The 57671-nt window shown below is 55.8% G+C and carries 47 protein-coding genes and 2 tRNA genes (2 of these 49 cut by a window edge); 16 read left to right on the top strand and 33 right to left on the bottom strand.

Annotated features, from left to right (window positions below; translation table 11 throughout):
- Positions 1-400 carry the 5' end (the start) of an LPS export ABC transporter permease LptG gene (gene lptG, locus A6A26_RS07715; protein WP_063878195.1) on the bottom strand. It extends 677 nt beyond the left edge of the window, so only the first 400 of its 1077 coding nucleotides appear in the window; it begins with the start codon at positions 398-400; the stop codon falls past the left edge of the window.
- Entirely contained in the window at positions 400-1500 is a 1101-nt protein-coding gene (lptF, locus tag A6A26_RS07710; RefSeq protein WP_063878194.1) for an LPS export ABC transporter permease LptF, read from the bottom strand. Before lptF ends, lptG begins: the two co-directional genes overlap by 1 nt.
- A 268-nt stretch (positions 1501-1768) precedes the next feature.
- On the opposite strand from lptF, the gene pepA reads away from it, so the two are divergent.
- From pepA to A6A26_RS07690, 4 genes are all read left to right on the top strand, one after another.
- Complete coding sequence (gene pepA, locus A6A26_RS07705) at positions 1769-3280, top strand: leucyl aminopeptidase (protein ID WP_013024392.1); 1512 nt, start codon at positions 1769-1771, stop codon at positions 3278-3280.
- Between the two features lie 69 nt (positions 3281-3349).
- A complete protein-coding gene (locus A6A26_RS07700) occupies positions 3350-3808 on the top strand; it encodes a DNA polymerase III subunit chi (protein ID WP_063878193.1) in 459 nt (152 codons plus the stop codon).
- 5 nt (positions 3809-3813) lie between these two features.
- Entirely contained in the window at positions 3814-6669 is a 2856-nt protein-coding gene (locus tag A6A26_RS07695; RefSeq protein ID WP_063878192.1) for a valine--tRNA ligase, read from the top strand.
- Positions 6670-6747: 78 nt separating this feature from the next.
- Positions 6748-7257, top strand: coding sequence for a GNAT family N-acetyltransferase (locus A6A26_RS07690; protein WP_063878191.1), 510 nt, complete (start codon positions 6748-6750; stop codon positions 7255-7257).
- Here A6A26_RS07690 and A6A26_RS07685 read toward each other — a convergent pair.
- The 4 genes from A6A26_RS07685 to rraB all read right to left on the bottom strand — a co-directional run bounded on the left by A6A26_RS07685 (position 7252) and on the right by rraB (position 10984).
- Positions 7252-8037 (bottom strand): histidine phosphatase family protein, encoded by a 786-nt coding sequence (locus A6A26_RS07685; protein ID WP_063878190.1) that lies wholly within the window; start codon positions 8035-8037, stop codon positions 7252-7254. The two genes, A6A26_RS07690 and A6A26_RS07685, sit on opposite strands and share 6 nt — an antisense overlap.
- A 10-nt stretch (positions 8038-8047) precedes the next feature.
- Positions 8048-9376, bottom strand: coding sequence for an OprD family porin (locus A6A26_RS07680; protein ID WP_063878189.1), 1329 nt, complete (start codon positions 9374-9376; stop codon positions 8048-8050).
- 366 nt (positions 9377-9742) lie between these two features.
- A complete protein-coding gene (locus A6A26_RS07675; RefSeq protein WP_063878188.1) occupies positions 9743-10504 on the bottom strand; it encodes a tRNA isopentenyl-2-thiomethyl-A-37 hydroxylase MiaE in 762 nt (253 codons plus the stop codon).
- A gap of 57 nt (positions 10505-10561) precedes the next feature.
- Positions 10562-10984 (bottom strand): ribonuclease E inhibitor RraB, encoded by a 423-nt coding sequence (gene rraB / locus A6A26_RS07670; protein WP_063878187.1) that lies wholly within the window; start codon positions 10982-10984, stop codon positions 10562-10564.
- 163 nt (positions 10985-11147) lie between these two features.
- Here rraB and argF point away from each other — a divergent pair, with 163 nt between their 5' ends.
- From argF to ridA, 4 genes are all read left to right on the top strand, one after another.
- The gene (gene argF, locus A6A26_RS07665; RefSeq protein WP_063878186.1) at positions 11148-12155 is read left to right on the top strand and encodes an ornithine carbamoyltransferase; all 1008 of its coding nucleotides are present in this window, start codon (positions 11148-11150) and stop codon (positions 12153-12155) included.
- A gap of 242 nt (positions 12156-12397) precedes the next feature.
- Positions 12398-13333 carry an aspartate carbamoyltransferase gene (gene pyrB / locus A6A26_RS07660; protein ID WP_063878185.1) on the top strand — a complete coding sequence of 312 codons (936 nt, stop codon included), beginning with the start codon at positions 12398-12400 and terminating at the stop codon, positions 13331-13333.
- A gap of 11 nt (positions 13334-13344) precedes the next feature.
- The gene (gene pyrI, locus A6A26_RS07655; RefSeq protein ID WP_063878184.1) at positions 13345-13809 is read left to right on the top strand and encodes an aspartate carbamoyltransferase regulatory subunit; all 465 of its coding nucleotides are present in this window, start codon (positions 13345-13347) and stop codon (positions 13807-13809) included.
- Positions 13810-13891: 82 nt separating this feature from the next.
- Complete coding sequence (gene ridA, locus A6A26_RS07650; protein WP_014606727.1) at positions 13892-14278, top strand: 2-iminobutanoate/2-iminopropanoate deaminase; 387 nt, start codon at positions 13892-13894, stop codon at positions 14276-14278.
- Between the two features lie 109 nt (positions 14279-14387).
- Here ridA and A6A26_RS07645 read toward each other — a convergent pair whose 3' ends face one another.
- The 9 genes from A6A26_RS07645 to A6A26_RS07605 form a co-directional block, all read right to left on the bottom strand.
- Positions 14388-16037, bottom strand: a complete 1650-nt coding sequence (locus tag A6A26_RS07645) for a methyl-accepting chemotaxis protein (protein WP_063878183.1) — start codon at positions 16035-16037, stop codon at positions 14388-14390.
- A gap of 317 nt (positions 16038-16354) precedes the next feature.
- Positions 16355-17548: a lysophospholipid transporter LplT gene (gene lplT / locus A6A26_RS07640; protein ID WP_063878182.1), complete on the bottom strand. Its 1194-nt coding sequence runs from the start codon at positions 17546-17548 to the stop codon at positions 16355-16357.
- Complete coding sequence (aas, locus tag A6A26_RS07635) at positions 17545-19695, bottom strand: bifunctional acyl-ACP--phospholipid O-acyltransferase/long-chain-fatty-acid--ACP ligase (protein ID WP_063878181.1); 2151 nt, start codon at positions 19693-19695, stop codon at positions 17545-17547. The genes lplT and aas overlap by 4 nt, the downstream gene beginning before the upstream one ends.
- 98 nt (positions 19696-19793) lie before the next feature.
- Positions 19794-21185: an efflux transporter outer membrane subunit gene (locus A6A26_RS07630; RefSeq protein ID WP_063878180.1), complete on the bottom strand. Its 1392-nt coding sequence runs from the start codon at positions 21183-21185 to the stop codon at positions 19794-19796.
- Between the two features lie 3 nt (positions 21186-21188).
- Positions 21189-24290, bottom strand: a complete 3102-nt coding sequence (locus tag A6A26_RS07625; RefSeq protein ID WP_063878179.1) for an efflux RND transporter permease subunit — start codon at positions 24288-24290, stop codon at positions 21189-21191.
- Positions 24287-27499 carry an efflux RND transporter permease subunit gene (locus tag A6A26_RS07620; RefSeq protein WP_063878178.1) on the bottom strand — a complete coding sequence of 1071 codons (3213 nt, stop codon included), beginning with the start codon at positions 27497-27499 and terminating at the stop codon, positions 24287-24289. Before A6A26_RS07620 ends, A6A26_RS07625 begins: the two co-directional genes overlap by 4 nt.
- Entirely contained in the window at positions 27496-28716 is a 1221-nt protein-coding gene (locus A6A26_RS07615; RefSeq protein WP_063878177.1) for an MdtA/MuxA family multidrug efflux RND transporter periplasmic adaptor subunit, read from the bottom strand. The genes A6A26_RS07620 and A6A26_RS07615 overlap by 4 nt, the downstream gene beginning before the upstream one ends.
- A 436-nt stretch (positions 28717-29152) precedes the next feature.
- Complete coding sequence (locus tag A6A26_RS07610) at positions 29153-30892, bottom strand: penicillin-binding transpeptidase domain-containing protein (RefSeq protein ID WP_063878176.1); 1740 nt, start codon at positions 30890-30892, stop codon at positions 29153-29155.
- 276 nt (positions 30893-31168) lie between these two features.
- Complete coding sequence (locus A6A26_RS07605; RefSeq protein ID WP_063881088.1) at positions 31169-33442, bottom strand: molybdopterin guanine dinucleotide-containing S/N-oxide reductase; 2274 nt, start codon at positions 33440-33442, stop codon at positions 31169-31171.
- 187 nt (positions 33443-33629) lie between these two features.
- On the opposite strand from A6A26_RS07605, the gene galR reads away from it, so the two are divergent.
- The 3 genes from galR (at position 33630) to nrdG (ending at position 37681) form a co-directional block, all read left to right on the top strand.
- Complete coding sequence (galR, locus tag A6A26_RS07600; RefSeq protein WP_063878175.1) at positions 33630-34640, top strand: HTH-type transcriptional regulator GalR; 1011 nt, start codon at positions 33630-33632, stop codon at positions 34638-34640.
- A gap of 438 nt (positions 34641-35078) precedes the next feature.
- Complete coding sequence (nrdD, locus tag A6A26_RS07595) at positions 35079-37217, top strand: anaerobic ribonucleoside-triphosphate reductase (protein ID WP_063878174.1); 2139 nt, start codon at positions 35079-35081, stop codon at positions 37215-37217.
- The gene (nrdG, locus tag A6A26_RS07590; RefSeq protein WP_063878173.1) at positions 37214-37681 is read left to right on the top strand and encodes an anaerobic ribonucleoside-triphosphate reductase-activating protein; all 468 of its coding nucleotides are present in this window, start codon (positions 37214-37216) and stop codon (positions 37679-37681) included. Before nrdD ends, nrdG begins: the two co-directional genes overlap by 4 nt.
- On the opposite strand, the gene A6A26_RS07585 is transcribed toward nrdG, so the two are convergent.
- Positions 37673-38308, bottom strand: coding sequence for an NAD-dependent epimerase/dehydratase family protein (locus A6A26_RS07585; RefSeq protein WP_063878172.1), 636 nt, complete (start codon positions 38306-38308; stop codon positions 37673-37675). The two genes, nrdG and A6A26_RS07585, sit on opposite strands and share 9 nt — an antisense overlap.
- Before the next feature lie 146 nt (positions 38309-38454).
- Between A6A26_RS07585 and A6A26_RS07580 the strand changes: the two genes are divergently transcribed.
- Entirely contained in the window at positions 38455-38976 is a 522-nt protein-coding gene (locus A6A26_RS07580) for a type 1 glutamine amidotransferase domain-containing protein (RefSeq protein ID WP_063878171.1), read from the top strand.
- A gap of 40 nt (positions 38977-39016) precedes the next feature.
- Here A6A26_RS07580 and A6A26_RS07575 read toward each other — a convergent pair whose 3' ends face one another.
- Entirely contained in the window at positions 39017-39445 is a 429-nt protein-coding gene (locus tag A6A26_RS07575) for a YhbP family protein (RefSeq protein ID WP_063881087.1), read from the bottom strand.
- An 81-nt stretch (positions 39446-39526) separates the two neighbouring features.
- Here A6A26_RS07575 and A6A26_RS07570 point away from each other — a divergent pair, with 81 nt between their 5' ends.
- Entirely contained in the window at positions 39527-39814 is a 288-nt protein-coding gene (locus tag A6A26_RS07570; RefSeq protein ID WP_063878170.1) for a GIY-YIG nuclease family protein, read from the top strand.
- Here A6A26_RS07570 and A6A26_RS07565 read toward each other — a convergent pair.
- Positions 39798-40304: a GNAT family N-acetyltransferase gene (locus A6A26_RS07565; RefSeq protein ID WP_063878169.1), complete on the bottom strand. Its 507-nt coding sequence runs from the start codon at positions 40302-40304 to the stop codon at positions 39798-39800. The genes A6A26_RS07570 and A6A26_RS07565 overlap by 17 nt on opposite strands.
- Positions 40298-40822 carry a ubiquinone anaerobic biosynthesis accessory factor UbiT gene (locus tag A6A26_RS07560; RefSeq protein ID WP_063878168.1) on the bottom strand — a complete coding sequence of 175 codons (525 nt, stop codon included), beginning with the start codon at positions 40820-40822 and terminating at the stop codon, positions 40298-40300. Before A6A26_RS07560 ends, A6A26_RS07565 begins: the two co-directional genes overlap by 7 nt.
- 205 nt (positions 40823-41027) lie before the next feature.
- On the opposite strand from A6A26_RS07560, the gene A6A26_RS07555 reads away from it, so the two are divergent.
- The 3 genes from A6A26_RS07555 (at position 41028) to A6A26_RS07545 (ending at position 44040) form a co-directional block, all read left to right on the top strand.
- Positions 41028-42023: a ubiquinone anaerobic biosynthesis protein UbiU gene (locus A6A26_RS07555; RefSeq protein ID WP_063878167.1), complete on the top strand. Its 996-nt coding sequence runs from the start codon at positions 41028-41030 to the stop codon at positions 42021-42023.
- Positions 42024-42032: 9 nt separating this feature from the next.
- Positions 42033-42917, top strand: a complete 885-nt coding sequence (locus A6A26_RS07550; protein ID WP_063878166.1) for a U32 family peptidase — start codon at positions 42033-42035, stop codon at positions 42915-42917.
- Between the two features lie 112 nt (positions 42918-43029).
- Complete coding sequence (locus A6A26_RS07545; protein ID WP_063878165.1) at positions 43030-44040, top strand: luciferase-like monooxygenase; 1011 nt, start codon at positions 43030-43032, stop codon at positions 44038-44040.
- A 91-nt stretch (positions 44041-44131) separates the two neighbouring features.
- Here the strand turns inward: A6A26_RS07545 and A6A26_RS07540 are convergent, their stop codons facing one another.
- The 14 genes from A6A26_RS07540 to glmM all read right to left on the bottom strand — a co-directional run.
- Positions 44132-46036, bottom strand: coding sequence for a DEAD/DEAH family ATP-dependent RNA helicase (locus A6A26_RS07540; RefSeq protein ID WP_063878164.1), 1905 nt, complete (start codon positions 46034-46036; stop codon positions 44132-44134).
- On the bottom strand, positions 46029-46103 hold the full coding sequence (gene yrbN, locus A6A26_RS26245) for a protein YrbN (RefSeq protein WP_226374622.1): 75 nt from the start codon (positions 46101-46103) through the stop codon (positions 46029-46031). Before yrbN ends, A6A26_RS07540 begins: the two co-directional genes overlap by 8 nt.
- A 110-nt stretch (positions 46104-46213) precedes the next feature.
- Complete coding sequence (gene nlpI, locus A6A26_RS07535) at positions 46214-47098, bottom strand: lipoprotein NlpI (protein ID WP_063878163.1); 885 nt, start codon at positions 47096-47098, stop codon at positions 46214-46216.
- A 129-nt stretch (positions 47099-47227) separates the two neighbouring features.
- Positions 47228-49357 carry a polyribonucleotide nucleotidyltransferase gene (pnp, locus tag A6A26_RS07530; protein WP_063878162.1) on the bottom strand — a complete coding sequence of 710 codons (2130 nt, stop codon included), beginning with the start codon at positions 49355-49357 and terminating at the stop codon, positions 47228-47230.
- Between the two features lie 306 nt (positions 49358-49663).
- Positions 49664-49933: a 30S ribosomal protein S15 gene (rpsO, locus tag A6A26_RS07525; RefSeq protein ID WP_006121766.1), complete on the bottom strand. Its 270-nt coding sequence runs from the start codon at positions 49931-49933 to the stop codon at positions 49664-49666.
- Between the two features lie 123 nt (positions 49934-50056).
- Complete coding sequence (gene truB / locus A6A26_RS07520) at positions 50057-51001, bottom strand: tRNA pseudouridine(55) synthase TruB (RefSeq protein ID WP_063878161.1); 945 nt, start codon at positions 50999-51001, stop codon at positions 50057-50059.
- A complete protein-coding gene (rbfA, locus tag A6A26_RS07515) occupies positions 51001-51408 on the bottom strand; it encodes a 30S ribosome-binding factor RbfA (RefSeq protein WP_063878160.1) in 408 nt (135 codons plus the stop codon). Before rbfA ends, truB begins: the two co-directional genes overlap by 1 nt.
- 66 nt (positions 51409-51474) lie before the next feature.
- The gene (gene infB, locus A6A26_RS07510) at positions 51475-54159 is read right to left on the bottom strand and encodes a translation initiation factor IF-2 (RefSeq protein WP_063878159.1); all 2685 of its coding nucleotides are present in this window, start codon (positions 54157-54159) and stop codon (positions 51475-51477) included.
- Between the two features lie 17 nt (positions 54160-54176).
- Entirely contained in the window at positions 54177-55664 is a 1488-nt protein-coding gene (nusA, locus tag A6A26_RS07505) for a transcription termination factor NusA (protein ID WP_063878158.1), read from the bottom strand.
- 24 nt (positions 55665-55688) lie between these two features.
- Positions 55689-56141 (bottom strand): ribosome maturation factor RimP, encoded by a 453-nt coding sequence (gene rimP, locus A6A26_RS07500; protein WP_006121761.1) that lies wholly within the window; start codon positions 56139-56141, stop codon positions 55689-55691.
- Between the two features lie 211 nt (positions 56142-56352).
- Positions 56353-56429: transfer RNA gene (locus A6A26_RS07495), tRNA-Met, on the bottom strand.
- 59 nt (positions 56430-56488) lie between these two features.
- Positions 56489-56575, bottom strand: a tRNA-Leu gene (locus A6A26_RS07490).
- Positions 56576-56632: 57 nt separating this feature from the next.
- A complete protein-coding gene (gene secG, locus A6A26_RS07485) occupies positions 56633-56968 on the bottom strand; it encodes a preprotein translocase subunit SecG (protein ID WP_063878157.1) in 336 nt (111 codons plus the stop codon).
- Between the two features lie 218 nt (positions 56969-57186).
- Positions 57187-57671: the 3' portion of a phosphoglucosamine mutase gene (gene glmM, locus A6A26_RS07480; RefSeq protein WP_063878156.1), read on the bottom strand. 850 nt of this gene lie beyond the right edge of the window; only the last 485 of its 1335 coding nucleotides appear in the window; its start codon lies off the right edge, out of view — the gene reads right to left on this strand; its stop codon occupies positions 57187-57189.

Raw genomic sequence — 57671 nt, 5'->3', positions numbered from 1 at the left:
GGAAGTTACGCGCCATCTGCTCGCCCTGTGGGGCAACAAACTCACCGATAGCCATGGTCAGCAGCACCAGCGGAATTGCCGTCTTCATGACCGACAGGGCGACCTGCATACGGGTAAAGCCCGCTGCCTGCATGACGACCAGTTCACTCCGCTGCGCCAGCGTACCCAGACCTAACAGCGCCCCCAGTAAGGCCGCCATCGGAAAGAAGATTTCAATATCTTTCGGCACGCTCAGCAAGGTGTAATAGCCCGCATCCAGAGCGCTGTAGGCACCCTGTCCGGTTTTACGCAGCTGATCGACAAATTTGATAATGCCGGACAGCGAAACCAGCATAAACAGCGTCATCAGGATGGTATTAAATATCGTTTTACCGATATAGCGATCGAGAACGCGAAACATCAGACCGATCCTCCGCGTGTAAAGCGCGCACGAATTCGACGCATTGGCACGGTATCCCACAGGTTAAGCAAGATCGCCAGCGTCAGATAACTGAGATTCACTACCCACATCCAGATGGCCGGATCAAGGCGGCCTTTGGCACCGCTTGAGCGCAGCGAACTCTGCAGCAGGAAGAAAATCAGATACAACAGCATCGCAGGCAACATTGAGAGCACGCGGCCCTGACGCGGGTTGACCACGCTGAGCGGCACCACCATCAACGCCATCACCAGCACGGAAAAGACCAACGTGAGGCGCCAGTTGAGCTCGGCTTTAAACTCTGGCGTTTTGTTGGCTAACAGCGTGCCGAACGTGGCCTGATCCACATCGTTAGGATCGAGTATTGCCTGCTTATAGCCCACGTAGGCCTGGTAGTTGGTGAAATCGGTGATACGGAAATCGCGCAGCAGCGCCGTTCCCTCAAAGCGCGTCCCTTTGTCCAGGGTCACAACCTGTGAACCGTCTTTCTTTTGTTCCATGTGCCCGCTGTCCGCCAGCACCACAGAAGGTCGGGCATTGCCTTTCGGCCGTAGCTGCGCCAGGAAGACGTGACCAAACTGATTGCCCTTGACGTTCTCAAGGAACAGCACGGCGCTGCCATCGCTGGACGTCTGGAACTGTCCCGCAGCCAGTGCCGCAGTACCAGGGTTGGCCTTGGCATTTTGTGTGACCTGCTCCTGATAGCGCGACGACCAGGGGCCCAGCCAGATGACGTTCACCGCTGCCACCACCGAGGTGAACAGCATCAGCACCATCGCCGCCTTGACCAGCACCGCCTTGCTCAGGCCGCAGGCGTGCATTACGGTAATTTCACTTTCCGTATACAGCCGCCCGAGCGTCATCAAAATCGCCAGAAACAGGCTTAGGGGTAAAATAAGTTGCGCCATTTCAGGCACGCCAAGTCCTAACAGCGTCAGAACAAGGTTTGTCGGCACTTCGCCATCCACCGCGGCCCCTAAAATCCTTACCAACTTCTGACAGAAGAAGATCAACAACAGGATAAACAGGATAGCCAGCTGGCTTTTGAGCGTTTCCCGAACCAGATATCTAATAATGATCACGCTTAATACGCCTGTGAAAACTTGTCTTTTTGCAGGAAAATCGCTAATTTCAACGCTTATTAGCCATTTTTCTTCATAAATGGCCGTCGTCGACGCTAGAAATGTATGGTAATCGCGTTTGGGTGATGAAAAAACAACATCTTGTCACCCTGATTCATTATGACCTCCAGCAGCACGCTGTCATGTTGCTTAGCTTAATAAATGGGTCACGAACGCGCTACATTCTAGCGGCAGCCGCGGCCGTTGTCTTTAAGATTCAGGAGAGTGCATGGAGTTCAGTGTAAAAAGCGGTAGTCCGGAAAAACAGCGCAGTGCATGCATTGTAGTTGGTGTTTTCGAACCGCGTCGTCTGTCACCGATTGCCGAGCAACTGGATAAAATCAGCGACGGCTATATCAGCGCCCTGCTGCGCCGCGGTGAACTGGAAGGCAAAGTGGGTCAGACGCTGCTGCTGCATCATGTGCCGAATATCCTGTCAGAGCGTATTTTGCTGATTGGCTGCGGTAAAGAGCGTGAGCTTGATGAGCGCCAGTACAAGCAGGTGATTCAGAAAACCATCAATACGCTGAATGACACCGGCTCGATGGAAGCCGTGTGCTTCCTGACCGAACTGCACGTCAAAGGGCGCAATACCTACTGGAAAGTGCGCCAGGCCGTCGAGACCTCGAAAGAGGCGCTGTATAACTTCGACCAGTTGAAGAGCAACAAAGCGGAGCCGCGTCGTCCACTGCGTAAGCTGGTGTTTAACGTGCCCACGCGCCGTGAGTTAACCAGCGGTGAGCGTGCGATTCAACACGGACTGGCGGTCGCCGCCGGGGTGAAAGCAGCCAAAGATCTTGGCAATATGCCGCCCAATATTTGCAATCCGGCTTACCTGGCTTCTCAGGCACGTCAGCTGGCTGATGCCTACAGCAAAAACATCACGACGCGCGTGATTGGCGAGCAGCAGATGAAAGAGCTGGGCATGAACGCCTATCTCGCCGTGGGTGCCGGATCGCACAATGAATCCCTGATGTCGGTGATTGAGTACAAAGGCAACCCGGATACCGACGCGCGTCCGATTGTGCTGGTCGGCAAAGGGCTGACGTTTGACTCCGGCGGTATATCCATCAAGCCTGCGGACAGCATGGATGAGATGAAGTACGACATGTGCGGCGCGGCCTCGGTCTATGGCGTGATGCGCATGGTCGCCGAGCTGAATCTGCCGCTGAACGTGGTGGGCGTGCTGGTGGGCTGTGAAAACATGCCGGACGGTAAGTCCATGCGGCCGGGCGACGTGCTGACCACCATGTCAGGCCAAACGGTTGAAGTGTTAAACACCGATGCTGAAGGCCGCCTGGTGCTGTGCGATGCGCTGACCTACGTGGAACGCTTCGATCCGGAAGTCGTCATCGATGTAGCGACCCTGACCGGGGCCTGCGTTATTGCGCTGGGTCATCACGTCAGCGGACTGCTGTCGAACCACAACCCGCTGGCGCATGAGCTGATTGGGGCCTCCGAGCAGTCCGGCGATCGCGCCTGGCGTTTACCGATGGCCGATGAGTATCAGGAACAGCTGGAATCCAATTTTGCCGATATGGCGAACATTGGCGGCCGTCCGGGTGGTGCCATTACCGCCGCTTGCTTCCTGGCCCGTTTTGCGCGCAAATATAACTGGGCACATCTGGACATCGCCGGTACTGCCTGGCGGTCAGGTAAGGCCAAAGGTGCCACCGGTCGTCCTGTACCGATGCTGTCTCAGTTCCTGTTAAATCGTGCCGGTCTGAACGGCGACGATTAATCGTACGGATAACCGACCCCATCGGGGCGGAGTTTACTCCGCCCTTCTTTTCGTTAAACAGGCAATTCGATGAAAAACGCAACCTTCTACGTGTTGGAAACCGATGCATCCAGCGAGGGCTTAACCGCCGTTGAAGCGCTGGTGTGCGATCTGGCGGAAACACGCTGGCGGGCCGGTAAGCGGGTGCTCATCGCCTGTGAAGATGAGCAGCAAGCCATTCGCCTTGATGAGGCGCTGTGGCAGCGCCCCGCCAACGCCTTTGTGCCCCACAATCTCGCCGGGGAAGGTCCGCGCTACGGCGCACCGGTAGAGCTGGCATGGCCGCAGCGTCGGGGGAATTCGCCACGCGACCTGCTGATTAGCCTGCTGCCGCAGTTCGCAGATTTTGCTACTGCTTTCCATGAAGTGATAGACTTCGTTCCTTACGAAGACGCTCTCAAACAGCTGGCGCGCGATCGCTATAAAGCCTATCGCAGCGTTGGCTTCCAATTGAATACGGCAACGCCGCCACAGCCGCAAACGACATAGCAGAAATGGATAAGACATATAACCCGCAAGATATTGAGCAGCCGCTTTACGAGCATTGGGAAAAGCAGGGCTACTTCAAACCGAATGGCGACACCAGCCAGGAAAGCTTTTGCATCATGATCCCGCCGCCGAACGTCACCGGTAGCTTGCACATGGGTCACGCCTTCCAGCAAACGATCATGGACACCATGATTCGCTACCAGCGCATGCAGGGCAAAAATACCCTGTGGCAGGCCGGTACTGACCACGCAGGCATCGCCACCCAAATGGTGGTAGAGCGCAAGATCGCGGCAGAAGAAGGCAAAACCCGTCAGGATTACGGTCGTGATGCGTTCATCGACAAAATCTGGCAGTGGAAAGCCGAATCCGGCGGAACGATTACCCGTCAGATGCGCCGTCTGGGCAACTCGGTTGACTGGGAGCGCGAGCGTTTCACCATGGACGACGGTCTGTCCAATGCGGTGAAAGAAGTCTTTGTGCGCCTGTATAAAGAGAACCTGATTTACCGTGGCAAGCGCCTGGTGAACTGGGACCCGAAACTGCGTACCGCCATCTCTGACCTGGAAGTGGAAAACCGCGAGAGCAAAGGCTCTATGTGGCATATCCGCTATCCGCTGGCAGAGGGCGCGAAAACCGCCGACGGTAAAGATTATCTGGTTGTTGCGACCACCCGTCCGGAAACCCTGCTGGGCGATACCGGCGTGGCCGTTAACCCGGAAGATCCACGTTATAAAGATCTGATCGGCAAGTTTGTGATGCTGCCGCTGGTTGATCGTCTGATCCCGATCGTCGGTGACGAGCACGCGGACATGGAAAAAGGCACCGGCTGTGTGAAAATCACCCCGGCGCACGACTTCAATGACTACGAAGTGGGCCGTCGTCATAAGCTGCCGATGATCAACATCCTGACCTTCGACGGCGATATCCGCGACAGCGCGCAGGTTTACGATACCAACGGCGAAGCCAGCACCGCTTACAGCGACGCGATTCCTGCCGCGTTCCAGAACATGGAGCGCTTTGCCGCGCGTAAAGCCATCGTCGCGGCGGTAGACGCGCTTGGCCTGCTGGAAGAGATCAAACCTCACGATTTAACCGTGCCTTACGGTGACCGTGGTGGCGTTGTTATCGAGCCGATGCTGACCGACCAGTGGTACGTGCGCACGGCACCGCTGGCCAAAGTGGCGGTGGAAGCCGTGGAGAACGGCGACATTCAGTTCGTGCCGAAGCAGTACGAGAACATGTACTTCTCCTGGATGCGTGATATTCAGGACTGGTGTATTTCCCGTCAGCTGTGGTGGGGCCACCGTATTCCGGCCTGGTACGACAATAACGGCAACGTCTATGTGGGCCGCACAGAAGACGAGGTGCGCAGCGAAAACAACCTGGCAGCCGATGTCGCACTGCGTCAGGACGATGACGTGCTGGACACCTGGTTCTCATCGGGCCTGTGGACTTTCTCAACGCTGGGCTGGCCGGAAAACACCGAAGCCCTGCGCACCTTCCACCCGACCAGCGTGCTGGTGAGTGGCTTCGACATCATCTTCTTCTGGATTGCCCGCATGATCATGCTGACCATGCACTTCATCAAAGATGAAAACGGCAAGCCGCAGGTGCCGTTTAAAACCGTCTATATGACCGGTTTGATCCGCGACGAAGAAGGCCAGAAAATGTCGAAATCCAAGGGCAACGTGATTGACCCGCTGGATATGGTTGACGGTATTTCACTGGAAGCGCTGCTGGAAAAACGCACCGGTAACATGATGCAGCCTCAGCTGGCGGAAAAAATCCGCAAGCGCACCGAGAAGCAGTTCCCGAACGGCATCGAGCCATCGGGTACGGATGCCCTGCGCTTTACGCTGGCGGCGCTGGCCTCGACCGGGCGTGATATCAACTGGGACATGAAGCGCCTGGAAGGTTATCGCAACTTCTGTAACAAGCTCTGGAATGCCAGCCGTTTTGTGCTGATGAATACCGAAGACCAGGACTGCGGTCAGAACGGCGGCGACATGACGCTGTCGCTGGCGGATCGTTGGATTCTGACGGAATTCAACCACACGGTAAAAGCCTACCGTGAGGCGCTGGACAGCTATCGCTTCGATATTGCGGCGAACATCCTGTATGACTTCACCTGGAACCAGTTCTGTGACTGGTATCTGGAGCTGACCAAGCCGGTGATGAACAGCGGCAGCGAAGCAGAACTGCGTGGCACCCGCCATACGCTGGTCCATGTGCTGGAAGCGCTGCTGCGCCTGGCGCACCCGATTATTCCGTTTATCACGGAAACCATCTGGCAGCGCGTGAAGGGCCTGAAAAACATCAGCGATGACACCATCATGCTGCAGCCGTTCCCGCAGTACGACGCGGCGAAAGAAGATGCTGAAGCTAAGGCCGATATCGAGTGGATGAAGCAGGCAATCATCGCCGTCCGTAACATTCGTGCAGAGATGAACATCGCGCCCAGCAAGCTGCTGGATGTGCTGCTGCGTGACTGCTCCCCTGCTGCCCAGCGCCGCGTTGAGGCGAACCGTAACTTCCTGTCACGCCTGGCGCGGCTGGAAAGCCTGACCATTCTGCCTGCGGGCGAGAAAGGTCCGGTTTCGGTGACCAAAATCGTCGAAGGCGCAGAGCTGCTGATCCCGATGGCGGATCTGGTGGATAAAACCGCCGAGCTGGAGCGCCTGGCCAAAGAGCTGCTGAAGCTGGATGTGGAAATCGAAAAAATCCAGACCAAGCTGGCGAATGAAGGCTTTGTCTCGCGCGCACCAGAAGCGGTCGTCGCCAAAGAGCGCGAGCGCGTTGCTGAGATGGAACAGTCAAAAGCAAAACTGATTGAACAGCAGGCGGTCATTGCGGCATTGTAAGCATCGTAGCTGACAGCTTATTCATAAAGCCGGGCTTGCCCGGCTTTTTTTTGACCTCGTACAAATCCGGAAGAGATGATGACGACCAGTGCCAACCCGCGTTTTGACCTCCTGGTGCGGCCGATTACGGCGGCCGACAATCCGCACATCGCCCAGGTGATTCGCAACGTATCGGCCGAGTTCGGCCTTACGGCAGACAAGGGCTATACCGTATCCGATCCCCAGCTTGACCACCTGTTTGAGTTGTACAGTGCCGAACAGAGCGCCTACTGGATTATTGAATATCAGGGCAAGGTGGCTGGCGGCGGCGGTGTTGCGCCTCTCGCCTGTAGCGCACCTGACATTTGTGAACTGCAGAAGATGTATTTTCTGCCGACGGTGCGCGGTCAGGGTCTGGCGCGCGAGCTGGCGCTGCGGGCGATGGATCATGCACGCCGCCACGGCTTTCGCCGCTGCTATCTCGAAACCACCGCCAGCCTGACACGGGCGATTAAACTCTATGAGTCACTGGGCTTTGAGCATATCGACAGCGCGATGGGCTGCACCGGCCATGTCGACTGCGAAGTGCGGATGCTAAAGGCACTATAAGCCGCGCTCGACGTAGCGCATGTCGTTAACGGACTCAATGACGAACTCTCCGCTATCTGTGTAGCGCAGCCGTGTAACGCTCGCATTTTCGAGCGACTGCTTTAACGACGTATCGCCAAGGGCTTGCAATAGCGCGGTAATCGCCATGCCATGGCTGACGACCAGCACATTACCACCGCCCTGCTGCTGAGCCTGCTGTGCAATTTCTGTCATGCTTTCGAGCATGCGTTTTGCCACCTGCTGATAGCTTTCAGCCTGTCCGGTGGAGTTGATGCCCGGCAGTGAGGCTGTACCCGACGCTTCGGCCCGATGAATAGCATCAATAATCCCGTCAATGTGAATCTTACCTGCGCTGAATGCGTTCATCATCGCCGCATCAGAGGTATAGCCAGCCTGAAGCGCCGCAGCAGTAATCATATTCTTATCCAGATCACCTTCATAAAGTCCAAAACAGACTTCGCGCAATCCTTTATGTTCATTAAGCGTGGGAATCCGCTTCCATGACTTCATAGCACGTTGCGCGGTTTCTCTGGCCCTGCCAGCATCACTGGACCAGGCTGCGATGAAAGTAAGAGGCTGAAGTCCTCGCCCTAACTGCTCCGCTACCGCCGCCCCAGAAGCGGTTAGCGGCGTATCGGACCAGCCCTGTGCGCGCTGCACCGTGTTAAACATTGTTTTGCCATGCCGCGTAACAAACAGGGTCACATCGGCGGCGATGGCTTCGCCTGCGAGAGTCCCCACCATCATAAAAACCAGCAATGCTTTAACTATTCTTTTCATCGTATTTTCCTTATTTAAACAGGTTTAATTTATACTCAACCGCAATCTCCGCAGACAGGTTGGGAGAACGCATATACCTTCCTTGCGCATTAAAAACGGGTGTTTCTTTATTATTTTTGTAGGACCAGCCATAGCCGAACAATGTAAAAATCGATAAATTCTTCAGGGCGGGATGAGGTTCAGTGAAACGATTGATGAGCGCAAATTCCCCCGAACGTATACGCTGATGACGATAAGTAAACTGTCCATAATTAATCTGAATGCCACTAAACACGCCTTTTGAGATTTCAAACATCGTCTGCGACACCAGCGCAAGTTCTTTATCGCGGGTGTAATCTTTTCCGGCAGAAGTCAGCGAGTTAAAACGACCACGGGTATTTTTGGTCAGCGGGCGCGCATAATATCCCACCGCATTATGTTTGGGCGCGGCGCTCCAGGCGGCAGCGAATTTATGTGTCCATCCAGTGTTAATCCATTCAGCTTCACCAACATAATGCCACGCGTTATCATCGAACGATCTTGTGCTGGCGGACATCCTTTTATAATTTTCCAGCCCCTGACTGCCATAAACTTGAGAGGACAAACGCCAGTGCGGAGAAAGGGAGTAACTCGCTTCGATAACATGGCGACGCTGGTAGGCGTCCGCTTCGCCAAATGCATAAGTGAACCGTCCGCGTTCACCGTTATAGCTCAGGCCGCCCGTATAGATCGCAGCAATTTTCCGTTTGTCCTGCGTTTGTAGGGCAAGACTGTCTGGCGAGTCGTGTCGGATCGTTTTCGTCACGTAAGCCAAATCCAGCCGCACCTTCTGTCCGCTGAGCATGCCGCTATAGCCTAAGTAACTATTGCGTGATAAGCGGTCAGTGGTGGTCAGCACGCCGGTATTTTTTAATGCCTGCCAGCCCGCTTTCCCTTCCAATCCTGCGTGCCCGTCGCCCAGCTTCACTTTCAGATAGCGCTGACCAAACTTGCTAAAGCCATGCGCATCAGCTTTTCGCTGATTACCGCCGCTGTCGTAAAGCAGGCCGCGCGTAGCAAAGTTGTCGCTGGCTGCCAGCCTGATCGCTCGGGTATAGGTTGCATCAAATCCCAGCCAGTCCCACAGATAGCCGGAACGAAAATTCAGACTGGCCGCCTGTCCCCAGGCATTATGAACAGTGACAGGCTGTGCTTCATTTTCCTTGAGATACTTCCAGTGATTACGCAGCCTGAGATTGAACTGAGAATCGCGCAGGAAAGCGGAGTCAGAGAGCGCTAACGCTTGCGAAGACTCAGCCCATGCAACAGGTGGCTGCAAAAAGGGCAAGATAAATAGCGAAATACAGGTCTTTCTCCTCATTTTATGAATCCTTCCATTAAACGCTTTTCAGGAAAAGTGGCTTCAAAGAAAGTCGCTAATTCTGTTTCCGGGTTATACCCGACGAAAAAAAACCCGATTCATAATCCTCTCTGGCAGAGAAGAATTATGAATCAGGTTTTGCTTGAAAAATAACAACCCTAATTCGGCAAGAGCAATATACTTATTCCGCAAATAAAAATCAGAGCAGAAAAAACATTCTGTGATGAGTGACGCAAATTATATTTATCTGAGGTAACGCATTCGCATTAAACTAACACTTAATATTTATCTTTTTATTATAAATAAATTCTATCTGATTACATTTACAAACAGTAAACGGTCATAGATAGAGACCGTTTACTCTCATCAGAACGCCGGCACACCGCTGTGAAAGCGCAGCGCCGTGTCCGGCTCAGCAATGAGCTTCGCCTCTGCCTCACCAATCGCCCGCACGCGCGCCGTAATATCTTTTGGCGAAATCTGCGCCGCCAGCGTCAGATAGTCCTGATAATGACGGGCTTCTGAGCGCAGCAACGAGATATAGAACTTCTCTAATTCGCTGTCCAGGTAAGGTGCCAGGCTGGCGAAACGCTCGCAGGAGCGCGCCTCAATATAGGCACCGCAAATCAGCTTATCCACCAGCGTATCGGGTTCGTGGGTGGTCACTTCACGCAGCAGACCTTTCGCATAACGGCTTGAGGTGATTTTCTGATAAACCAGCCCACGCGACTGCATAATTTCCCACACCTGATAAAAGTGGTGCAGCTCTTCTTTGATCAGCAGCACCATCTTCTCAACCAGATCGTCAGCCCACGGCAGTTCGTTACGTACGATAATGGCTTTGGTCAGCGTTTTATGCGCATTGATAAAATCGCTGTCGCCGTCCTCACGAAAGATAAAATTCTCGTAAGGCTTCAGCCAGGCCAGAATCTGGTCACCGCTGGGCTTGTCGGCAACGTATTTGCGGATCAGCCACACCGCGGTTTGGGCCGCTTTGAGTTCGCACACCAGATGATCGGTGAGCAGCAGAGTCAGGTTTTCCGGTTTGCGCGCCTCATCAATCCAGGCCTGAGGTGTGCGGCAGCGTAAAAACTGATGTATGGGTTCAAGTAAGGGTGCGTAATTCATGACGGTCAGACAACACAGGGGAACAGAAAAGGCGGAGCAGGCTCCGCCCGGCGTTAATTAATGACGAATACCGTTGTCGTCTTCGTCGATAGCCTCGCCGTCGTCTTCATCGTCATCCGGGGCATTGGGATCTTCGAAATAGGTGCCCCAGCCGTCGTAGTCAACGTTGTATTTCGCCACCAGGTTTACCAGTTGCTCTACCTGGGCATCGATGATTTCCGCTTTCAGCGCGCCTTCGCTGAGAATGTCCACGCACATCACGGTCGTGCCGTCTTCCAGCTCCAGCTCTTCTGGCTCGGTGACTTCATAGCCCAGTTTAAAGGCATCCACCGCCGCTTTTTCGAGTGAGTCGAAGTTGTTACAGGAGAGATGGTGCTCAATGGTATAGAGCGCATCGGGATCGCTGCCATCCTCTAACAGTTCTTCGATGATCAGCCGCGTCTCTTCACGCTGCTCTTCCAACAATGCTTCAAATGCCATGGCGATATCCTCTCTGAGTTCGGCAATAAGTGATTATTTTCCCATACTGCCTGTCGCGCCACTACACAAAACATAAAAGATTATTCTCGTCAGGGTTGAAAATGCATATTCATACGGTTAGATTGAATTTTAATTCATTATGAAACCCGTACCGGAGTGCTGTATGAGTCAGTTGTATCAACGTCATTTCCTCAGGCTGCTGGATTTTACCCCGGCGGAAATTGACTATTTGCTGAGCCTGTCCGCCGAATTAAAACGCGCAAAAAAAACCGCCAGTGAAACCCAATACCTGAAAGGCAAAAACATCGCGCTCATCTTCGAAAAAGACTCGACCCGTACCCGATGCTCTTTCGAAGTTGCCGCATACGATCAGGGTGCAAACGTGACTTACCTCGGCCCAAGCGGTAGCCAGATCGGCCATAAAGAGTCGATGAAAGATACCGCGCGCGTGCTGGGCCGCATGTATGACGGCATTCAGTACCGTGGTTACGGCCAGGCGCTGGTCGAAACCCTGGCTGAACATGCCGGTGTACCGGTCTGGAACGGCCTGACCACCGAGTTCCACCCAACGCAGCTGCTGGCCGATCTGCTGACCATGCAGGAACACCTGCCAGGCAAGCCGCTCAGCGAGATGACGCTAGTGTACGTGGGTGATGCGCGTAACAACATGGGCAACAGCATGCTGGAAGCCGCCGCGCAGGTTGGCTTAGATCTGCGTATGGTCGCGCCACAAAGCTGCTGGCCGGAAGCCGGACTGGTGGCACAATGCCGTCAGGTCGCAGAGAAGACCGGCGGCAAAATCACGCTGACAGACGATATCGCCGAAGGCGTTAAAGGTGCCGATTTCATCTATACAGATGTCTGGGTTTCCATGGGTGAAGCGAAAGCAGTGTGGGAAGAACGCATTGCCCTGCTGCGCAACTACCAGGTGAACAGTGCAATGCTGGCGCTGACCGGCAACCCGCAGGTGAAATTTCTGCACTGCTTACCGGCATTTCATGACGATCAGACCACGCTGGGCCGTCAGATGGCGGAACAGTATGGCCTGCAGGATGGAATGGAAGTCAGCAATGACGTCTTCGAATCGGCACACAGCATCGTCTTTGACCAGGCGGAAAACCGTATGCACACCATTAAAGCGGTGATGGTAGCCACCCTGGGACAGCGCTGATCGGGCAACCGCAAACGTTTACCTGCTGCGCGATTTTTCCTTGATGCCCATTCCTGATGGCGTATAATGCGCCACAATTTGCCGGAGGAAACATGCAACAGCATCGTGGACAATGTGACGCGCTACCTCGCCTCAATGCAGGCGGCACCGCTGTTTCTTTCCGTCATCGAACCGATCTTAAAAAAGCCCCTGTATAAGGGGCTTTTTTTTGTCCGTTATCCGGCCGCGCAGAGGAGAGAGCTATGGCTAACCCGCTATATCGCAAGCATATCATTTCAATTAACGATCTCAGCCGCGACGAGCTGGAGCTGGTGCTGCACACCGCTGCGCAGCTAAAAAACCACCCTCAGCCGGAACTGCTGAAGCATAACGTGATAGCCAGTTGCTTCTTCGAAGCCTCGACCCGCACCCGACTGTCATTTGAAACCGCGATACATCGCCTGGGCGCGTCCGCAGTGGGCTTTGCCGACGGCAGCAATACCTCGTTGGGCAAAAAAGGGGAAACCCTGGCCGATACCATTTCCGTGATCAGCACCTACGTGGATGCCATTGTAATGCGTCACCCGCAGGAGGGCGCTGCGCGACTGGCTACGGAGTTTTCCAATGGCATTCCGATTCTGAATGCCGGAGACGGGGCAAACCAGCATCCCACGCAAACCCTGCTGGACCTGTTTACCATCCATGAAACCCAGGGCCGACTCAGCAACCTGAACGTGGCGATGGTTGGTGATCTGAAATATGGTCGCACCGTGCACTCGCTGACCCAGGCGCTGGCCAAGTTTGACGGCAACCGCTTCTTCTTTATCGCCCCGGATGCGCTGGCGATGCCGGCCTATATTACGGATATGCTGGATGAGCAGAATATTGCCTGGTCACGCCACGACAGTTTCGAAGAGGTGATGCCGGAGCTGGATATTCTCTACATGACGCGGGTGCAGAAAGAGCGGCTCGATCCGTCCGAATATGCCAACGTCAAAGCGCAGTTTATTTTACGCGCGGCAGACCTGAACGGTGCCCGCGATAACATGAAGGTGCTGCATCCGCTGCCGCGCATTGATGAAATCACCACCGACGTGGACAGCACGCCGTACGCCTGGTACTTCCAGCAGGCCGGTAACGGCATCTACGCACGCCAGGCTTTGCTGGCACTGGTCTTAAACCGCGACACCGCCCTGTAAGGAGTGACAGTATGAGCCAGGATAACAAACTGCAGGTTGAAGCCATCAAAAATGGCACGGTTATCGACCATATCCCTGCGCAGGTGGGCTTTAAGCTCCTGTCGCTGTTTCGTCTGACCGAAACCGACCAGCGCATCACCATCGGCCTGAACCTGCCCTCCGGTGAGATGGGCCGCAAAGATCTGATTAAGATCGAAAACACTTACCTTACGGAAGATCAGATCAATCAGCTGGCGTTTTATGCGCCGCACGCCACCGTCAACCGCATTGATGATTATGAAGTGGTCGCCAAGATCGCGCCCACGTTGCCGGACCGGATAGACCGGGTACTGACCTGTCCGAACAGCAACTGCATCAGCCGCAGCGAACCGGTGTGCTCCAGCTTTGCCGTGAAGCATCGCGCCGATGAGGTGCACCTGAAATGTAAATACTGTGAGAAAGAGTTCGCCCGTCATGTGGTATTGGGTCACTTTTAATCGGCCCTGCCGCGCTTATAATGAACCGCGTTTTATGGCGGGCAGCGCCTTTGCTGCCACGGCCTTTATCTAAGGAGAAATGATGTCTCGTGAAATCAGTACGGAAAAAGCCCCAGCGGCTATCGGCCCATACGTGCAGGGCGTTGATCTCGGCAGCATGATCATCACCTCGGGTCAGATTCCGGTGAACCCGGCCACGGGCGACGTCGCCGAAGACGTCTCAGCACAGGCGCGCCAGTCGCTGGAAAACGTGAAGGCGATCGTGGAAGCGGCGGGCCTGAAGGTTGCCGATATCGTGAAGACCACGGTATTCGTGAAAGATCTGAATGACTTTGCCACCGTAAACGCCACCTACGAAGCCTTTTTTACCGAGCATAATGCGCCCTTCCCGGCGCGTTCCTGCGTGGAAGTGGCCCGTCTGCCAAAAGACGTGAAGATTGAGATTGAAGCGATCGCGCTGCGTCGTTGATAAAAAAAGCGTGCGCACTGCTGAGTGCGCACGCGGCTTTCGGCCTGGCGTAAATACGGATTCGCCCTTCTCACCGCCGACCTGTTACTCTGCTTTCAGACCTGTCCTCTTAAAAGCTTTGCCAGTTATCCTGCCCGCCTGCCGCCAGGGCCAGCGCCGGTCTGGATGCCACAACGGCTGCGGGTTTAGCCCGAGGCATGACTACCGCCGCCTGCGGACCTGCGAGCGTAAACTTCCGCACCAGCGCAGCAAGCGTATCAGCCTGCTCCTGTAAAGAGAGCGACGCGGCTGAGGCTTCTTCGACCAGGGCCGCATTCTGCTGAGTCACATCGTCCATCTGATTAACCGCCTGATGAACCTGCGAAATGCCCTGACTCTGCTCGGTGGCCGCAGCGGCGATTTCGTTAACCAGATCGGTGACCTGACTGACCGCACCGCGCATCGTCTCCATATTGTGATTCACGTTATCCGCCTGGGACGTTCCCGATGCGATCAACCCATTGGACGTCTGAATCAGCGCTTTGATTTCACGGGCGGCGGTGGTGGACCGCTGCGACAGATTGCGTACTTCGCCCGCCACAACCGCAAAGCCGCGCCCATGTTCCCCTGCGCGTGCCGCTTCGACCGCCGCGTTCAGCGCCAGAATATTGGTCTGAAACGCAATGCCTTCAATCAGGGTAATAATTTCCCCCACCTTACCCGAGCTGTCACGAATCGCCTGCATTGTCTCCAGCATCGTATTGAGCGCGGCTGAACTGGTGTCGGAGAGATTGCGCGTGTTTTCTGCAAGGTGGCTTGCCTGGCGCGTGTTGTCTGCGGTCTGCCTGACGGTTTCGCTGATTTGGGTCATGCTGGCCGCGGTTTGCTCCAGCGAGGCAGCCTGCTCTTCCGTACGGGCAGACAAGTCCTCATTGCCCGCCGCAATCTGGCCCGACGCACTGCTGACCGACTGTGAAGCGCTGCTGACCGCATGCAAGGCGGCGGAGATGCTTTCCATCAGACGATTATAAGACCGCGCCATGATGCCAACTTCATCACGTCGGCTGTCATCGGCCTTCAGGGAAAGATCAAGATGGGTGCTGGCACGCTCCATCAGCTCGCCAATGGCGTTCAGGCTGTGCCGGACGCGCATGATGGTTAAAATCGTCAACATGCCCAGGCCGATAATCGCCAGTGCGATACCGGCCACCATGCCCCATTTGGTCAACTGATAAATATGTTGGTTTTGCTGACGTAACGCTTCACCAATTTTGCTGTTGAACTCGAACTGATTGCGATAACTGCTTTTGAGCTGAGTGATGGCGCCACCAATGCCTTCACCATCACTTAACAACGACAGGCTGAGTGCATTCTGATGCGACCGGGAGGCCGTGAGAAACGCTGGCAGACTTTGTTTAACGGCATCGATCAGCCGGAGTGACTTATCCGTCATCGCCCGATCTTCGTCATTGGTAATATCATTATCGAAATAATATTTCGTTAATGTCGAAATATCCTCAATACGTTTTTGAATCACCGTTTCAAGGCTGGCCAGTTTACCGCTCTCATCTTCGGTCTGATGTCGATATAACGCCACAGAGAGGCGATTACTTTCATCTACCAACCGATTCAGCACTTTGAGCGAATCAATTGTGTTTACCTGCACATATTCAAATCTCGCCTGAAAACCTGAGAGAAGTGAAATGGTTACGATCCCTAGAATAATTAACGAACCTGCCAGAAGTGAAAAAGCCAGAGAGAGTCTTTGCGTCATATTCATTAAACCAAGCTCCTTTCTTTCCCCGAGTGAATTCTCAAAGGAAGCCAGAAATTAATCGGCAATAATAAATAAATATTTATTTCAAATTTTTTAACCTTGAATTCGATTTCAAGTTTAAATTAATTATTCATTGCAAAAAGTTATGGTAATTAAAATAAAATAACAGAAAAAAACAATAACCAAATAAACTATATTATTTTGAATAGTAAATATAAAACGTCGCCAAAAAAGAGACACCGTTTCACTGGCGACAGCGTCAGGAAGAGGAAGAAGAAAGGGAGATAACGGCAGGGCCAGCGCGCCCTGCCGTTGTTACATCAGGTGCGGGAGGACGGACGCCACAGCCACAGTACGGTAATCGCCAGCGCAAACAGCGCGCCGAAGCCGATGCCAGTTGCCACTGCAGGCGCACCGGCCCGAATGGCTAAGGTATACAGCCCAAGCATCACCAACATGGCGGTGTTTTCAACCAGGTTCTGCACCGCAATCGCATTGCCAGCGCCGACGCTCTGTTTGCCTCGCTCCTGCAACAGCGCGTTAAGCGGCACCACAAAGAAACCACCCAGTACGCCAATCACCAGCAGCAGCAGGTAAGCATTCAGCATGGTATGTTGCAGCGAGAAAATCACTACCATCACCCCAATCAGCACACCGGCAGGCATACAGCGGCGCACGGTTTCCAGCGTCACCAGCCTGGCCGCCAGCGCCGCGCCGACCACGATCCCTATCGCCACCATGGCATTCAGCGTGGTTGGGGTTTTGTTATCCTGGATACCCAGCGCCACCGGCACCCAAAGCACCAGCAGAAAACGCAGCGTGACGCCAGCGCCCCAGAACATGCTGGTGCCGAGCAGGGAAAAGCGCGTTTCGGGGTTATGCCACAGCACGCGCGTCGCGCGGCTAAAACTGCGCAGCATCGCGGCAAAGTTCCAGCTCTGGCCGGGACGTGCAGCCTGCAGTTTGGGAATAAACAGGTTTGCCGTTACCGCCACGGCATAGGTCAGGGCGCAGACCGCCAGCGCGGCAACCAGATTCCAGTCCGCCAGAATGCCGCCCGCGACAGAACCGAGCAGGATGGCCGCAATGGTCGAGGCTTCCATCAGTCCGTTGGCTTTAACCAGCTTCTCGTCATGGGCAATTTCCACGAGGATGCCGTATTTGGCGGGCGAATACGCCGCCGCGCCGATCCCCACCAGGGTGTAACCCAGGAAAGGATTAAAACCAAAGCAGATGATCATCGCGCCCAGCAGCTTCAGGCTGTTGGCAAACATCATCACCCGGCCTTTGGCAAAACTGTCAGCCATCTGCCCCACAAAGGGGGCCAGCAGGATATAGGTCGCGACAAACAGCATCTGCAGGACCGGTTGGCTCCAGTCGGGATAGAACTGGTTTTTCAACAGCGCCAGAGTGGCAAAAAGCAGGGCATTATCGCCAAACGCCGAGAAAAACTGCGCCACCATTACCGCTATCATGCCGCGCGACAATAACGGCGCATCACGTTCTACCATCATGCCTGTTCCTCTTCCGCCATTTTTTTCAGGGTGACATAGTCAGGTTTACCACTGCCGAGTAAGGGCAACGTTTTTACGACGCGGATATCGCGCGGCACGGCCAGATCGGCGGCTCCCAGCTCGCGGGCGGCTTTTTGCAGGCCGTCACGCGCCAGTGCGCTGTCGGTAGTAAACAGCACTAATGCTTCACCACGATTACCGTCAGGGCGTAGCGAGGCAGCATGCTGTTTATCCGGTGAGGCTTTCAGGGCGATTTGCTCCACCACCTCCAGCGACACCATCTCGCCAGCTATTTTCGCAAAGCGTTTGGCGCGCCCCTGAATCTGGCAGAAGCCGCCATCATCAAAGCTGACGATATCGCCGGTATCGTACCAGCCTGCTTCCATCTGCCCTTCGCCGTTATCGGCCGCCGGGGTTTCCAGCACGCCGGGGTTTTCGACCCGCAGATAGCCCTTCATGATGTTGGGGCCACGCAGTTGCAGGCGACCGCCGTTTTCAATGCCCGGCACCGACATCAGACGAGAATCCATCCCGGGCAGGATGCGGCCAACGGTATGCGCTTTGGCGGCCATGGGTACGTTGATCGCCACCACCGGTGCGCATTCGGTCACGCCATAACCTTCCAGAATACGGATACCGTACTTGTCCATATACAGCTGGCGCGTGTTCTCCTGCAGCTTCTCCGCCCCGGCCACCACGTAGCGCAGGCGCGCAAAGTCATAGGGCTGAGCAAAGCGGGCATAGTTGCCCAGAAACGTCGAGGTGCCAAACAGCACAGTGCAGTTACGGTCATAAACCAGCTCCGGCACAATCCGGTAGTGCAGCGGGCTGGGATAAAGAAACACCTGCGCGCCGGTCATCAGTGGCGTGAACAGCCCTACGGTCAGGCCGAAAGCATGAAACAGCGGCAAGGCCGACATAAAGCGGTCGCGCGGCGTAAAGTCCGCCACGGTACGGATCTGCTCAACGTTGGCCAGCAGGCTTTTGTGGGAGTGCACCACACCTTTGGGATGACCTTCCGATCCTGAGGTAAACAGCACCATCGCCGCCTCTTCAGGCTGCTGCGCCACCTGGGCCTGGCGCGGCACAATCAGGTGCGCCAGTATCCAGAGCTTGTCCTTGAGCGTCACGGTCTCTTTCAGATCTTCCAGGTAAATCCACTGCACCTCTGTCAGACCCTGCGGCAGGTGCCACAGGTTACCTTTGTCCAGAAACTGGCGGGAGGTAAACACCGTTTTCACCTGGGAGGCGGTGAGCGCCGCGCGCATACCGCTGACGCCTGCGGTGTAATTCAGCATCGCGGGCACGCGCCCGCGCAGGGACGCGCCCAGGATTGCCGCCGCCGTGACCGTCGCGTTGGGCAGCAGCAGTCCGACATATTCTTTGGGCTGGCTGTAACGTTCCAGAATACGGCCAACGCCCAGGGCTTTTTTCAGTAAGCCGGTGTAGCTGTCGGGTTTGAAATTTACGTCTTCAATGCAGCGTTTAAAGGCGCCGTAGCGCTGGCGGGCATTGAGAAAGGCCTCGAACAGGGTTTCCCGCGGGCGCACGGCCATGCGCGCTTCCATCATAATATGGTGCAGGTGCTCACCGGCCAGCACGCGACGATCACGGGCGCGCTTCGCCTCAGGCATTGGAATATGGGTGCCGGGTAAAATGTTCAGGGTAATGCGGGGGAACAAACGGCGCTTAAAGACGCCCGCCAGGCGACCAAAGGGGGTAAATTCTGCGCCTTCAATGCGCATCGGCACCACGGTTGCACCAGATTTTGCCGCCACAAAGCCTGCCCCGCTGTAGATCTTCATCAGCGATCCGGTGACGGTAATGCGGCCCTCGGGGAAAATCACCACCGGGCGACCGCTGTCGATGAGCCGCACCAGCTGCTTCAGCGCCATCGGCTTCATGGGGTCAAGCGGGACGAAATCCGCATAGGGTTTGATCAGACGTAAAAACCAGTGATCGCTGATCGACGAATAGATCGCAAAAACCGGTTTGATGGGCAGAAACAGCGCCAGCAGCGCCCCATCCAGAAACGAGGTGTGATTGGGCGTAATCAGCACCTTCTGCTTATGCAGTTCAGCGGTATCGCCCCGTAATTCCACCCGCCACAGCAGGCGAAATACCAGGCGGAAAAAAGTGAATAACATGCCGGCTCCTTAGCATCATGAAAAACAGCCACTCACGATGCAGGATTTAGGCGGAATCGACAACTGATTATTGGCAGAATTCAGCGCGATGTCCGCCTTCAGGGTGCGGTATGCCAGCCGCCGCCCAGCGCTGCGATAAGTGCCACGCTGCTCACCCACTGGGTGCTTTTTAGCGTCAGTAAACTTTGTTGTGCGCTCAGGCTGCTGTTTTCCGTTGTCGCCACATCCAGATAGTCAATCATCCCGGCCTCATACTGATTGCGCGTGACCTGGGCCGAGGTCTGCGCGGCGGCGGTGGCGCGCTGCTGCGCGGCGATTTCGCCCTGCAGGGTATTCAGCTCCACCAGCCGGTCTTCAACGTCCTGCATCGCCGTCAGCACCGTCTGCCGATAGTTCGCCACGCTGGCATCATAGGCGGCGCGGGCCTGCTCAACACTGGCCGAGGTCGCGCCGAAGTCCAGCAGCGTGCCGCTTAGCTCTGGCCCCAACGACCAGACGCGGTTAGGTAAGGCGAACAGGTTATGCAGCGCAGAGGCACTCACGCCGCCGCTGGCGCTCAGAGTGAGATCGGGATAATAACCCGCAACCGCCACACCGACCGCCGCGTTGGATGCCGCCATTTTACGCTCGGCGTAGGCGATATCCGGGCGACGCTGCAGCAGTTCGGACGGTAAGCCGCCGGGAACCGCGGGCAGCGTCGCCATCAGCGTTGCCACAGGCAGGCTGAAATCCGCAGGCGCTTTGCCCACCAGCAGGGCGATAGCATGTTCCATTTGAGCGCGCTGCCACTGATAATCCTGTGCCGAAGCGCTGGCGCTCTCCAACTGTTGCTGCGCCTGAGCCACCGTGGCGCGCGATTCTGTCCCCGCCTGATACTGGTTCTGTATCACCCTCAGATAGCGTTGATAGGCGGCAATGCTCTGCTGATACAGCGCAATTTTTTCGTCCATGATGCGCAACTGGAAGTAGTCCTCCGCCAGCTCGGCCTGGGCGCTCAGCGTAATATTGGCCAGCTCGGCGGCGCTGGCCTGCGCGCTGGCCTGATTTTCTTCCCGCGTTCGACGCAGTTTGCCCCATAAATCCAGCTCCCAGCTGGCATTCAGTGCAGCCTGATGGCTGCTGCTGGTGGTGCGCGTACTGTCGGTAGCGCCGTGGCTGCCGCTCCGCGTCGTGCTGGCGTCATAGCCTAAGGTGGGAAACAGCGCTGCACGAGACTGTGCCGCCAGCGCCTGGGCCTGACGATACTGCGCCGCATATTCCGCCACATTCTGATTAGAGATGCTGACCTGGCTGAGCAGGCTGCTTAGCGTGGCATCCTGATACACCGTCCACCATGCGCCTTTGTGCTGGTCGTCCTGCGGCGTGGCCTGCTGCCAGCCTTTCGCTTCTTTGTAGTGAACCGGCATAGCCATCGTCGGGCGTTGATAATCAGGGCCGACAGTACAACCGCTCAACAGCACCACCAGCACGGCGGGAATAAGTGATTTCATGATTCAGGATTCCGCATGGCGCAGACGACGCCATTGACGTTGAGTGGCACGGCTCAGGCGATCGAGCCACAGATAAATGACCGGCGTGGTAAACAGCGTCAGCAGCTGGCTCAGCGCTAATCCCCCGGCGATGGCAATGCCGAGCGGGCTGCGTAGGTCGGCATCGCCGCCGCTGCCCAACGCCAGCGGCAGCGCCCCGAAGAAGGCGGCCAGCGTGGTCATCATTATGGGACGGAAGCGCATCAGGCAGGCCTGGGTAATCGCCTGCTGTGGCGACATGCCCAGCCGCCGCTCGGCATCGATGGCAAAGTCGATCATCATAATCGCGTTCTTTTTCACAATACCGATCAACAGGATAATGCCGATAAGCGCGATTATCGTGAGCTGGGTGTTCGTCAGTAACAGTAACAGCAGCGCGCCCACGCCCGCCGAGGGCAAGGTCGACAGAATGGTCAGCGGGTGAATGTAGCTCTCATACAGCACGCCGAGGACGATATAGACCGCCACCAGTGCCGCCACAATCAGCCACGGCATTGTGGCGGTTAACTGGTTAAACTCGGCCGCCGTCCCGGCATAGCCCGCCTGAATCGTTGAGGGCAAGCCAAGCCGGGCCATCGCCTGCTTGATCAGCGCCTCCGCCTGCTCCAGCGACACGCCGTCATTCAGGTTAAAGGCGATGGTGCTGGTCGCAGACTGTCCCTGATGTGTCACCGTCAGCGGGGCATTGCCGCCCGCGAAGCTGACAAAGGCCGACAGCGGAATGCGATCGCCGTTATCGTTAATCACGTAAAGCTGCTGCAGAATCGCCGGATCGCGGGTATCGCTGTCCTGCAGCGACATCACCACATGATACTGATTCAGCGTGTGGTACAGCGTGGCAATCTGGCGCTGGCTGAAGGCGTTATTCAGCATGGTGTCCAGCATCTTCACATTCACGCCCAGTTGGGTCGCCCGGTCGCGGTCGATAGTCAGCATCACTTCCTGACCGCCGGTTTGCGCATCGGAATCGACGCTGTTGAGCTGCGGAATCGCCGCCAGCGCCGCCTGGACTTTGGGCGTCCATTCGCGCAGCAGCGCAAGGTCGTCCGCCTGCAGGCTGTACTGGTAGCTGGCATTGGCGCTGCGTCCGCCGATGTGCAGGTCCTGCGCCGCCATCAGAAACAGCTGCGCACCGGGGATCTTACTGGTTTTCTGACTTAACCGGTTGGCCACTTCGCTGGCCGTGGCATCACGCTGATCAAAATCTTTTAGCCGGACAAAAAAGTCGGCGTTGTTGCGCGAGCCAAACATCCCGCTGCCCATGGACGACATCACGCTTTCAACCGCCGGATCGGACCGAATAATGTTGGTGAACTGCAGCATTTTGGGCTTCATCGCCTGAAACGAAATATTCTGATCCGCCCGTAAGGCTCCCATCAGCAGGCCGGTATCCTGTTCCGGGAAGAAACCCTTTTGCACCACCGTATAAAGAAACAGGTTAAGCAGTACGGTGAGCAGCAGGCTGAACAGGGTCAGTTTCTGATGGCGCATCACCCAGTCCAGGCCACGAGAGTAAGCCGCAAGTGCTTGGTTTAACTGATTTTCAATCAACTGATAGAACGGATGCGGGCGCTTATATACGCTGGGTTTCGGCTTCAGCAGCCGTGCGCAGAGCATTGGCGTCAGGCTCAGCGAAACAAACATCGAAATCAGCAGAGACACGGTCAAGGTGATGGCAAACTCCCGAAACAGCCTACCCAGCAGGCTGCCCATCAGCAGGATGGGAATAAACACGGCGATCAGCGATACCGTCATCGACAGTACGGTAAAGCTGACCTCGCGCGCACCGCGCAGTGCCGCTCGCAACGGGCGATGTCCGGCTTCAATATGGCGGGTGATGTTTTCCAGCACCACGATGGCGTCATCGACCACAAAGCCGGTCGAGATGATGAGCGCCATCAGGGAGAGGTTATCCAGGCTGTAGCCCAGCAGGTACATCACCGCACAGGTTCCGATCAGCGAGACCGGCAACGCCAGGGCCGGAATCATGACGGCCTGCAGGTTGCGTAAAAAGACAAACACCACCGCAATAACCAACAGCACGGCAATCAGCAGCGTTTCTTCGGTATCGTAAAGCGAGGCGCGCACGCCCGGCGAACGGTCCACCACCACCTTCAGCTGGGTATCGGCAGGCAGATCTTTTTCCAGGGCTGGCAGTTGGGCTTTGATGGCGTCAATGGTGTCCAGCATATTGGCGCCCGCCTGGCGCTTGATGCCCACCATGACCGCCGGTTGAGCATTGAGGAAGCCCGCCTGATAGCGGTCCTCCACCGAATCGTACACGCTGGCGACGTCGCCCAGGCGCACGACATTGCCGTCTTTGTTGCTGATAATCAGGTTGCGATAGCTGGCTGCCTTGTCCAGCTGTCCATTGCCGTCCACCATCCACGACTGGCTGCTGCCCTGTAGCGAGCCTTTGGGCAGATTACTGGTGCTGTTGGCCACTGCGCTGCGCACCGTATCAAGCGAAATACCCGCATGGATGAGTTTACGCGGCTGCAGATCGATGCGCACCGCGGGCAGTGCGCTCCCCATCAGCGACACATCACCCACGCCTTTGACCTGCCCCATCGCCTGTTCGATTTTGCTTTCGGCCAGATCGTAGAGTTCCCCCGGCGTGCGGGTGGCGGAGGTCAGCGCCAGCATCACAATCGGCGCATCCGACGGGTTGGCTTTGTGGTAGGTCGGCAGCGACGCCATCGCGCTCGGCAGCAGGCTGCGTGCGGCGTTGATCGCCGCCTGTACGTCACGTGCCGCGCCGTTGATATCGCGATTAAGTTCAAACTGCAAAATGATGGTGCTGGTGCCCTGTGAACTGTTCGAGGTCATCTCGGTAATGCCGGCAATCTGTCCCAGCGACCGTTCCAGCGGGGTGGCAACGGTTGCCGCCATCGTTTCCGGGCTGGCACCGGCCAGGCTGGCGTTAACCATAATGGTGGGGAAATCCACCTGCGGCAGCGGGGCCACCGGCAACAGGCGGTAGCCCAGCACGCCGAGCAGCAGGATCGCCATCGTCAGCAGCAGCGTGGTGACCGGGCGGAAGATAAACAGCCGGGTCAGGTTCATTGCCCGCTCCGCGCCTGTTGCTGTCGGCGTTTCACCCAGGCATTGCCGCGCTGGGCGATGCCGTCAAACCACAGATAGATGACCGGGGTAGAAAACAGGGTCAGCACCTGGCTGACGATCAATCCGCCGACAATCACCAGCCCCAACGGTTGGCGCAGTTCTGCGCCCGATCCGGAGGCCAGCATCAGCGGCAGCGCGCCCAGCAGCGCCGCCATGGTGGTCATCAGGATGGGCCGGAAACGCAACAAACAGGCCTGGTGAATCGCGTCCCGGGGCGAAAGATGCTGCTTATTTTCGGCCTCCAGCGCAAAGTCGATCATCATAATGGCGTTCTTCTTGACGATGCCGATCAGCAGAATGACCCCAATCAGCGCAATCAGGCTGAACGCCGTATTGGCCAGCAGCAGGGTTAACAGCGCGCCGACCGCCGCCGAGGGCAGCGTCGAGAGAATGGTCACCGGATGAATAAAACTTTCGTACAGAATGCCCAGCACCACATACATCGTGAGCAGCGCCGCCAGGATCAGCCACAACGTGTTACTGGTGGCACTCTGAAACGCCGAGGTTTCCCCTTGATAACGCAGCGTCACTGCCGACGGCAGATGCAGCTGTGCAGTCACCTCGCTAATGGCGTTCTGCGCATCTTCCAGCGAATAGCCGTCACTCAGGTTGAAGGAGATCATCACCGCCGGGAACTGATTCAGCCGCATATGCATCAGCGAACCGGTCCGCTGGTGGATCGTGGCGATGGAGGTGAGTTTGACCATGCCGCTGCTGCTGGTCGTTGTTGCCGTGGGACTGCTGGCGGTCGAAGTTGACGTGGTTTCCGTGCTGCTGGTGCTGGTGGACGTACTGCCTGATGCGCTGCTGCTCGTGCTGGCAGAGGGTTTCAGAAACACATCATCAAATGAGGCCGGGCTTTGCTGGTACTGCGGTGCAACTTCCAGTACCACGCGATACTGATTCGACTGGGTAAAGATCGTCGAGACCAGACGCTGCCCAAACGCGTTGTAGAGCGCGGTATCCACGTCCGCGGCGGTGACGCCAACGCGCGCGGCTTTGTCCCGGTTCAGTTCGACATAAGCGACCCGGCCCTGATCCTGCAGGTTGCTGACCACGCCGTTGAACTCAGGCCGTTTCTGCAAGGCCGCCACCAGTTTCGGCGACCAGGTCACCAGGTCTTCGCTGTTGGCATCATCAAGGGTGAACTGATACTGGCTCGGCGTGACCTGATCGTTGACGGTCAGATCCTGTGCCGGTTGCAGGTAGAGCTGAATGCCGACCACGCCTGTTGCTGCCTGCTGGAGCTGTTTGATGATCGCAGCGGCTTTGTCATCGCGCTGACCAAAGGGCTTCAGGTTGATCTGTAACCGACCACTGTTCAGGCTGGTGTTATTGCCATCAATACCAATTGTCGAAGAGACGCTCTCGACCGCCGGGTTCTGCATGATCACCGCAGACAGCGCCTGCTGACGCTTCGCCATCTCCGTAAAGGAAACGTCCTGAGAAGCCACCGTTACGCCCTGAATCAACCCGGTATCCTGGATCGGAAAAAAGCCCTTCGGGACAATCATATACAGCAGCGCGGTCAGGGCAAAGGTCGCCAGCGCCACCAGCAGCGTCAGTTTCTGATGATCCAGCACCAGGGTCAGCAGGCGATCATAGCCGCGAATGAGCCGATCGAAAATCTCGCCACCTTTGCGCGCAAAGCGGGACTGTTTCTCTGGCGGAATATGGCGCAGCAGGTAGGCACAGAGCATTGGCGTTAAGGTCAGCGAGACCAGCATCGAGACCAGAATGGACACCGCCAGCGTGATGGCAAACTCGCGAAACAGGCGTCCTACGACATCGCCCATAAACAGCAGCGGAATCAGCACCGCAATCAGGGAAAAGGTCAGCGAGATAATGGTAAAGCCAATCTGCTGCGATCCTTTTAACGCCGCTTCCATCGGTGGCTCGCCCGCTTCCAGCCGTCGGGAAATGTTCTCGACCACCACAATCGCGTCGTCGATCACAAAGCCGGTGGCGATGGTCAGCGCCATCAGCGACAGGTTATTGAGGCTGAAGCCCGCGAGATACATGACGCCAAAGGTTCCCACCAGCGAGAGCGGCACCGCCACGCTGGGAATCAGCGTCGCTGCCACGTTGCGCAGGAACAGAAACGTCACCATCACCACCAGCGCAATCGAGAGCATCAGCTCAAACTGCACGTCGCTGATGGAAGCACGAATGGTCTGGGTACGATCGGACAGGACCGTCATTTTCACGCCGTCGGGCAGCGCGGCCTGCAGCGTCGGCAACTGCGCCTTGATGCTGTCGACCACCTGGATAACATTGGCCCCGGGCTGACGCTGCACGCCGATTACGATAGCCGGGCTGCCGTTGGCCCAGGCAGACTGAAAGCTGTTCTCCGGCCCCTGTTCTATATGCGCGATATCCTTCAGCCTCAGCGCCGCCCCGTTCTGGTAGGTCAGGATCAGGTTGCCGTATTCGGCAGCGGTGCGCAGTTGGTCATTGGCATCGATCGTCACCGAGTGATAGCGACCGTCAAATCCACCTTTGGAACCTTTGACATTGCTGTTGCTGATTAACGTATTCACGTCTTCCAGCGTCAGGCCGTGGGCCGCCAGCGCCTGTGGGTTCATCTGCACACGAATCGCCGGTTGGTGGCCGCCCGCGAGCGTCACCATGCCCACGCCGGAAATTTGTGACAGCTTCAGTGCCACGCGCGTATTCACCAGATCCTGAACCTGCGTCAGTGGCAGCGTGTCCGAGCTGGCAGCTAAGGTGATCACCGCGCTGTCGGCCGGATTGACTTTCTTATAGGTGGGCGGATTCGGCAGATCGGTCGGTAGCAGATTACTGGCTGCGTTAATGGCGGCCTGCACCTCCTGTTCGGCCACGTCCAGCGACAGATCCAGGCTGAACTTCAGCGTGATGATGGACGATCCGCTGGAGCTGGTCGAGGTCATCTGGCTGAGTCCCGACATCTGCCCCAGTTGGCGCTCCAGCGGCGAAGTCACCGTCGAGGCCATGACATCCGGACTCGCGCCGGGATAGAGCGTTGTCACCTGGATGGTCGGGTAATCGACCTGCGGCAGCGCCGAGGTGGAGAGAAACCGGTAGGCAAAAATACCGGCGATCAGCACGCCGGCCATCAGCAGGATGGTGGCGACCGGTCGCAGGATAAAGAGGCGTGACGGATTCATTGGGCCTCGGCAGGTGCGGTCGGTTGAGTGCTGTCTGCGACCGCGACTTTACTGCCGTTGGTCAGGCGATCGATCCCTTCTGTAACCAGGCGGTCGCCGGGCTTCACGCCCTGCAGAACAGCCTGCCACGCTTCGCCATACGCCGGGCCTGCGGTGACCGGCTGCCGGGTGACGGTGTTGTCTTTATTGATGATAAAGACAAAGCTGCCGTCGCTGCTCAGCTGCAACGCCTGCGCCGGAATGATGGTGGCGTTTTTCAGCACGCTGGTTTGCAGGCGAACGTTCACAAACTGGTTGGCGTACAGCGCCTCGTCGTCGTTAGCAAACATCGCTTTCAGTGCAATGGTGCCGGTCGCCGTGTCGATCTCATTGCTGATAAATTTCACCTGTCCCTGACTCAGCACATGCTGGTTATCCTGATCGAAGGCGGTGGCGGGCAGCGTCTGATCGTGATGAAGGGCTTTCACCAGCGTCGGGATATGGCTTTGTGGCACGCTGAAAGTGACGGCGGCAGGCTGCATCTGGGTAATGGTTACCAGCCCGGTGGTTGAGCTGCTCTGAATCATATTGCCCGGATCGACCTGACGTAGCCCTACCCGACCGCTGACGGGCGCGGTGATGCGCGCGTAGCCGATGTTAAGCCTGGCGCTGGCGATCTGGGCCTGATCGGCGGCAACCGCACCACGATACTGTCCCACGGTCGCGATTTGCGTATCCAAATCCTGTCGGGACAGGGAGTCCTGAGCCGCCAGTTTGCGGTAGCGCGCCAGCGTCAGTTCGGCGCTTTTCAGCAATGCCGCGTTTTCGCTGAGCTCGCCCTGATACTGGTTCAGCGTTGCCTCGTAGCTGCGGGGATCGATCTGCGCCAGCAGCTGGCCCGCTTCAACTTTCTGCCCTTCGGTGAAGTAAACCTTTTCCAGTTGACCGTCCACCCGGCTGGTGACTGTCACGCTGGCGTTAGGAATAACCGTGCCGGGCGCGTTGAGATAGACCGGCACATCGGCCGTGCTGGCGGTGCCGCTGTGCACCAGCGTCGTACCGCCCTTCAGCATACCGGGACCCGCGTGGCGCGCATGACCACCAGCGGGCATATTGCCCCCTGCGCCTCTATGGCCCAGCAGACGCCAGGCCACGCCGGCGACAATGAGCAGCACAATGAGCAGAAGCAGCCATTTCAGCCAGCGGGAACCACGGGAACGGGAGACGTAAGTAGTCATCGAACTCTTCAGATATTGAGGAAAAAGGGAATCCTCATCAGGAGGAGGATTCATCGAAACGGCATCAGCAAAGATTATCAGCTACTTGTGTTACGACTTTCCATCGCCAAACCGTAAGGTTTGCGTTAAGAAACCTTACCAGTCTGCTGTCAGCAAGGCGAGCGCGCAGAGAAAGGCCGCGTGGATACGATGGCTGACCATGCCGGCGACGAAGGCAGGCCTGTGCTTCAGGCAAAAAAAACCCACGCATCTGCGTGGGTTGGTGTAATAACGATTGGCCTTGCCGGAGCAGTGCCCGTTTTCACACCCATCAATACCTCTGGGATTTCCATCCTCTCACTCTGTGAGGGACAGGGACAGATGAAAAAGGAAAATGAATTCGGCGAAATGAAACGAGGTGTAAAAACATCCACACCTCGCTTACAGTTTGATTTGGTTAGGATTTATCTGAACCGCTATCCACAGGCTTGCTGTAGATAGCATCCGGGGCAATATTCATGTGCTTGAGCACCGGCCCCATGATGTTACCGAACACCGGCGCAGCAACGGAGCCGCCGAAGTGATCGCCTGCGGTCGGATGGTTAATCATGACCACCAGCGCCACCTCGGGATGACTGGCCGGGGCAATACCTGCGGTGTAGTTGACATAGCCACCGTCATACTTCCCGCTGGTGCCCATTTTTTCCGCCGTACCGGTTTTGGTGGCCAGACGGTAGCCCGGCACCGCCGCCTTGACGCCGGTCCCGCCCGGTAAGACGTCACTTTCCAGCATGTGCACGACTTCCTTCACCGTTTCCGGGTTCGCGACCTGCTTGCCCAGCACCGGCGGCGTGACTTTGGTGATCGACAGCGGACGATAAACGCCATAGGAACCCAGCGTGGCGTATTCCCGGGCAATTTGCAGCGGCGTGACGCGCAAACCATAGCCAAAGGAGAAGGTCGCGCGTTCGATATCCGCCCAGCGCGTGCGGTGCAACGGGAAGTAGCCCACGCTTTCACCGGTTAAGCCTAACCCGGTCGGTTTGCCAAGACCAAACGCATAGAAGGTGTTTACCAGCGCCTCTGCCGGCATCGCCAGGGCAATATGCGACACGCCGATGTCGCTCGATTTTTGCAAGATACCGGTCATGGTCAGACGTGGCCAGTGGCCGACGTCGCGAATCAGGTGGCCGTTAACCCGGTAAGGCGTGGTATCCAGCACAGAATCCGGTCGCACCAGGTGGCGCTCCAGCCCTTCCATCACTACCAGCGGTTTTACCGTCGAACCCGGCTCGTAGCTGTCGTTAATGGCGGTATTGCGCATCTGCGCCGGGGTTGCCCCCTGATAGTTGTTGGGATTGAACGACGGATAAGAGGCCATTGCCAGAATCTCGCCGGTATCAATTTTGACCAACACCGCCGCGCCCGAATCGGCCTTGTTTAACAGCACGCCATCGCGCAGCTTACTGTACAGCGTGTACTGGCTGAATTTATCGATGCTGAGCTGGACCGTGGGCGGCTGCGTGGGCGGCTGATAGCTGATCATCGAGATGATATTGCCCGCCGCATCCTGGCGATAAACTTCTTTACCCGGCTGGCCCTGCAGGACTTTATCGAAGCCTTTTTCCAGCCCGTTCAGGCCCGTGTTATCGGCCCCGACAATCCCTATCAGCGGTGCGGAGGCTTCACTCATCGGATAAAAACGGCTGTCATCGTAAACTTCACTGATGCCCTTAAGCTTCAGATCTTTGATGTCTTTGGCGATCCCCAGCTCGACTTTACGACCAAGGTAGAGGAAACGACGTTTTGGGTTCGCGGTGATTTGCGCCGCCACCTCTTCGGGTCGCATACTCAGCGCCGCCGCCAGATAGGCCCATTTGGCGCTGGTAAAATCAGGATTGCTCTCCAGCACGCGCTGCGGGTCGGCGATCACGTCCCGCGACGGCACGCTGAGCGCCAGCGCTTCGCCATTGCGATCCAGCAACGTGCCGCGGCTGGTGGGCAACGTGACGGTGCGCAGCGAGCGCTGATCGGCCTCATGCTCAAGCATCGGCTGGTTAAGAAACTGCAAATCGGCCACGCGCGCCAGCAGAACCGCCAGGCAGGTAAATACGCCGAGGCAGATCAGACGAAAACGGAAAGGGTTAAACGGGGCTTTTATCTGGTCTTTACCCAGTAATTTTTTAATCCGGGGCATGGCAATCCGCTGCGCTTAAAAAAAAGAGGTCAATCCAGCAGTTATAATCAAAGCGCTGGCAAAAACACAGGAAAACTGTGTATCAGTTCGTTATCGTTCATTTTGTTCAGGGCAAAAAAAACCTGCGTATCTACGCAGGTCGGTGTAATCAAGAAAAAATCAATTGATGTTCACCCATCAATACCTCTGGGACCCTGACTGTAGCAAGCGGTGCGGCTTTTTTGCCACGACTGAAACGCAACAGATGCCTGCAAAATGTAACCAGCCATGAGATCCTTACGCTTTTGTGCAAACGGCATGTTTTTTAATGTCAACCAGGCAACTCATGGCATTGGGCCCCTGCGTCAGGGATGATGTGCCGATATCCAGGGTTAACACGTTCGGGTTACCTGCACGGTCATAGGGCTGCCACGCTTTGCCAAAGCCGGGATCAAACCAGGCGCCGGTGGCAATGATCACCACGCCCTGCTTCAGCCCTTCTGTTAACCGCACGCCAGCCAGTATTTTACCGCGCGCATTACTGACCTCGATCGCATCGCCGTCCTCGATATCACGCGCCGCCGCATCCGCCGGATGCATATACAGGGTTTCATGCCCGGCGGTTTTGTTGCCCTGAACGCTGGCCGTCGCATCTAACTGGCTGTGTAGCCGGTCCGATGGCTGAATGGAGATCATGTGAAGCGGATAATCACGGCTGGCTGCCGCGCCCAACCATTCCTGAGGCTCACGCCATTCCGGATGCCCGGCCATATCTTCCAGCTGGTAATCCGCGATGGTCTGACAGAACAGCTCAATTTTACCGCTGGCGGTCTGGATTGGGTTGGCCTCGGGATCGGCGCGGAAATCTTCCATAAAGATGTAGGGCTTGCCGCCTTCGGGAATCTCCACAAAGCCACGCTGCCAGAACTCAGCGAACTCAGGGAAAGGAATGCCACGACGGCCATGCGCCACCGCACATTGCTGGTAGAGATGTTCTATCCACTGCATCTCGTTGCGCCCTTCGGTGAAGGTGTCGCGATAGCCTAAGCGCTCTGCCAGATCGGCAAAAATATCAAAGTCATTGCGCGCCTGATGCTGCGGCTTAATCGCCTGATGCATCGCCAGCACAAAACGGTCACGCGATGAACCGCCGATATCATTGCGCTCCAGCGTGGTGGTCGCGGGCAGTACGATATCGGCCATCTGTGCAGCAGCCGTCCAGACAATATCCTGAACCACCACGGTATCGGGCTTCTGCCAGCCTTCCACCAGCCGGTTAAGCTGTTGATGATGATGGAACGGATTGCCGCCCGCCCAGTGCACCATATGAATGTCCGGATAGTGCAGAGTGTCGCCCTGGAAACCGTAAGGCTGGCCGGGGTTAAGCAGCATGTCGCTGATGCGCGCCACCGGAATGGACAGACCCGATGGATTCGGCCCGGTACTCATCATCGGCGCGGGGCCTTCCTGACGCGGATTGCCTACGCTGTTCATTGAGCCGTGCCCAAACGAGAAGCCCGCGCCCGGCAAGCCCGGCTGCCCGAGCATGGAAGAGAGCGCGATCATCATCCAGTAAGGCTGTTCGCCACGGTGGGCGCGCTGGACGGAATAGGAGCAGGTGATAAAACTGCGTTTGCCGATCAGCTGCTGGGCCAGTTGCACAATGCGATCCGCCGGGATATCGGTGATCTTACTTGCCCAGCCGGCAGTTTTGGCGATGCCGTCGCTTTCACCCAGCAGGTAGGCACGCAGTTGCGGCCAGCCGGTGCAGTGACGGGAAAGAAACGCCTCGTCGGTCGCGCCACGCTGATAAATTTCATAGCCCAGAGCAAGCATCAACGCCACATCGGTATTGGGCCGGATCGGTATCCACTCTGCGTTAACGAACGCAGGACAGTCATCGCGCATCGGGCTGATGTTAATCACCGGCGTGCCTTTCGCCGCCAGCTGCTCCAGCGCCGGTTTCAGGCTGTGCTGGCCTGCGCCGCCGGATGCGATTTGCGCGTTTTTCAGCGCCAGTCCACCGAAGGCGACAAACACTTCCGCATGTTCCACCACCTGCGGCCAGTCGGTGACGCGCCCGGTCAGCGGCATGTAGGTGCCCATCACGTAGGGCAGGAAAAACTGCGCGGCGCCCCAGCTGTAGTTGCCTTGCTGATCGACCCCGCCGCCGCCCTGGAAGTAGAAGCGGCGCACCAGCGTACGCGCATGGTTAACCCGTCCTGCCGATGACCAGCCGTAAGAGCCGTTAAAAATGCCCGACGCACCGTAGCGTTCGCGAATGCGGCGATTTTCCTCTGCCACCAGATCCAGTGCGGTATCCCAGTCAACGGCAACAAAATCTTCGCGTCCGCGCAGCGTACGGTCGCTGTTTTCGCGGGATTTCAGCCATGAGCGGCGCACCATCGGCTGGCGAATGCGCTTGTCTGAATAAACCAGTTCAGGAATGGTGTTGAGCATCGGCGAGGGATCGGCGTCAGCAAAAAAAGGTTCACAGCCGATAAGACGGTCATTTTCGCTTACCGCAGTGAAGGCGCCCCAGTGCGCCAGATGTGGCACTTTTATTTTCATGGTCATCGCTTTGGCAGGTGTTGGGATAAGCAGCATAGCATGGGCCAGGTCCCTGGCAGAAGGCATCACCAACCGTCTGATTTTACCTTGTTTGCGACAGCGCTGGCATTCTGTTGTCTTGATGTGCGCCCGCTTTTCCGTAACACTGGTGCGATGTGTAAACGTTTCCCCAAAATCAGGTAAACGCATGGCTACCATTAAGGATGTTGCCCGGTTGGCGGGTGTTTCTGTCGCCACGGTTTCCCGCGTGATCAATAATTCACCTAAAGCCAGTGACAGTTCACGTCAGGCTGTCAGTCAGGCCATGGAATCGCTGCAGTATCATCCAAACGCCAATGCACGGGCGCTGGCCCAGCAGTCAACCGAAACCCTGGGGCTGGTGGTTGGCGATGTTTCCGATCCTTTTTTCGGCGCGATGGTTAAAGCCGTTGATGAGGTGGCAGGCCAGACGGGCAACTTTTTGCTGATTGGTAACGGTTACCATAATGAGCAAAAAGAGCGCCAGGCGATTGAACAACTGATGCGGCATCGCTGCGCGGCGCTGGTGGTTCACGCCAAAAAAATCCCCGACAGCGAGCTGGAAGTGTTGATGAAGCAAATGCCGGGCATGGTGTTACTGAACCGGCTGCTGAAAGGGTTTGAAAAGCGCTGTATCGCGCTCGATGACCGCTACGGTGCCTGGCTCGCCACGCGCCATCTGATTCAACTGGGCCACCAGAATATTGCCTTTATCTGCTCCACCCACACCATTTCCGATGCCGAAGATCGCCTGCAGGGTTATTACGATGCGCTGCAGGAGCATGGTCTGCCCTGCAATGACAGGCTGGTCGCCTGGGGCGAACCGGATGAAGTTGGCGGTGAACAGGCCATGACCGAACTGCTGGGACGGGGTAAAAACTTCACCGCTGTGGCCTGCTACAACGACTCCATGGCAGCCGGTGCGCTGGCGGTGCTGAGCGATAACGGCGTGCAGGTGCCGGAAGAGATGTCACTGATCGGCTTTGATGACGTGCTGGTTTCCCGCTACGTTCGCCCGCGTTTAACCACCGTGCGTTACCCGATTGTCACGATGGCCCAGCAGGCCGCCGAACTGGCTCTGGCTCTCGCGCATCAACAGCCGCTGCCCGAAGTGACCAATATGTTCAGCCCTACGCTGGTACGTCGCCATTCGGTTGGTGGCCCGATTACCTCATCCTGATTTCACCTTTAGCATGCCGCGCGCTCAGCGCGGCATTCAACCCACACGGAGCGCGCCACCCCCGTGCTCAGAGTGTTTTTCCCGTCACCCTCCTTCAGCCGTTGCGTTCTGTGGACTCAGCCAGGGCATTGGTGTTGCCGCTAGGCGGCAGCGGAAAAGGTCAATGCACAGCATCTTTCGGCGTGACGACACTGGCACGGTTCCCTGCGAGTCAATGGCAAAAAAGAACGATAAACAGAGTTAAGCCAGTTTGTGGCGTAAGCAAATTAGCGCGCAGAGAAAGGCGATCCTGGGTCGTTTTTTTTCCGGCGCTGGTTTTATCTCCTTGTTCACGGCTTCTTTGCTTCAGGTCAAAAACAAGCCAATTAATTCGCTGCAATTACTACATGTTGAGCCTAGAATCCAAAAACACACCTATATGTAGTTAATGGAGAGAAAATGGCAACGGTGGTGGTGAAGCGCGACGGATGCCGCGTAGGCTTTGACGCACAGCGTATCGCTGCAGCGGTCGCGGCGGCGGCACGGGCAGCAAATGTGGAAGATGCACCCTGGTGCGCCACAGTAGCCGATCGGGTCAGTACCCAACTGGCCGATCGCGAGGAAGTGGATATTGGTGATATCCAGTATGCGGTGGAAGAAACGTTGATGGCGGGGCCTTATCCTCAGCTGGCACGCGCCTATATTGAGTATCGTCACGATCGCGACGTAGAGCGCGAACGCCGCAGCCAGCTGCATCACGCCATTCGCGGTCTGGTGGATCAGACCAACGCCGCCCTGCTGCATGAAAATGCCAATAAAGACAGCAAAGTGATCCCGACACAGCGCGATCTGCTGGCCGGGATCGTGGCAAAACACTACGCCCAGCAGCAGATCCTGCCGCGAGATGTCGTGCAGGCGCATGAGCGCGGCGAGATCCACTATCACGATCTCGACTATTCGCCCTTCTTTCCCATGTTTAACTGCATGCTGATCGATCTGCAAGGCATGCTGACCAACGGCTTTAAAATGGGGAATGCCGAGATCGAGCCGCCGAAATCCATTGCCACCGCAACGGCCGTTACGGCGCAGATTATTGCTCAGGTCGCCAGCCATATTTATGGCGGTACCACCCTGAATCGCATCGATGAAGTGTTGGCGCCCTATGTGGAAAAGAGCTTCGCTAAGCACCTTGCCGTGGCTCAGAACTGGCACATTCCTCAGGCGGAAGCCTATGCCCGCGAGCGCACTGAAAAAGAGTGCTATGACGCCTTTCAGTCGCTGGAATACGAGGTGAACACGTTACATACGGCGAATGGCCAAACGCCGTTTGTAACCTTTGGTTTTGGCCTGGGCACCAGTTGGGCAGCACGGCTGGTTCAGACCGCCATTCTGCGTAACCGCCTGGCCGGGCTGGGTAAAAACCACAAAACCGCTGTGTTTCCTAAACTGGTGTTTACGATTCGTGAAGGCATCAACCGCCGTACGGACGATATTAACTACGATATCAAGCAACTGGCACTGATCTGTGCCAGCAAGCGCATGTATCCCGATATTCTTAATTACGATCAGGTCGTTAAGGTCACCGGTTCCTTTAAAACCCCGATGGGCTGCCGCAGCTTCCTGGGCGTTTATGAAGAAAACGGCAAGCAGATTCATGAAGGCCGCAACAACATCGGTGTCATCAGCCTGAATTTACCGCGCATTGCACTGGAAGCCGCTGGCGACGAAACCCGTTTCTGGGCGTTGCTGGATGAGCGGCTGGCGCTGGCAAAGCGGGCACTCATGACGCGCGTCGCCCGGTTGGAAAAAACCAAAGCCCGCGTTGCCCCTATCCTCTATATGGAAGGGGCCTGCGGCGTCCGGCTCAATGCCGATGATGAGATTGGCCCGATTTTTCGTAACGGTCGCGCCTCGCTGTCGCTGGGCTACATCGGTTTACATGAAACCCTGAACGCCCTGAGTGGCGCAAAACAGCATCCTTTCGATGATGCGACACTGCGTGCCAAAGGTGTCGCCATCGTGGCACGGATGCGCGCCGCGACCGACGCCTGGAAAGACGAAACCGGCTATGGCTTCAGCCTTTACAGTACGCCCAGTGAAAACCTGTGTGACCGTTTCTGCCGTCTGGATGCCGCACAGTTCGGGGTGGTAAACGGCGTTACCGATAAAGGCTACTACACCAACAGCTTTCATCTGGACGTCGAGAAGAAGGTGAATCCTTACGATAAGATCGATTTTGAAGCGCCCTATCCTTCGTTGGCTAACGGCGGGTTTATCTGTTACGGCGAATATCCCAATGTGCAGCACAACCTGAAAGCGCTGGAAGACGTTTGGGATTACAGCTATGACCGGGTGCCTTACTACGGCACTAATACGCCTATTGACGAGTGCTACGACTGCGGTTTTAACGGTGAGTTTACCTGCACCAGCCGTGGCTTTACCTGTCCCAACTGTGGCAATCACGATCCTGCGCGGGTTTCGGTTACGCGGCGCGTGTGTGGTTACCTGGGAAGCCCGGATGCCCGTCCGTTCAACGCCGGTAAACAGCAGGAGGTTCAGCGTCGGGTGAAACACCTTGATAGCGGACAGCTGGGATGATGCGCATCCATCGCTACTACGATGTCGATATTGTTAACGGCCCCGGCACACGCTGTACGCTGTTTGTTTCGGGCTGCGAGCACCAGTGCCGTGGCTGTTACAATCAGAGCACCTGGCGGCTGGATTCTGGCGTGCCTTTTACACTGGCGATGGAAGAGCAGCTACTGGCTGACTTGAAAGATACGCGCATCCCGCGTCAGGGTTTATCGCTGAGCGGCGGCGATCCGCTGCATCCCCACAATGTGCCGCATATCCGTCGCCTGGTGAAACGGGTCAAACAGGAGTGTGCAGGCAAAGACATCTGGTTGTGGACCGGCTATGAGATGCAGACGCTCAGCCCGGTGCAGCGGGCAATCCTGCCCTGGATAGACGTCATGATTGACGGGCGGTTTGAAGCGGCAGAGAAAGATGCCACGCTTCTGTGGCGTGGCAGCCGCAATCAGCAAATCTGGTACTTACGCTGACGCACGCGGGATATCACCCGACGCGATCAGCGTGAACCCGGATTTTTCCTCAGCAAACGCCTGGTGATGCAGGCAGCGCGCTACATCCTGGGCCGAGACGGCGCGCCAGTTGCCAGGCAGCCAGGCGAACAGCGGGGCCATCAGACTTTCCCCACGGCGTTTATCTTTTCGCTCACCCAGCAACAGTGAAGGCCGGACCACCGTCAGGTGCGGCCAGTCCTGATGGCGCAACGCATTTTCCATCTCACCCTTAACGCGATTGTATAAAAAAGGGGAATGACGATTTGCGCCGTGCGCGCTGACCACCAGCATCTGTCTGGCGCCCAGACGTAAACCGTTCAACGCAGTATCCACCACCAGCGTGTAATCTACGTGAATAAATGCCTGTTTACTGCCCGCCTGTTTGCGGGTCGTGCCCAGACAGCAAAATACCGTCGTCAAGGGTGTGTCCAGCGGGCGCAGGACATCGGTTAGATCGGCTTCAACCGGATTGATCACTTTATTCATCGCCGGCAGCGCACGGCGAGTCGGCGCAATAATTTCATCAACGCGCGGGTCAGCGATCAGTAAACGCAGCAGGTGCGATCCCACTAACCCGGTTGCGCCCGTCAGTAATATACGATTCATCTCGGAATATTCCCTGTTTAGCCGCCAGCCGTGCAAAATCTGGCCAATGTGAGCCGCCTGGCTTGCGTTCTCAGAATCGACAACCAGACTTAACAGGTAATCAGGATAGCGCAGTATGCGCCTAACATGCCTAAAGGAGGGTAAAGATGAGCACCAAAATTGCGGTTCTGATCACCGATGAATTTGAAGACTCTGAGTTTACCTCGCCAGCCGAGATCTACAAACGCGCAGGCTATGAAGTGGTAACGATTGAGGAGCAAGCGGGCAAAACCGTGAAAGGCAAACAGGGTGAGGCTGAAGTCACTATCGATCGCAGTATCGACGAAGTGAGTCCGGCAGAATTTGATGCCCTGCTGTTGCCAGGCGGACACTCACCGGATGCATTGCGCGGTGACGATCGCTTTGTTGCCTTTACCAAAGAATTTGTGGCGAGCGGCAAACCCATTTTTGCTATTTGCCACGGGCCACAACTGTTGATCAGTGCGAATGGTGTACGCGGTCGTAAAATGACCAGCGTAAAAGCCATTGCCATTGACTTGATCAATGCCGGTGCCGACTTCCGCGACGAGGAAGTGGTGGTTGACAGTGACAAACTGGTCACCAGCCGCACGCCTGCGGACCTGCCCGCGTTTAACCGTGAATCCCTGCGTATTCTGCAGGCGCTGTAACGGCCTTACGCCCTTTTCCGCCAGGAAGGGGGCGCTTTATTTACGCCTCGCGTTGCCAGACAATTTTTTTACCAAATCCCAATGCATTGTCCGTCATTTTCAGCTCATCCAGCGTAATTTCCCATAAGGGCGCGGCGACCTTGCGCGAGACCGGAAAACGCCGTTGATAGGCGGTGCGCGCTTCCGTTGCTTCTTCGTCGCTGAGCTGCCTGATCTGACCACGATACTGCACGCCCTTTATCAGCAATACCGTCTTCGGTTGCCCATTGATGGTGCCCGCTACGCTGTGGTGTTTTATCGCCAACAGGCCGTGACGCGTATCTGGCTCGGTCATCAGCCAGAATACCATGCGTGACTCATCAAACACGTAGTAGCAGTTTGCACACCACAAATCGTTGTCGGCACAGCAGCATAATGAAAGCACATGCTGCTTTTTCAGGTAACGAACAAGATGGGAAAGATCAGACACAATCAACTCCGGTAAGGGCGATGGATAGCGCACCGCAAGGAAGCACGATACACTGCCGGGCAGGCATTTCTGGGACAGATTATGAGTCAGCACTGGCAACTTTACCTGATACAAACAGCCGCAGGCAGCCTGTATACCGGCATCACGACTGACGTCACGCGCCGCCTTGGGCAGCATGAGCAGGGTCGCGGCGCCCGAGCCTTGCGCGGTAAAGGCCCGTTAACGCTGGTTTATGCCTGCGCGGCGGGTGACCGCGCGCAGGCTTCCGTGCTGGAATATCAGGTTAAGCAACTGACCCGTCAACGAAAACTGCAGCTGGTTGCCGAGCAACCGACTCGTCTTGAAGCGTGGCTTAGCTCAGCTGATTAAAGGGCGCGGAATACTCAATACGTCCTTCAGCGCCGTCAAACGCGTTGTCCGCCAGACGATAAACCTGGAAGGCCGCTTCGCTGCCCGGCCAGCGGCAGTGCAAACCATGCCGGGCCGCAGGTTCGAAGCCCAGATGGTGATACAGTGCAGGGTCGCCCAGCACCACAACCGCACTGTAGCCAAACTCATTCAGCGTATCCAGACCTTCATAAACCAGTTGTTTCGCGATGCCCTGTCCACGCAGGCTTTCATCCACGGCCAGCGGGGCCAGCCCGACCCAATTGCGATCTTCGCCCTGCATGGTGACCGGGCTAAACGCGGCATAACCCAGCACCTGACCTTCATCGTCAGTCGCGACCACGCCCAACGTTAACAGGCCGTCTTCGCGCAGGGCCTGAGTGAGCTCAGCTTCAGCTGAAGTGGGAAAGCAACGTCGCAGTAATGCATCGATACCGGCGGCATCCACGCCAATTTCTGTGCGTATTAACATGAGCCACCCGCGCGTGCCTGTGCGGCTTTCGCGTCCTGTTGCATTGTTGTCTCCACGATTGCAGCCATCTGCTGAATGGCGGTACGTAACCCCTTGGGCATGGTGTCGAGTTCAATTGCATCCATTACGTTCTTAACCTCCAGTCCCAGTTCCGTATCCCCTTCAATCAGCAGTCGTCGCTGAAAGAAAAGCATATCTGGATCCGCTTTGCGTGCTGCTACCAGCAACAAATCATTGGCGTTGCCCCGGAACCAGACATCTGCTTCGGCATTCTGCAACACCCTCAGTCGACCGCCTTCCAGCGTGGTGATCCACGTGAGATTAACATCGCTAATCTCAATACCCAAAAAGCGTCCCTGAAGGAAGTCTAACTCACCTTCGGCTAAAACATGACGAAATTGCCAGTTTAAGAGTTGTTGCAAGAGCCGCTGCTTCAACGTGAACGGGGCGAATGTTACAGGTAAGCTGAGGATTTTAGGGCCATTTTTCACTAAACTGGCAGATAACCGCTGGAACACGCTTTGCACTCCCGTCAAAAAAATTTTAGCTATATTGCCACAGACAGCGGTTCTCGCCGCTGGTGAGATCAATAAAACCCGCCGCTGAAGGGTTAAAAAAATGCCAGGCTATCTCATCAATGACGGTTTCACTGCCCCAAATCAACATTTCCCCGAAGCGCCATGACTAGACTCGTGCTCCATCTGCATGTCGAGAGGATTGAGTATGGAGTTGCTGTGTCCGGCCGGGAACCTGCCTGCAATACGCACCGCCGTTGAGAATGGTGCCGATGCGGTTTATGTCGGGCTGAAAGATGACACCAATGCGCGTCACTTCGCCGGGTTAAACTTTACTGATAAGAAGCTGCTTGAGGCGGCACATTATCTCCATCAGCATCGTCGTAAGCTGCACGTGGCGATCAATACCTTTGCACATCCCGATGGCATGCATCGCTGGCAGCGGGCCATTGACGTGGCGGCAGACAGCGGCGCGGACGCGCTGATCCTGGCCGATATGGCGACGCTGGAATATGCCACCGCACGCTATCCACATGTTGAACGCCATCTGTCAGTACAGGCTTCCGCCACTAACCTTGAAGCCATTCGTTTTTACCATCGCCATTTTCATGTGCACCGTGTGGTGCTGCCGCGCGTTTTGTCGATTCATCAGGTAAAACAGCTGGCGCGCAGTACCCCTGTTCCGCTGGAGGTCTTTGCCTTTGGCAGCCTGTGTATCATGGCGGAGGGCCGCTGCTATCTCTCCTCCTGGCTAACGGGTGAATCCCCAAACAGTAAAGGTGCCTGCTCACCCGCGAAGTTTGTGCGCTGGCAACAGACGCCAGCCGGCATGGAGGCACGTCTCAATGAGGTGCTGATCGATCGTTATGACGCGGAGGAAAGCGCGGGCTATCCCACGCTGTGCAAAGGCCGCTACCAGGTCGACGACCAGCGCTACCATGTGCTGGAAGAACCCACCAGTCTGAATACGCTTGAACTGTTGCCAGCGTTGCTACGGGCAGGCATTGCCTCGGTGAAAATCGAGGGGCGCCAGCGCAGCCCTGCCTATGTTTCCGATGTGGCCCGCGTCTGGCGTCAGGCGATTGATCGTTGTAAAGCCGAGCCGGATAACTTTGAGGTGGCGCAGCAGTGGATGCAGACGCTGGGCGCGCTGTCTGAGGGCTCGCAAACCACGTTAGGCGCTTATCATCGTGACTGGCAGTAAGGAAAACCCATGAAATACGCCCTTGGGCCAGTGCTGTGGTACTGGCCAACCGCCACGCTGGAACACTTTTATCAACTCGCCGCCAGCAGCAGCGCCGATATCATCTATCTTGGGGAAACGGTCTGCAGCAAGCGGCGTGCGACGCCCTTTGCTGCCTGGATGAGCCTGGCGCGTGAGCTGTCAGCCAGTGGTAAGCAGGTGGTCATCAGTACGCTGGCTTTGCTGCAATCCCCTTCTGAGCTCAAAGAGCTGCAGCGCTATGTTGAAAATGGCGAGTTTATTATTGAGGCCAACGACGTTGGCACCGTCAACATGGCAGCCGAACGCAAGCTGCCCTTTGTCGCGGGCCCCACGCTGAATGTGTATAACGCTGATACGCTTCAGCTTCTGGTGAAAGAGGGAATGACGCGCTGGTGTTTGCCAGTTGAAATGCCACGCGACTGGCTGGTGCAACTGCTACAACAGTGCGAAACCAAAGGCATACGCCAGCAGTTCGAGGTGGAAGTGCTGGGCTATGGCCATTTGCCGCTGGCGCTGTCGGCTCGCTGCTTTACGGCTCGCTCGGAGAATCGCGCCAAAGATGACTGCGAAACCTGCTGCATTCATTACCCTAACGGACGCAAGGTCCTGTCGCAGGAGCAACAGCAGGTCTTCGTCTTAAACGGTATCCAGACCATGAGCGGTTACTGCTATAACCTGGGAAACGATCTGGTTGGCATGCGCAACTGGGTGGATATCGTGCGGCTGTCGCCTCAGGACACGCAAACCTTAAGTCTTATTGACCGGTTTCGCCAAAACGAGGAAGGCCAGGCACCGCTGGATCTGGAGAAAAATCGGGATTGTAACGGCTACTGGCGCAAGCTGGCGGGGATGGTTTTACTGACCACCGACTGAAAGGCACATACAGGCAACATACTGAGAGTGTAAAAAGTTTTAATATGGCGGATGTTACGCAATACTTGATGGTGCAGGGTCTGACACCTGCGCTATACACTCTGGAGTACCCATGTCTGATAAAAAAAACGTTCGCCTTTCCGTTCTGGATCTTGCCCCTGTTCCGCAGGGCGCGACGCCACGTGATGCTTTCCATAATTCACTCGCGTTGGCGCGTCAGGCAGAAAAACTGGGGTTTGAACGTTACTGGCTCGCCGAGCACCACAATATGACTGGCATTGCCAGTGCGGCCACCGCCGTGCTGATTGGCTATCTGGCCGCCAACACCACCACGCTGCGTCTGGGTTCTGGTGGCATTATGTTGCCTAATCATTCACCGCTGATGATTGCAGAGCAGTTTGGTACCCTGGCTTCGCTGTATCCCGATCGTATCGATCTGGGATTAGGCCGTGCACCGGGTTCGGACCAGCGCACGATGCTGGCACTGCGTCGTCATCTGTCGGGCATTCATGCCGATACCTTTCCGGACGATGTTGCCGAGCTGATCGACTGGTTTGATGCGGAAGCGGGCGCGCAGCCGCCGGTGCAGCCGGTTCCCGGCTTAGGAATGAAAATTCCGGTGTGGCTGTTAGGTTCCAGCCTTTATAGCGCTCAGCTCTCGGCCAAAATGGGACTGCCGTTTGCCTTTGCCTCACACTTTGCGCCGGACCAGCTGTTCCAGGCCCTGCACGTCTATCGTGAGAACTTCAAGCCTTCCGCGCGCCTTGCCGAGCCCTACGCCACGGTGTGCATAAACATTGTTGCCGCTGACACCGAAAGTGAAGCGCGTTTTCTGTTTACCTCCATGCAGCAGCAATTTATTAATCTGCGTCGTGGTAAACCGGGTCCGCTGCCTGCACCGGTACAGAATATGGACAGTCTGTGGTCGCCGTCTGAACAGTATGGCGTGCAGCAGGCGCTGAGCATGTCTCTGGTTGGCGATGTGGATAAGGTACGGCATGGTCTGGCTTCACTGCTGCGTGAAACTCAGGCAAATGAGGTGATGGTTAACGGGCAAATTTACGACACCGAAGCGCGCCTGCATTCGTTTAAGCTGGCCATGGAAGCTGCCAGCAGCCTGTAGCCAGCGGCGGTGATCCTGTGATGGGTCAACGACAAGACAAAAAAAAGGGAAGCCCGCAGGCTTCCCTTTTTATTACACCGAATAAGCTCGCTTACGCGTCACGACGACGTGGTGCAGCAGCACCGTCTTCACGACGTGGACCACGACCGCCTTCACGATTGAAAGGGCGTGCACCATCACGACCGCCTTCACGGCGCTCAGAAGAGAAGCGACGCGGGCCCTGACCTTCAGGACGCGCAGCACCGCCACGACGCTCGCCAGCACCGGCACCCGGACGACGTTCGCCACGGCCACCTTCATGCGGCTGAGCATCACCCAGTAACTGCATATTCATCGGCTTGTTCAGAATACGTGTACGGGTAAAGTGCTGCAGCACATCGCCAGGCATGCCTTTCGGCAGCTCGATGGTAGAGTGCGTACCGAACAGTTTGATGTTACCGATGTAGCGGCTGCTGATATCGCCTTCGTTAGCAATAGCGCCCACGATATGACGAACTTCAACACCGTCATCACGGCCCACTTCAATACGGTACAGCTGCATATCACCAACGTCACGACGCTCGCGACGTGGACGGTCGCCGCCCTCACGGTTTTCGCGTGGGCCACGTGCTTCACGTGAATCACGGCTCTCACGACGATCGTCGCGCTCACGGAATTCACGACGCGCAGGACGTGGTGCATCAGCAGGAACGATCAGCGGACGCTCACCCTGTGCCATTTTCAGCAGAGCCGCAGCCAGGGTTTCGATATCCAGCTCTTCTTCAGGCTGCATCTTAGCCAGCAGCGCACGGTACTGCTCCAGATCGCTGCTTTCCAGTTGCTGTTGAACTTTCGCAGCAAACTTAGCCAGACGACGCTGACCCAGCAGTTCTGCATTTGGCAGCTCAACTTCTGGAATAGTCAGCTTCATGGTGCGTTCGATATTACGCAGCAGACGACGCTCGCGGTTCTCTACGAACAGCAGTGCGCGACCGGCACGACCTGCACGACCGGTACGGCCGATACGGTGAACGTATGATTCTGAGTCCATCGGAATATCGTAGTTAACAACCAGGCTGATACGCTCAACGTCCAGGCCACGGGCCGCAACGTCGGTAGCAATCAGGATATCCAGACGGCCATCTTTCAGGCGCTCCAGCGTCTGCTCACGCAGTGCCTGGTTCATATCGCCATTCAGTGCCGCACTGTTGTAACCGCTACGCTCCAGCGCTTCAGCGACTTCCAGCGTTGCATTTTTAGTACGCACGAAAATGATCGCCGCATCAAAGTCTTCTGCTTCAAGGAAGCGAACCAGCGCATCAGTTTTACGGCCGTGGGCAGTCCAGTAGCTCTGGCTGATATCCGGGCGCGTTGTCAGGCTTGACTGGATGCGAACTTCCTGCGGATCTTTCATGAAACGCTTGGTAATACGACGAATCGCTTCTGGCATAGTGGCAGAGAACAGTGCGGTCTGATGACCTTCTGGGATCTGCGCCATGATAGTTTCAACGTCTTCGATGAAGCCCATGCGTAACATTTCATCTGCTTCGTCCAGAACCAGACCACGCAGGTTAGACAAATCTAAGGTGCCACGTTTCAGGTGGTCCAGCAGGCGGCCTGGCGTACCCACGACAACCTGTGGTCCCTGGCGCAGTGCGCGCAGCTGCACGTCATAACGCTGGCCGCCGTAAAGGGCAACCACGTTCAGACCGCGCATATGTTTAGAGAATTCGGTAACAGCTTCAGCAACCTGCACCGCCAGTTCGCGGGTCGGTGCCAGCACCAAAATTTGCGGTGCTTTAACAGTTGGGTCGATGTTATGTAACAGCGGCAGCGAGAACGCTGCGGTTTTACCACTCCCGGTCTGCGCCATACCTAACACGTCACGGCCCGCCAGCAGGTGAGGAATACACTCAGCCTGGATTGGGGATGGCTTTACATAGCCCATGCCATTCAGTGATTCAAGGAGTTCGGCGTTCAGGCCAAGGTCAGCAAAAGTGGTTTGAATATCAGTCATGTAGTACACGTGCCTCGTTGATTGCGGCGGCCAGTCTACATAACTCGTCGTGAAAACTTTCAGTCATTTTCATCAAAAAGTGTGAACCGGCTCAAATTAGAAGTTTTGACGAACAGAAAAGCCTTCATCCCTGAAGATGATGACTTGACAGGTTTTACAGGCAAAAAAGTTCGTCAGCTATTGCTGGTCAGATTCTGATAAATCGTCTTGTGCCTGGCCGAGTTGCGCCAGTTCCAACAATGCGTATCGGTGTTCAACAAAGTTATTAACGTTGTTGGCGACCGCCAGTTTGAACAACGCTTCTGCGTTGTCCTTCTCCCCCAGACTTAGGTAATACTTACCTAAATAGAAGTTGGTTTCACTGAGATGTTCAGCGAGCGAGGTGTTATCCGTTGCGTCCGCCTTGAGACGTTCCATCAGTGTTGCTTCGCTGATGTCGCCAAGGTAGAACTCGACAATATTCCATCCCCATTGGTCCTTGACCGCTTTGTCGTAACGCTGCTTGAGCGCCACTTTCGCTTTGTCTGCATCCATCTTGCTTTCGACAAGGTAGAGCCACAAGCTGCGGAAAGGATCGTTAGGATCGTCTTGATAAAACGCCAGCAGATCATCTTGCGCTAACTTGTATCGACCACCGTAATAGAGGGCGATACCACGATTTAAATGCGCATAGTTGTAAGTTGGATCAAGCTCAAGTACAGAATCAAACGCTTCATAGGCGGCATCAAAGTTGCCCGCCTGCGTTAAGTATATACCAAGATAGTTAAACACCTCTGGCATATCTGGTCTTATAGACAGCGCTTGCGAAAAATCGTTCCGCGCTAATGCCCTAAGACCCAAACTATCATACAACACTCCGCGCTCATATAACAGCTGTGCGCGTTCATCATCGGTAAGGGCTCGACTGGCAAGAATTTGTTCCATGCGAGCCAGAATCACTTCCTGTTGCAGTGTGGGCTGTAAAGGTACTGCAAGAACTTCGTTCTTACGCCAATTGGAGTTGCTGCATCCTGCCAGCGTCAAAGCTGTCGCAACAAAACACCAGCGCAAAAAAGGCTTCATTTCCCACTCCCGAATACAAACATTGGGACAACCATCCTGTTATCCGCCTGCTGTGCACAAGGATTCCCGCCCTCGCGATGACACAAAAGCCTCTCCCTGCCAGGCAAGGAGAGGCAAATCAGGAAAGACTTATTCAGCGTCAGGTGTGCTCTCAGCTGCAACAGCTTCAGGCTTGGTTTCTGTCGCTTCTTTGATGCTCAGACGTACACGGCCCTGGCGATCAACTTCCATCACCTTAACCGGCACTTCCTGACCCATCTGCAGATAGTCAGTCACTTTCTCAACACGCTTGTCTGCGATTTGAGAAATATGCACCAGACCTTCTTTACCGCCGCCGATAGCGACGAAGGCACCGAAGTCTACGATGCGGGTGACTTTACCGCTATAGACACGGCCCACTTCGATTTCTGCGGTGATTTCTTCGATACGGCGAATAGCTTCTTTCGCTTTCAGACCGTCGGTCGCTGCGATTTTCACGGTACCGTCATCTTCGATTTCGATGGTTGTACCGGTTTCTTCGGTCAGCGCACGGATCACGGAACCGCCTTTACCAATCACATCTTTGATCTTGTCGGAGCTGATCTTGATGGTGTAAATACGTGGCGCGAACTCAGAAATTTCCTGACGCGGGGTGCTGATAGCCTGCTCCATGACGCCCAGAATATGCAGACGTGCACCTTTGGCCTGGTTCAGCGCAACCTGCATGATTTCGCGGGTGATGCCTTCGATTTTAATGTCCATCTGCAGCGCGGTGATACCTTCACGGCTACCGGCGACTTTAAAGTCCATATCGCCCAGGTGGTCTTCGTCACCCAGGATGTCGGACAGGACAACAAACTTGTCGTCTTCTTTTACCAGGCCCATCGCGATACCCGCAACAGATGCCTTGATTGGCACACCTGCATCCATCAGCGCCAGAGAGGCACCACAGACCGAGGCCATAGAAGAAGAACCGTTAGATTCGGTGATTTCAGAAACCACGCGAACGGTATACGGGAAATCTTCGGCTTTTGGCATCACAGCCAGCACGCCGCGTTTCGCCAGACGACCGTGACCAATTTCACGACGCTTAGGCGAACCTACCATACCGGTCTCACCGACAGAGTACGGAGGGAAGTTGTAGTGGAACAGGAAGCTGTCGGTACGTTCGCCCATCAGCTCATCCAGGTTCTGCGCATCGCGGGTCGTACCCAGCGTAGCAGTAACCAGCGCCTGCGTTTCACCACGGGTGAACAGGGCTGAACCGTGAGTACGCGGCAGCACGCCGGTGCGCACGTCCAGACCACGGATCATGTCTTTCTCACGACCATCGATACGTGGCTCGCCGTTCAGAATGCGGGTACGGACAACCGTCTTTTCCAGGCTGTGAACGATGTCGCCGATTTCGGCCGCATCCAGTGATTCATCTTCCGCCAGCAACGCAGCAATGGTGTCATCTTTAATGACGCCAACCTGAGCATAACGTTCTTGCTTGTCAGTGATACGGTACGCATCGCTGATACGTGTTTCGGCAAGCGCCGCAACGCGTGAAATCAGTGCAGTATTCGCCTGCTCTGGCTGCCAGTCCCAACGCGGTTTGCCCGCTTCGGCGACCAGTGAATTGATGTTTTCAATCACAATCTGCTGTTGATCGTGGCCGAACACCACTGCGCCCAACATTTGTTCTTCAGACAGGATTTCTGCTTCAGATTCCACCATCAGAACGGCGTTCTGCGTACCGGCAACGACCAGATCCAGGCGTGAGGTTTTCAGCTCATCCGCGGTTGGGTTCAGTACGTACTGGTCATTGATATAACCAACGCGCGCTGCACCGATTGGGCCGTTGAACGGAAGGCCTGACAGCGCCAGCGCTGCAGAGGCACCGATCATGGCAACGATGTCTGGATGAACCTGTGGGTTTACCGACACAACCGTGGCGATAACCTGCACTTCGTTAACGAAACCTTCCGGGAACAGTGGACGCACAGGACGGTCGATCAGACGTGAAATCAGGGTTTCGCCTTCGCTTGGACGACCTTCACGACGGAAGAAGCTGCCTGGGATACGACCAGCAGCGTAAGTACGCTCCTGATAGTTCACGGTCAGTGGGAAAAAGTCCTGGCCTGGTTTGGCTTTTTTCTGACCAACCACGGTGACAAATACTGCGGTATCGTCCATGCTCACCATAACAGCGGCAGTCGCCTGGCGAGCCATCATGCCGGTTTCCAGCGTGACGGTATGTTGACCATATTGGAATTTGCGTACGATCGGATTAAGCAAAATCAAAGTCCTTAACATCGGGGCAGTGCTATATTGAGCCTGCCATTGATTACCGATCCTCGTTGCATCCTCGCGACTAATGACAACCCTTAACCGCCCCTGCGGTAAAAGCCTCTCATTAGCCGCGCGAACCTCTGCAAACAAAGATCACACCCAACAACAATACATGAGTTTGCTCAGGATTGCTGCGCATTGCTCGAAAAAAGGGGCCATAAAGGCCCCCTTTTCATGAAACTCGCACAAATCTGATCGCCAGTCGGGTTTTTAGCACACGTGAGTGGCATCCCTGACGACCCGATTTTAAGACTAGCGACGCAGACCGAGACTTTCGATCAGGCTGCTGTAGCGTGCAACGTCTTTACGCTTCAGGTAGTCCAGCAGCTTACGACGCTGAGATACCATGCGCAGCAGACCGCGGCGGCTGTGGTGGTCTTTCTTGTGCTCAGAGAAGTGACCCTGCAGATGGCTGATCTGCGCGGTCAACAGGGCAACCTGAACTTCGGTTGAACCGCTGTCGTTAGCACCACGACCATATTTAGCAACGATCTCTGCTTTAGCTTCTACGCTTAGAGACATAATAAACTCCAGTTAAATGAATGTATGGGCGCCGATCTCTAATTCAGCATCCCGCTTTAAAGTCGCGCCATTCTACTCTTCGCTTCAGGGCAACGCAAATGCCCAACGCGGAAAGCGCACAACTTAATTCTGATACTCAACCACTAAACGTCGGGGAGCAATGCGGCCATCCTCGGCAATTTCTGCCATGCCGATAAATTTGCCCTCTTCACCTTCGGTGACGCGCACGAGGCCCTGAGCCGGTGCCTGACTGGCGTGAACCGGTTGGCCCTGTTTAAAGTATGCGGCCACATCAGAGGACACGTTTACCGCCGGGAAATCTGACGCGGGGCTGTCCATTGGCAAAAGCAGCGGATCAAGATGCTGCGCCAGATCCTCACCCGTCTCGTTAGCGTTGTGCTGTAGCGCCTGCAACTGTTCCAGCGTCACCATTCTCTCAAACGGATAGCGTGCCACCTGCATACGGCGCAGCATGATGACGTGCGCACCGCAGCCCAGCTTCTCGCCCAAATCGTCAATAATGGTGCGGATGTAGGTGCCTTTGGAACAGTGGATTTCCAGTTCCAGCTCATCGCCCTGCCAGCGAATAAACTGCAGGTCATAAACGGTAATCGGACGCGGCTCACGCTCAATGGTGATGCCTTCGCGCGCGTATTCGTACAGTTTTCTGCCCTGATGTTTCAATGCAGAAAACATCGACGGCACCTGCATGATATCACCGCGAAAACCCTCCAGCGCCGTATCCAGCGCAGCCTGGGTAAAGTCCACCGGACGGGTTTGCACCAGGTTACCGTCAGCATCCGAGGTATCGGTACGCTCACCCAGACGGGCAATCACGCGATAACGCTTATCGGAGTCCAGCAGATACTGAGAAAATTTGGTGGCTTCGCCCAGGCAGATAGGCAACATGCCGGTTGCCAGCGGATCGAGCGCCCCGGTATGTCCTGCACGGTTAGCGTTAAAAATGCGCTTTACCTTTTGCAGGACATCATTGGATGACATCCCTTGTGGCTTATCCAGCAATAACACGCCATGGACGTCGCGACCGCGACGACGAGGACGACTCATTACGCCTCCTCGTTATCGTCCGTGGACTCAGGACCACGACGCTCAACGTCTTTTTTCACCACGTTGGTGACGAGGTTTGACATGCGCATGCCTTCAACCAGCGAGTTGTCGTAGAAGAAGGTCAGCTCCGGCACGATACGCAGGCGCATGGCTTTGCCCAACAGCGTGCGGATATAACCCGAGGCTTCTTTTAACGCTTTCAGGCCATTTTGTACGGCTTCTTCATCTTTATCATTGAGGAAGGTGACAAACACTTTGGCGTAAGCGAGGTCACGTGATACCTCAACGCCAGAAACGGTGACCATCATGCCAAGACGTGGATCTTTAATCTCACGCTGCAGGATCATGGCAACCTCTTTTTGCAGCTCTTGTGAGACACGCTGCGGACGGCCAAATTCTTTCGCCATTTTTTATTTCTCCCAAATAATTCGGGAGGCCAGCGGCCTCCCAAATTGCATCATCAACGCCAGGACTTAAGCGATGGTGCGTTTAACTTCAATCACTTCGAAGACTTCGATCATATCGCCGACACGAACGTCATTATAGTTCTTCACGCCGATACCACACTCCATGCCGTTACGCACTTCGTTGACGTCATCTTTAAAGCGACGCAGTGATTCCAGTTCGCCTTCGTAAATCACCACGTTATCGCGCAGTACACGGATTGGGTTGTGACGTTTGATATTACCTTCCGTCACCATACAACCGGCCACTGCACCAAATTTCGGTGATTTGAACACGTCGCGCACTTCAGCCAGACCGATGATCTGCTGTTTGTACTCTGGTGCCAGCATACCGCTCATCGCCGCTTTCACTTCGTCAATCAGGTTATAGATGACGGAGTAGTAACGCAGATCCAGGCTTTCCGCATCAACTACGCGGCGCGCAGAGGCGTCAGCACGGACGTTGAAGCCCAGCAGGATGGCGTTGGATGCTGCTGCCAGCGTGGCGTCGGTTTCGGTGATTCCACCTACCCCTGAACCCACAATCTTCACCTTCACTTCGTCGGTGGAGAGTTTCAGCAGGGAGTCGGAGATCGCTTCCACAGAACCCTGAACGTCCGCTTTAAGCACGATGTTCAGTTCGGACACTTCGCCTTCGGTCATGTTCGCAAACATGTTTTCCAGCTTAGATTTCTGCTGACGAGCCAGCTTAACTTCACGGAATTTGCCCTGACGATACAAAGCCACTTCACGTGCTTTCTTCTCGTCACGAACCACGGTCGCTTCATCACCCGCTGCCGGTACACCTGACAGGCCAAGGATCTCAACCGGGATAGACGGACCCGCTTCCATGACTTCACGACCCAGTTCGTCACGCATCGCACGGACACGGCCGTATTCGAAGCCGCACAGAACGATGTCGCCTTTGTTCAACGTACCTTCGCGTACCAGCACGGTAGCAACCGGACCACGACCTTTGTCGAGGAACGATTCAATGACCACACCGCTCGCCATACCTTCACGGATAGCGGTCAGCTCAAGCACTTCTGCCTGCAGCAGGATAGCGTTCAACAGGTCGTCAATACCGGTACCGGCTTTCGCAGAGACGTTAACGAACATGTTTTCGCCGCCCCACTCTTCCGGGATGATCCCGTACTGAGTCAGCTCGTTTTTAACACGATCTGGATCGGCTTCTGGCTTATCGCACTTGTTGACTGCAACCACCACCGGCACTTTCGCCGCTTTGGCGTGCTGGATAGCTTCAACGGTCTGTGGCATAACGCCATCGTCCGCAGCCACGACCAGGATAACGATATCCGTTGCCTGCGCACCACGAGCACGCATTGCGGTAAACGCGGCGTGGCCCGGCGTATCCAGGAAGGTCACCATGCCGTTATCAGTTTCGACGTGATAGGCACCGATGTGCTGCGTGATACCGCCCGCTTCGCCAGAGGCGATTTTGGTGGAGCGGATATAATCCAGCAGCGAGGTTTTACCGTGGTCAACGTGGCCCATGATGGTCACGACCGGCGCACGAGATTCCTGTGCGGCATCGGTATCACGATCGTCCATTACCGCTTCTTCCAGCTCGTTTTCACGACGAAGGGTCACTTTGTGGCCCATTTCTTCGGCAACCAGCTGTGCGGTTTCCTGGTCGATAACCTGATTGATGGTCGCCATAGCGCCCATCTTCATCATCGCTTTGATGACCAGTGAACCTTTGACGGCCATTTTGTTAGCCAGTTCGGCAACGGTGATGGTTTCGCCAATGATGACATCACGGTTAACCGCCTGCGCTGGCTTGTTAAAGCCCTGCTGCAGTGCGCTTGGTTTGCGATGCTTGCCGCCTTTACCGCCGCGAACCTGCGCACGCGCTTCTTCACGGTCAGTTTTGGCTTCTGAATGTTTGTTGCCTTTTTTAACCGGACGCGCGGCTTTTGCACTGCGCGTGCGGGCACGGCCGGCTTCCACCTGACGATCGTTCTCGTCTTCGGCCTGGCGGGCATGCGTAGAGGTGGTGACGTGATAGTCGCCCTTGTCCTCTTCTTCAGGCTTTTCCCATTCAGCCGCTTTTTCTACGGCTAAACGGCGGGCTTCTTCCGCAGCGAGGCGGGCAGCCTCTTCCAGCTTACGGCGCGCTTCTTCTTCCGCTTTACGCTTCAGTTCGGCGGCTTCGGCTTCACGACGTGCTTTATCGGACTGCGCGGCCTTGGTCACTTCGTCGGTAGGTTGATTAGTCACTTTCTCATTTTCCGCTGCTGCACGCTTAGCCTTTTCAGCGGCTTCGCGCCTGGCTTTCTCTTCGGCTTCACGTTGCGCTTTCTGTTCCGCTTCACGACGCGCTTGTTCAGCGGCCTCGCGTTGCGCCTGCTCTTCCGCTTCACGCTGCGCCTCGGCTTCTGCTTCTGCCTGAGCTTGCTCAGACTCTGCATCGCCTTTTACGTACGTACGCTTTTTGCGGACTTCGATTTGCACCGACTTACTTTTACCCCCGGTGCCAGGAATATTCAAGGTGCTACGCGTTTTGCGCTGCAATGTCAGTTTGCCTGAACCGGCCTGACCATGCTTCAGGTGAGACAGTAAGGTTTCTTTCTCGTGCTGGGTCACCGCATCATTTTCAGACTTTGGGATCCCCGCATCAGCAAACTGCTGTACCAGGCGATCGACCGAGGTCTGAATTTCTGCTGCCAGCGATTTTACGGTTACATCTGTCATGCTGTTCCTTCCTGTTATTACGCGTCATCGCCGAACCAGCAGATATTGCGTGCGGCCATAATCAGCGCGCCAGCTTGCTCATCAGTCAGCCCTTCAATATCCGTCAGATCGTCAACACCTTGCTCTGCGAGATCTTCCAGCGTGCAAACGCCTTTGGATGCCAGGCGGAAAGCCAGTGCACGATCCAGACCCTCAAGATTCAAGAGGTCTTCAGCGGGTTCCTGATTACCAAGGCTCTCTTCTTTTGCCAGTGCCAGGGTGGTTAACGCATTTTTTGCTCGTTCACGTAGGGCTTCAATGGTCTCTTCGTCGAGGCCGTCAATTTCCAACAGCTCGTTGATAGGCACATAGGCCATTTCTTCCAACGTTGAGAAGCCCTCTTCCACCAGAATGGTGGCGAACTCTTCGTCGATGTCGAGATGCTTCGTGAACATATCGATTGCTGCATGGGCTTCAGCCTGATGCTTAGCCTGCAGATCATCGACGGTCATCACGTTCAGCTCCCAGCCACTCAGCTGTGAAGCCAGACGCACGTTTTGGCCATTACGGCCGATCGCCTGGGCCAGATTGCCAGCCTCAACAGCGATATCCATCGTGTGGTTATCTTCATCAACCACGATTGACGCCACATCAGCCGGGGCCATGGCGTTAATAACAAACTGTGCTGGGTTATCGTCCCACAGCACGATATCGATACGCTCGCCGCCCAGTTCACTGGACACAGCCTGAACACGCGCACCGCGCATGCCGACGCAGGCACCGACCGGATCGATACGTTTATCGTTGGTTTTTACTGCAATTTTTGCACGTGAACCCGGATCGCGGGCCGCGGCTTTAATTTCAAGCACTTCCTCGCCAATTTCTGGCACCTCAATGCGGAACAGTTCGATCAGCATTTCAGGTTTAGAACGCGTCACAAACAGCTGCGCGCCACGGGCTTCAGGACGTACTGCATACAGTACACCGCGAATACGGTCGCCCGGGCGAAAGTTTTCGCGTGGCAGCATGTCTTCACGCAGGATCACGGCTTCAGCATTGTTGCCCAGATCCAGCGAGATGTTGTCACGGTTCACTTTCTTCACCACACCGGTGATGATTTCGCCTTCCTGCTCGCGGAACTGATCCACCACCATTGCACGCTCGGCTTCACGTACTTTTTGTACGATAACCTGCTTCGCCGTCTGGGTCGTGATACGGTCAAACGTTACGGATTCAATCTGGTCTTCTACGTATTCGCCCAGATTGAGAGACTCGTCTTCGTAGCGAGCCGCATCCAGCGTGATCTCGCGCGTTGGCTGCGTAACCTGATCGACGATCTCCCAACGGCGGAAGGTATCGAAGTCGCCGCTTTTACGGTCGATGCTGACGCGTACGTCAATTTCCTGCTCGTACTTTTTCTTGGTCGCAGTCGCCAGCGCGCTCTCCAGCGCTTCGAAGATTTTCTCACGCGGCAGGGCTTTTTCGTTAGAAACGGCTTCTACAACAGCTAAGATCTCTTTGTTCATCCTGGTTGGCCTCAATCCGGACTTTTAAAAGTGGGGGACCAGGTTCGCTTTCTGAATATTACTCAGCGCGAACACCTCGTCGTTACCCTCAACGTTTACCGTTATCATCTCACCCTCAACAGACTTGATAATTCCCTGCCATTTACGGCGGTTTTGAACGGCCATACGCAGCACCAGGCTCACCTCATCGCCGGTAAAGCGTGCATAATGTTCTGCAGTGAACAGAGGACGATCGAGCCCCGGTGAGGACACTTCAAGGTGGTAAGGAACCGTGATGGGATCTTCCACATCCATCACCGCACTCACCTGGTGGCTGACGTCCGCGCAATCGTCAACATTGATGCCATCTTCACTATCAATATAGATGCGCAGGGTTGATGTGCGACCACGAACGAATTCAATTCCGACCAGTTCGTAGCCGAGCGCTTCTACCGGAGCAGATACCAACTCTGTCAATTTTTGCTCTAATGTGGACAAGCCCACCCCCAAGACATAAAAAAAGGGCCTATAGCCCAGTATTACGATTCGCTAATAACAAAAAACCCCGAATATTCGGGGCTTTTTATCACTGGACCCTGTATGCCGCATTGCGGCCCGGACGCCCATCCAAAAGAATTTTTTTCAAAATTCGCTGCTTATGCGCCCGTCGATGCACACAGTATATTTGAAAAAGAACTCTAAGGGAAAGTGGTTGCGGGGGCCGGATTTGAACCGACGACCTTCGGGTTATGAGCCCGACGAGCTACCAGGCTGCTCCACCCCGCGTCCGAAAACGTGGCGAATATTACGCCGAACATGCATAAAATGCAAGTAATACTAAGATTTGGTACCGAGGACGGGACTTGAACCCGTAAGCCCTTTCGAGCACTACCACCTCAAGGTAGCGTGTCTACCAATTTCACCACCTCGGTACTGCACTGACTGCGACGCTGTTCTGCCGCTTTAGTTTGACGCTATTTTTACTGCTATTAGTGCGGGATATCATTGCCCGGCGTAGCCGGTTTAGCTGGCTGAGTCTGCTGTTGAGACTGAGCTGGCGCAGTGAGGTTTTCCCACTCGCTTCCTTTGGAGATCTTATTGCTGTTCAGGTTACCCAGAATCAAGCTGATGACGAAAAACAGCGTAGCCAGAACTGCGGTCATGCGAGTCATAAAGTTACCCGACCCGTTTGAACCAAACAGCGTGCCAGACGCGCCTGCACCAAATGATGCTCCCATATCAGCGCCTTTGCCTTGCTGCAGCATAATAAGACCCACAAGGCCAATTGCTACAATAAGGAAAACAACTAACAGAGCTTCGTACATAATCAACCTGTTTCCTTGCGCGTAATCCGCACAGTTAAAGCTTCAACCAATATGACGGGGAGTGTGTTCATCACCCATCAGAAGCGGGTGTGAATACTAACCAATGGCGCATACCTCTGCAAGTGCAATTTAGCTGTCACAGGCTGATTGCAGAAAAAAGCGCCAGTGCGATGATTTTACAGGCAGGAACAGGCTGCTGCGCCTGCCTGTCACGCGCGTCAGACGGCTTTGACCGCATCGGCAATCTGGTTAGCCAGTGCCGTCACCTGGGCGGCATCCTCACCTTCGACCATCACGCGGATTAAGGGTTCGGTACCGGATTTACGCAGCAGCACGCGCCCTTTTCCAGCCAGCGCTTTTTCTACGTCCTGCGCTACCGCTTTTACGGCATCGCTTTCCAGGGGATCGTGCTCACCGGCAAAGCGCACATTGACCAGTACCTGAGGCAGCATCTTCATTCCGGTGCACAGGTCATGCAGGCTCATATGATTACGTACCATAGCAGTGAGCACTTGCAAACTTGCCACAATGCCGTCGCCGGTGGCGATTTTATCCAGCAGAATCACGTGGCCTGAGTTTTCAGCGCCCAGCCGCCAGCCTTTTTCCTGAAGTTTTTCGAGCACATAGCGGTCGCCCACTTTGGCACGCACAAAGGGAATGCCCAGCTGCTTCAGGGCCAGTTCCAGCCCCATGTTGCTCATCA

The sequence above is a fragment of the Pantoea sp. OXWO6B1 genome, assembly GCF_001641135.1.
GTDB classification, from domain to species: domain Bacteria; phylum Pseudomonadota; class Gammaproteobacteria; order Enterobacterales; family Enterobacteriaceae; genus Pantoea; species Pantoea allii.
Note: the sequence above shows the minus strand (reverse complement) of the source record. Positions and strands in the feature narration are given on the sequence as shown.

Excerpts from the sequence above, each read along its gene's own strand:
- pepA (WP_013024392.1), top strand. The coding sequence starts at position 1,769 with ATGGAGTTCAGTGTAAAAAGCGGTAGTCCGGAAAAACAGCGCAGTGCA.
- A6A26_RS07700 (WP_063878193.1), top strand. The coding sequence starts at position 3,350 with ATGAAAAACGCAACCTTCTACGTGTTGGAAACCGATGCATCCAGCGAG.
- A6A26_RS07695 (WP_063878192.1), top strand. The coding sequence starts at position 3,814 with ATGGATAAGACATATAACCCGCAAGATATTGAGCAGCCGCTTTACGAG.
- A6A26_RS07690 (WP_063878191.1), top strand. The coding sequence starts at position 6,748 with ATGACGACCAGTGCCAACCCGCGTTTTGACCTCCTGGTGCGGCCGATT.
- A6A26_RS07685 (WP_063878190.1), bottom strand. The coding sequence starts at position 8,037 with ATGAAAAGAATAGTTAAAGCATTGCTGGTTTTTATGATGGTGGGGACT.
- A6A26_RS07680 (WP_063878189.1), bottom strand. The coding sequence starts at position 9,376 with ATGAGGAGAAAGACCTGTATTTCGCTATTTATCTTGCCCTTTTTGCAG.
- A6A26_RS07675 (WP_063878188.1), bottom strand. The coding sequence starts at position 10,504 with ATGAATTACGCACCCTTACTTGAACCCATACATCAGTTTTTACGCTGC.
- rraB (WP_063878187.1), bottom strand. The coding sequence starts at position 10,984 with ATGGCATTTGAAGCATTGTTGGAAGAGCAGCGTGAAGAGACGCGGCTG.
- argF (WP_063878186.1), top strand. The coding sequence starts at position 11,148 with ATGAGTCAGTTGTATCAACGTCATTTCCTCAGGCTGCTGGATTTTACC.
- pyrB (WP_063878185.1), top strand. The coding sequence starts at position 12,398 with ATGGCTAACCCGCTATATCGCAAGCATATCATTTCAATTAACGATCTC.
- pyrI (WP_063878184.1), top strand. The coding sequence starts at position 13,345 with ATGAGCCAGGATAACAAACTGCAGGTTGAAGCCATCAAAAATGGCACG.
- ridA (WP_014606727.1), top strand. The coding sequence starts at position 13,892 with ATGTCTCGTGAAATCAGTACGGAAAAAGCCCCAGCGGCTATCGGCCCA.
- A6A26_RS07645 (WP_063878183.1), bottom strand. The coding sequence starts at position 16,037 with ATGAATATGACGCAAAGACTCTCTCTGGCTTTTTCACTTCTGGCAGGT.
- lplT (WP_063878182.1), bottom strand. The coding sequence starts at position 17,548 with ATGATGGTAGAACGTGATGCGCCGTTATTGTCGCGCGGCATGATAGCG.
- aas (WP_063878181.1), bottom strand. The coding sequence starts at position 19,695 with ATGTTATTCACTTTTTTCCGCCTGGTATTTCGCCTGCTGTGGCGGGTG.
- A6A26_RS07630 (WP_063878180.1), bottom strand. The coding sequence starts at position 21,185 with ATGAAATCACTTATTCCCGCCGTGCTGGTGGTGCTGTTGAGCGGTTGT.
- A6A26_RS07625 (WP_063878179.1), bottom strand. The coding sequence starts at position 24,290 with ATGAACCTGACCCGGCTGTTTATCTTCCGCCCGGTCACCACGCTGCTG.
- A6A26_RS07620 (WP_063878178.1), bottom strand. The coding sequence starts at position 27,499 with ATGAATCCGTCACGCCTCTTTATCCTGCGACCGGTCGCCACCATCCTG.
- A6A26_RS07615 (WP_063878177.1), bottom strand. The coding sequence starts at position 28,716 with ATGACTACTTACGTCTCCCGTTCCCGTGGTTCCCGCTGGCTGAAATGG.
- A6A26_RS07610 (WP_063878176.1), bottom strand. The coding sequence starts at position 30,892 with ATGCCCCGGATTAAAAAATTACTGGGTAAAGACCAGATAAAAGCCCCG.
- A6A26_RS07605 (WP_063881088.1), bottom strand. The coding sequence starts at position 33,442 with ATGAAAATAAAAGTGCCACATCTGGCGCACTGGGGCGCCTTCACTGCG.
- galR (WP_063878175.1), top strand. The coding sequence starts at position 33,630 with ATGGCTACCATTAAGGATGTTGCCCGGTTGGCGGGTGTTTCTGTCGCC.
- nrdD (WP_063878174.1), top strand. The coding sequence starts at position 35,079 with ATGGCAACGGTGGTGGTGAAGCGCGACGGATGCCGCGTAGGCTTTGAC.
- nrdG (WP_063878173.1), top strand. The coding sequence starts at position 37,214 with ATGATGCGCATCCATCGCTACTACGATGTCGATATTGTTAACGGCCCC.
- A6A26_RS07585 (WP_063878172.1), bottom strand. The coding sequence starts at position 38,308 with ATGAATCGTATATTACTGACGGGCGCAACCGGGTTAGTGGGATCGCAC.
- A6A26_RS07580 (WP_063878171.1), top strand. The coding sequence starts at position 38,455 with ATGAGCACCAAAATTGCGGTTCTGATCACCGATGAATTTGAAGACTCT.
- A6A26_RS07570 (WP_063878170.1), top strand. The coding sequence starts at position 39,527 with ATGAGTCAGCACTGGCAACTTTACCTGATACAAACAGCCGCAGGCAGC.
- A6A26_RS07565 (WP_063878169.1), bottom strand. The coding sequence starts at position 40,304 with ATGTTAATACGCACAGAAATTGGCGTGGATGCCGCCGGTATCGATGCA.
- A6A26_RS07555 (WP_063878167.1), top strand. The coding sequence starts at position 41,028 with ATGGAGTTGCTGTGTCCGGCCGGGAACCTGCCTGCAATACGCACCGCC.
- A6A26_RS07550 (WP_063878166.1), top strand. The coding sequence starts at position 42,033 with ATGAAATACGCCCTTGGGCCAGTGCTGTGGTACTGGCCAACCGCCACG.
- A6A26_RS07545 (WP_063878165.1), top strand. The coding sequence starts at position 43,030 with ATGTCTGATAAAAAAAACGTTCGCCTTTCCGTTCTGGATCTTGCCCCT.
- A6A26_RS07540 (WP_063878164.1), bottom strand. The coding sequence starts at position 46,036 with ATGACTGATATTCAAACCACTTTTGCTGACCTTGGCCTGAACGCCGAA.
- nlpI (WP_063878163.1), bottom strand. The coding sequence starts at position 47,098 with ATGAAGCCTTTTTTGCGCTGGTGTTTTGTTGCGACAGCTTTGACGCTG.
- rpsO (WP_006121766.1), bottom strand. The coding sequence starts at position 49,933 with ATGTCTCTAAGCGTAGAAGCTAAAGCAGAGATCGTTGCTAAATATGGT.
- truB (WP_063878161.1), bottom strand. The coding sequence starts at position 51,001 with ATGAGTCGTCCTCGTCGTCGCGGTCGCGACGTCCATGGCGTGTTATTG.
- rbfA (WP_063878160.1), bottom strand. The coding sequence starts at position 51,408 with ATGGCGAAAGAATTTGGCCGTCCGCAGCGTGTCTCACAAGAGCTGCAA.
- infB (WP_063878159.1), bottom strand. The coding sequence starts at position 54,159 with ATGACAGATGTAACCGTAAAATCGCTGGCAGCAGAAATTCAGACCTCG.
- nusA (WP_063878158.1), bottom strand. The coding sequence starts at position 55,664 with ATGAACAAAGAGATCTTAGCTGTTGTAGAAGCCGTTTCTAACGAAAAA.
- secG (WP_063878157.1), bottom strand. The coding sequence starts at position 56,968 with ATGTACGAAGCTCTGTTAGTTGTTTTCCTTATTGTAGCAATTGGCCTT.